Source organism: Streptodolium elevatio (assembly GCF_040649515.1).
Classification (GTDB): Bacteria; Actinomycetota; Actinomycetes; order Streptomycetales; family Streptomycetaceae; genus Yinghuangia; species Yinghuangia elevatio.
Genome location: NZ_JBEZFP010000041.1, coordinates 1 through 57671, shown reverse-complemented (window position 1 = coordinate 57671; position 57671 = coordinate 1). Strand labels below are relative to the sequence as shown.

At 72.5% G+C, this 57671-nt stretch carries 47 protein-coding genes (1 of these 47 running past the window's edge); 25 read left to right on the top strand and 22 right to left on the bottom strand.

What is annotated here, in order from left to right:
* From AB0C36_RS17870 to AB0C36_RS17860, 3 genes are all read left to right on the top strand, one after another.
* Window positions 1-847, top strand: the 3' portion of a protein-coding gene (locus AB0C36_RS17870; protein WP_358355079.1) for an ABC transporter ATP-binding protein. It extends 59 nt beyond the left edge of the window; the window shows 847 of its 906 coding nt (coding positions 60-906); its start codon lies off the left edge, out of view; the stop codon is at window positions 845-847.
* On the top strand, window positions 844-1650 hold the full coding sequence (locus AB0C36_RS17865) for an ABC transporter permease (protein ID WP_358355077.1): 807 nt from the start codon (window positions 844-846) through the stop codon (window positions 1648-1650). The genes AB0C36_RS17870 and AB0C36_RS17865 overlap by 4 nt, the downstream gene beginning before the upstream one ends.
* Before the next feature lie 174 nt (window positions 1651-1824).
* Window positions 1825-2715 (top strand): phosphotransferase family protein, encoded by an 891-nt coding sequence (locus tag AB0C36_RS17860; RefSeq protein WP_358355076.1) that lies wholly within the window; start codon window positions 1825-1827, stop codon window positions 2713-2715.
* 86 nt (window positions 2716-2801) lie between these two features.
* Here the strand turns inward: AB0C36_RS17860 and AB0C36_RS17855 are convergent, their stop codons facing one another.
* From AB0C36_RS17855 to AB0C36_RS17840, 4 genes are all read right to left on the bottom strand, one after another.
* Window positions 2802-3200 carry a DUF6416 domain-containing protein gene (locus tag AB0C36_RS17855; RefSeq protein ID WP_358355074.1) on the bottom strand — a complete coding sequence of 133 codons (399 nt, stop codon included), beginning with the start codon at window positions 3198-3200 and terminating at the stop codon, window positions 2802-2804.
* Between the two features lie 40 nt (window positions 3201-3240).
* Window positions 3241-5574 carry an SF1B family DNA helicase RecD2 gene (gene recD2, locus AB0C36_RS17850; RefSeq protein WP_358355073.1) on the bottom strand — a complete coding sequence of 778 codons (2334 nt, stop codon included), beginning with the start codon at window positions 5572-5574 and terminating at the stop codon, window positions 3241-3243.
* 99 nt (window positions 5575-5673) lie between these two features.
* Window positions 5674-6567 (bottom strand): SCO6745 family protein, encoded by an 894-nt coding sequence (locus AB0C36_RS17845; protein ID WP_358355071.1) that lies wholly within the window; start codon window positions 6565-6567, stop codon window positions 5674-5676.
* Window positions 6568-6699: 132 nt separating this feature from the next.
* A complete protein-coding gene (locus tag AB0C36_RS17840) occupies window positions 6700-8163 on the bottom strand; it encodes a DHA2 family efflux MFS transporter permease subunit (RefSeq protein WP_358355069.1) in 1464 nt (487 codons plus the stop codon).
* A 207-nt stretch (window positions 8164-8370) separates the two neighbouring features.
* Here AB0C36_RS17840 and AB0C36_RS17835 point away from each other — a divergent pair, with 207 nt between their 5' ends.
* The 4 genes from AB0C36_RS17835 (at window position 8371) to AB0C36_RS17820 (ending at window position 12551) form a co-directional block, all read left to right on the top strand.
* Window positions 8371-8874: a winged helix-turn-helix transcriptional regulator gene (locus AB0C36_RS17835; protein WP_358355067.1), complete on the top strand. Its 504-nt coding sequence runs from the start codon at window positions 8371-8373 to the stop codon at window positions 8872-8874.
* Window positions 8875-9118: 244 nt separating this feature from the next.
* Window positions 9119-9547 carry a type II toxin-antitoxin system Rv0910 family toxin gene (locus AB0C36_RS17830; RefSeq protein ID WP_358355065.1) on the top strand — a complete coding sequence of 143 codons (429 nt, stop codon included), beginning with the start codon at window positions 9119-9121 and terminating at the stop codon, window positions 9545-9547.
* 158 nt (window positions 9548-9705) lie between these two features.
* Window positions 9706-11145 carry a M16 family metallopeptidase gene (locus tag AB0C36_RS17825; RefSeq protein ID WP_358355063.1) on the top strand — a complete coding sequence of 480 codons (1440 nt, stop codon included), beginning with the start codon at window positions 9706-9708 and terminating at the stop codon, window positions 11143-11145.
* Window positions 11142-12551 (top strand): M16 family metallopeptidase, encoded by a 1410-nt coding sequence (locus AB0C36_RS17820; RefSeq protein WP_358355062.1) that lies wholly within the window; start codon window positions 11142-11144, stop codon window positions 12549-12551. The genes AB0C36_RS17825 and AB0C36_RS17820 overlap by 4 nt, the downstream gene beginning before the upstream one ends.
* A gap of 39 nt (window positions 12552-12590) precedes the next feature.
* On the opposite strand, the gene AB0C36_RS17815 is transcribed toward AB0C36_RS17820, so the two are convergent.
* A complete protein-coding gene (locus AB0C36_RS17815; protein ID WP_358355060.1) occupies window positions 12591-13337 on the bottom strand; it encodes a hypothetical protein in 747 nt (248 codons plus the stop codon).
* 33 nt (window positions 13338-13370) lie between these two features.
* Entirely contained in the window at window positions 13371-13736 is a 366-nt protein-coding gene (locus AB0C36_RS17810; RefSeq protein ID WP_358355090.1) for an ankyrin repeat domain-containing protein, read from the bottom strand.
* A gap of 252 nt (window positions 13737-13988) precedes the next feature.
* Here AB0C36_RS17810 and AB0C36_RS17805 point away from each other — a divergent pair, with 252 nt between their 5' ends.
* The gene (locus tag AB0C36_RS17805) at window positions 13989-14561 is read left to right on the top strand and encodes an O-methyltransferase (protein WP_358355088.1); all 573 of its coding nucleotides are present in this window, start codon (window positions 13989-13991) and stop codon (window positions 14559-14561) included.
* A gap of 80 nt (window positions 14562-14641) precedes the next feature.
* Here the strand turns inward: AB0C36_RS17805 and AB0C36_RS17800 are convergent, their stop codons facing one another.
* Both AB0C36_RS17800 and AB0C36_RS17795 read right to left on the bottom strand, forming a co-directional pair.
* The gene (locus AB0C36_RS17800; RefSeq protein WP_358355058.1) at window positions 14642-17368 is read right to left on the bottom strand and encodes a DUF7824 domain-containing protein; all 2727 of its coding nucleotides are present in this window, start codon (window positions 17366-17368) and stop codon (window positions 14642-14644) included.
* Window positions 17365-18834, bottom strand: a complete 1470-nt coding sequence (locus AB0C36_RS17795) for an SWIM zinc finger family protein (RefSeq protein WP_358355056.1) — start codon at window positions 18832-18834, stop codon at window positions 17365-17367. Before AB0C36_RS17795 ends, AB0C36_RS17800 begins: the two co-directional genes overlap by 4 nt.
* Before the next feature lie 306 nt (window positions 18835-19140).
* Between AB0C36_RS17795 and AB0C36_RS17790 the strand changes: the two genes are divergently transcribed.
* Window positions 19141-20007 (top strand): Sco1979 family transcriptional regulator, encoded by an 867-nt coding sequence (locus tag AB0C36_RS17790; RefSeq protein WP_358355054.1) that lies wholly within the window; start codon window positions 19141-19143, stop codon window positions 20005-20007.
* Between the two features lie 126 nt (window positions 20008-20133).
* On the opposite strand, the gene AB0C36_RS17785 is transcribed toward AB0C36_RS17790, so the two are convergent.
* From AB0C36_RS17785 to AB0C36_RS17775, 3 genes are all read right to left on the bottom strand, one after another.
* Window positions 20134-20370, bottom strand: coding sequence for a DUF397 domain-containing protein (locus AB0C36_RS17785; RefSeq protein ID WP_235052153.1), 237 nt, complete (start codon window positions 20368-20370; stop codon window positions 20134-20136).
* 509 nt (window positions 20371-20879) lie between these two features.
* Window positions 20880-21416 (bottom strand): ATP-binding protein, encoded by a 537-nt coding sequence (locus AB0C36_RS17780; RefSeq protein WP_358355052.1) that lies wholly within the window; start codon window positions 21414-21416, stop codon window positions 20880-20882.
* A gap of 596 nt (window positions 21417-22012) precedes the next feature.
* Window positions 22013-23083 (bottom strand): hypothetical protein, encoded by a 1071-nt coding sequence (locus AB0C36_RS17775; RefSeq protein ID WP_358355050.1) that lies wholly within the window; start codon window positions 23081-23083, stop codon window positions 22013-22015.
* A 227-nt stretch (window positions 23084-23310) separates the two neighbouring features.
* Between AB0C36_RS17775 and AB0C36_RS17770 the strand changes: the two genes are divergently transcribed.
* The 6 genes from AB0C36_RS17770 to AB0C36_RS17745 all read left to right on the top strand — a co-directional run bounded on the left by AB0C36_RS17770 (window position 23311) and on the right by AB0C36_RS17745 (window position 34784).
* Window positions 23311-24465 (top strand): acyl-CoA dehydrogenase family protein, encoded by a 1155-nt coding sequence (locus AB0C36_RS17770; RefSeq protein WP_358355048.1) that lies wholly within the window; start codon window positions 23311-23313, stop codon window positions 24463-24465.
* The gene (locus AB0C36_RS17765) at window positions 24465-25652 is read left to right on the top strand and encodes an acyl-CoA dehydrogenase family protein (RefSeq protein WP_358355046.1); all 1188 of its coding nucleotides are present in this window, start codon (window positions 24465-24467) and stop codon (window positions 25650-25652) included. Before AB0C36_RS17770 ends, AB0C36_RS17765 begins: the two co-directional genes overlap by 1 nt.
* Window positions 25653-25986: 334 nt before the next feature.
* Entirely contained in the window at window positions 25987-30165 is a 4179-nt protein-coding gene (locus tag AB0C36_RS17760; protein ID WP_358355044.1) for a protein kinase domain-containing protein, read from the top strand.
* 150 nt (window positions 30166-30315) lie between these two features.
* The gene (locus tag AB0C36_RS17755; protein ID WP_358355042.1) at window positions 30316-30759 is read left to right on the top strand and encodes a nitroreductase family deazaflavin-dependent oxidoreductase; all 444 of its coding nucleotides are present in this window, start codon (window positions 30316-30318) and stop codon (window positions 30757-30759) included.
* A 412-nt stretch (window positions 30760-31171) separates the two neighbouring features.
* Window positions 31172-32437 carry a globin domain-containing protein gene (locus AB0C36_RS17750; RefSeq protein ID WP_358355040.1) on the top strand — a complete coding sequence of 422 codons (1266 nt, stop codon included), beginning with the start codon at window positions 31172-31174 and terminating at the stop codon, window positions 32435-32437.
* Window positions 32438-32486: 49 nt separating this feature from the next.
* Window positions 32487-34784 carry an FdhF/YdeP family oxidoreductase gene (locus tag AB0C36_RS17745; RefSeq protein WP_358355038.1) on the top strand — a complete coding sequence of 766 codons (2298 nt, stop codon included), beginning with the start codon at window positions 32487-32489 and terminating at the stop codon, window positions 34782-34784.
* 153 nt (window positions 34785-34937) lie between these two features.
* On the opposite strand, the gene AB0C36_RS17740 is transcribed toward AB0C36_RS17745, so the two are convergent.
* Together AB0C36_RS17740 and AB0C36_RS17735 are read right to left on the bottom strand one after the other, a co-directional pair.
* Window positions 34938-36293, bottom strand: coding sequence for a DUF5685 family protein (locus tag AB0C36_RS17740; RefSeq protein WP_358355036.1), 1356 nt, complete (start codon window positions 36291-36293; stop codon window positions 34938-34940).
* Between the two features lie 357 nt (window positions 36294-36650).
* A complete protein-coding gene (locus tag AB0C36_RS17735; protein WP_358355034.1) occupies window positions 36651-37190 on the bottom strand; it encodes an arsenate reductase/protein-tyrosine-phosphatase family protein in 540 nt (179 codons plus the stop codon).
* Window positions 37191-37518: 328 nt separating this feature from the next.
* On the opposite strand from AB0C36_RS17735, the gene AB0C36_RS17730 reads away from it, so the two are divergent.
* From AB0C36_RS17730 to AB0C36_RS17710, 5 genes are all read left to right on the top strand, one after another.
* A complete protein-coding gene (locus AB0C36_RS17730; RefSeq protein ID WP_358355032.1) occupies window positions 37519-38676 on the top strand; it encodes a penicillin-binding transpeptidase domain-containing protein in 1158 nt (385 codons plus the stop codon).
* Between the two features lie 103 nt (window positions 38677-38779).
* Complete coding sequence (locus AB0C36_RS17725) at window positions 38780-39661, top strand: acyl-CoA thioesterase (RefSeq protein WP_358355030.1); 882 nt, start codon at window positions 38780-38782, stop codon at window positions 39659-39661.
* 74 nt (window positions 39662-39735) lie between these two features.
* On the top strand, window positions 39736-40254 hold the full coding sequence (locus tag AB0C36_RS17720; RefSeq protein ID WP_358355028.1) for a hypothetical protein: 519 nt from the start codon (window positions 39736-39738) through the stop codon (window positions 40252-40254).
* A gap of 381 nt (window positions 40255-40635) precedes the next feature.
* The gene (locus tag AB0C36_RS17715; protein ID WP_358355026.1) at window positions 40636-40821 is read left to right on the top strand and encodes a DUF397 domain-containing protein; all 186 of its coding nucleotides are present in this window, start codon (window positions 40636-40638) and stop codon (window positions 40819-40821) included.
* Window positions 40822-40826: 5 nt separating this feature from the next.
* Window positions 40827-41324: a type II toxin-antitoxin system RatA family toxin gene (locus AB0C36_RS17710; protein ID WP_358355024.1), complete on the top strand. Its 498-nt coding sequence runs from the start codon at window positions 40827-40829 to the stop codon at window positions 41322-41324.
* Here AB0C36_RS17710 and AB0C36_RS17705 read toward each other — a convergent pair.
* Window positions 41313-42527: a CaiB/BaiF CoA transferase family protein gene (locus tag AB0C36_RS17705; protein ID WP_358355022.1), complete on the bottom strand. Its 1215-nt coding sequence runs from the start codon at window positions 42525-42527 to the stop codon at window positions 41313-41315. The genes AB0C36_RS17710 and AB0C36_RS17705 overlap by 12 nt on opposite strands.
* A 13-nt stretch (window positions 42528-42540) precedes the next feature.
* Window positions 42541-43992, bottom strand: coding sequence for an MFS transporter (locus AB0C36_RS17700; protein ID WP_358355021.1), 1452 nt, complete (start codon window positions 43990-43992; stop codon window positions 42541-42543).
* Window positions 43993-44203: 211 nt separating this feature from the next.
* Between AB0C36_RS17700 and AB0C36_RS17695 the strand changes: the two genes are divergently transcribed.
* On the top strand, window positions 44204-44656 hold the full coding sequence (locus AB0C36_RS17695; RefSeq protein WP_358355019.1) for a MarR family winged helix-turn-helix transcriptional regulator: 453 nt from the start codon (window positions 44204-44206) through the stop codon (window positions 44654-44656).
* A gap of 97 nt (window positions 44657-44753) precedes the next feature.
* Here the strand turns inward: AB0C36_RS17695 and AB0C36_RS17690 are convergent, their stop codons facing one another.
* The 3 genes from AB0C36_RS17690 to AB0C36_RS17680 form a co-directional block, all read right to left on the bottom strand.
* Window positions 44754-45836: a Zn-dependent alcohol dehydrogenase gene (locus AB0C36_RS17690; RefSeq protein ID WP_358355018.1), complete on the bottom strand. Its 1083-nt coding sequence runs from the start codon at window positions 45834-45836 to the stop codon at window positions 44754-44756.
* A gap of 123 nt (window positions 45837-45959) precedes the next feature.
* A complete protein-coding gene (locus AB0C36_RS17685; RefSeq protein ID WP_358355016.1) occupies window positions 45960-47255 on the bottom strand; it encodes an alpha-hydroxy acid oxidase in 1296 nt (431 codons plus the stop codon).
* The gene (locus tag AB0C36_RS17680; protein WP_358355015.1) at window positions 47252-48919 is read right to left on the bottom strand and encodes an alpha-keto acid decarboxylase family protein; all 1668 of its coding nucleotides are present in this window, start codon (window positions 48917-48919) and stop codon (window positions 47252-47254) included. Before AB0C36_RS17680 ends, AB0C36_RS17685 begins: the two co-directional genes overlap by 4 nt.
* Before the next feature lie 258 nt (window positions 48920-49177).
* On the opposite strand from AB0C36_RS17680, the gene AB0C36_RS17675 reads away from it, so the two are divergent.
* On the top strand, window positions 49178-50113 hold the full coding sequence (locus AB0C36_RS17675; RefSeq protein ID WP_358355013.1) for an RES family NAD+ phosphorylase: 936 nt from the start codon (window positions 49178-49180) through the stop codon (window positions 50111-50113).
* Window positions 50114-50374: 261 nt separating this feature from the next.
* On the opposite strand, the gene AB0C36_RS17670 is transcribed toward AB0C36_RS17675, so the two are convergent.
* Window positions 50375-51100, bottom strand: a complete 726-nt coding sequence (locus AB0C36_RS17670; protein ID WP_358355011.1) for a hypothetical protein — start codon at window positions 51098-51100, stop codon at window positions 50375-50377.
* Window positions 51101-51180: 80 nt separating this feature from the next.
* Window positions 51181-52671 (bottom strand): MFS transporter, encoded by a 1491-nt coding sequence (locus AB0C36_RS17665; RefSeq protein WP_358355009.1) that lies wholly within the window; start codon window positions 52669-52671, stop codon window positions 51181-51183.
* 247 nt (window positions 52672-52918) lie between these two features.
* Between AB0C36_RS17665 and AB0C36_RS17660 the strand changes: the two genes are divergently transcribed.
* The gene (locus AB0C36_RS17660; protein ID WP_358355007.1) at window positions 52919-53854 is read left to right on the top strand and encodes a helix-turn-helix domain-containing protein; all 936 of its coding nucleotides are present in this window, start codon (window positions 52919-52921) and stop codon (window positions 53852-53854) included.
* Window positions 53855-53861: 7 nt separating this feature from the next.
* Here the strand turns inward: AB0C36_RS17660 and AB0C36_RS17655 are convergent, their stop codons facing one another.
* Window positions 53862-54548, bottom strand: a complete 687-nt coding sequence (locus AB0C36_RS17655; RefSeq protein WP_358355005.1) for a nitroreductase family protein — start codon at window positions 54546-54548, stop codon at window positions 53862-53864.
* An 83-nt stretch (window positions 54549-54631) separates the two neighbouring features.
* Here AB0C36_RS17655 and AB0C36_RS17650 point away from each other — a divergent pair, with 83 nt between their 5' ends.
* Window positions 54632-55150 carry a VOC family protein gene (locus AB0C36_RS17650; RefSeq protein ID WP_358355003.1) on the top strand — a complete coding sequence of 173 codons (519 nt, stop codon included), beginning with the start codon at window positions 54632-54634 and terminating at the stop codon, window positions 55148-55150.
* Window positions 55151-55161: 11 nt separating this feature from the next.
* Here AB0C36_RS17650 and AB0C36_RS17645 read toward each other — a convergent pair whose 3' ends face one another.
* Window positions 55162-56739 carry an MFS transporter gene (locus AB0C36_RS17645; RefSeq protein ID WP_358355001.1) on the bottom strand — a complete coding sequence of 526 codons (1578 nt, stop codon included), beginning with the start codon at window positions 56737-56739 and terminating at the stop codon, window positions 55162-55164.
* A 190-nt stretch (window positions 56740-56929) separates the two neighbouring features.
* On the opposite strand from AB0C36_RS17645, the gene AB0C36_RS17640 reads away from it, so the two are divergent.
* Window positions 56930-57595: a TetR/AcrR family transcriptional regulator C-terminal domain-containing protein gene (locus AB0C36_RS17640; protein ID WP_358354999.1), complete on the top strand. Its 666-nt coding sequence runs from the start codon at window positions 56930-56932 to the stop codon at window positions 57593-57595.
* Window positions 57596-57671 lie beyond the last annotated feature (76 nt).

Here is a 57671-nt window from a genome sequence, read left to right as displayed (position 1 = left end):
CTCGTTCACGTGCGAACCCGGCACGGTGACCGGCTTCCTGGGCCCCAACGGAGCCGGCAAGTCGACGACCATGCGGATGATCTGCGGCCTCACCCAGCCCAGCGCCGGGACCTCCAGCGTGCTGGGGGTGCCGTACGGGACCATCCCCAACCCCGGGCGCCACGTCGGCGTGCTGCTCGACGCGTCGGCCCGGCACCCCGGGCGTACCGGGCGCGAGACGCTGACGCTGGCCGCGATGCTGCTCGGCGTTCCGCGTACGCGCGTGGACCAGGTGCTGGAGGAAGTGGGCCTGGCGGCGGCCGCCCGCCGCCGCGTGGGCGGCTACTCGTTCGGCATGCGCCAGCGGCTCGGCATCGCGCAGGCGGTGCTGGGCGATCCGGGCGTGCTGATCCTCGACGAACCGTCGAGCGGGCTCGATCCCGAGGGCATCCACCAGATGCGCGTCCTGCTCCGCGACTTCGCACGCCGCGGCGGCACGGTGCTGCTGTCGTCGCACCTGCTCTTCGAGGTCGAGGCGATCGCCGACCGCTACGTCATGATCGCGGGCGGCCGGATCGTCGCGCAGGGCCCCAAGGACGAGCTGCTGCGCGGGCGTTCCGGCGCGGTCGTACGGGCCGGCGACCCGGCCGCGCTCCGCGAGGCACTGGACCGCACGGGCCTCGAAGTGCGCGACACGCACGCCGACGGCTCGATCGTCGTCGGGGCGGACCCCGAGCAGGTCGGCCTCGCGGCGGCCCGGCACGGCGTCGCGCTCGTCGAGCTGCGCGGCGCAGAGGACCTGGGCCTGGAGGAGCTGTTCCTGAGCCTCACCGGCTCGCAGACCGCCGAGGAGGCGAAGGCGCGATGAGCCTGCACACCACGACCAGGCGGGATCCCGTGGAGACGGTCTTCGTGCCGGAGACGGCCCCGGCCGCGCCCACGCAGTGGATGTTGACCAAGGTCGAGTTGCGCAAGATGACGGACACCCGGTCCGGACGCTGGGTGCTGGCGGTGATCGTCCTCGCGATGATCGCGATGGTGTGCCTCATCGTCTTCGCGGGCGCGGACGGCGACCGCGAGGTGCCGGAGCTGTTCCTCGCCTCGCAGCTGGGCCTGTCGGTGCTGCTGCCGGTGATCGGCATCCTGTCGGTGACCGCCGAGTGGTCGCAACGCAGCGGCCTGTCGACGTTCGCGCTCGTCCCGAAGCGGCATCGCGTCGTGTTCGCCAAGTTCGCGGCCGGCGTGATCATTGCCGTCGCGGGCATCGCGCTGAGCGCGGTCGTGACGTACGGCGGACAGGCGCTGGCCATCGCCACCGACAACGCCGAGGGCGGGTGGGGCATCCCCGCGGATCTCGTCGCGACACGCCTGCTGGACTGCGTCATCGCGGTCGCGTCGGGCATCGCCTTCGGCATGCTGCTGTCGAGCCCCATGCTGTCGGTGCTGACGTTCTACGGGTTGCCGCTCGTCCTGGGCATCCTCGGCGGCACGGTCGCCGCGACGGCGGACACGATGGAGTGGGTCAACCCCGGCCAGGCGATGTCACCGCTCAGCGAACGCGGCGGCATCTCGGGTACGGAGTGGGCGCGGGTACTGTGCAACACCGCCGTGTTCGGTGTGGCCCTCTTCGTCGCGGGCCTCTACCGCACGTCCCGCCGCGAAGTAACCTGACCGGCGAGGGCCACCGGGCCCGATGACCGGCGCCTCGCACGCCTCCGCCGCTCCGAACGCCTCGGCCGCCGGGCGCGGACGCCGATTCGGCGGCGAGGCCGCCCAGGCCCGGCCGTGAATCCCATTCCGCGCAATACCCGCCGGTCGGACGCGTGATCGCGAACAAGGAGGACTGTGTACGACATCAAGGACCCGCAAGCCGCCGCGCACGCCGTCAGCGACGCGAACCGCGGGTCGGGGCTGCGGTTCGGTCTCGGCGAACGGTTCGCGGACGGCCTCCAGGGCGGCGCGTGGAACCTCGCCGAACCCGGCGGGCGACGCGCCGTCCTGAAGCTGCGCCGCGCCGACCCCCGCATGCCGATCGGCGACGTCGCGCGGGCGGTCGAACGCGTGCGCGGCGCCGGCTATCCCACGCCGCGGTGGCTCGCCACCGGCGATCCGGGCGGCGGGCTCACCTACCACGTGCAGGAGTTCGCGTACGGCAACGCCTCGACCCCGTTGACACCGGACACGATCCGCCCGCTCCTGGACACACTGGAACTGCACGCCGGGCTCGACCCGCTCCCCTCCCGCGACAGGTCCGCCGAGGCATCGGCATCGTCGACGGACGAGCGGCCCGGCAGCCTCCGGCGTGCCGTGGCGGCGCTCGGGGAACCGGGCACCGCCCTGCTCGGCCGCTACGACCGGCTCCTCGCCGCGGCCGGGCCCACGCCGCTGCCCGGCGGAGACCTCGTACACGGGGACTTCAACAGCGTCAACATCCTCCTGCGCGCCGACGGCACCGTGTCCGCGGTGATCGACATCGACGAACTCGGCAGCGGCACAAGAGTCCTCGACTACGCGGCGCTGCTGCGGGAGGCGTACGTCGAGGGCTACCACCCCGATGTCGCCGCGCGCATCCGCGCAGCCGCCGTACGCGTCGCCGGCCCCGCCGTCCTGGCCTGGTGCGCCGCCCCGGCGGCCTACTTCATCGCCCCCTTCAAGGCCCGGCACGACCCCACGCGGCTCCCCGCCACCCTCGAACGCCTGCACCACATGGCGAACTCGCTGTCGAAGACCCTGTAGCCACCGCCTGCCCGGCCGACGTGTTCGAGATCCGCAAGCGCGTCCGAGCCCGACGGGGTCGGGGCGAACACGCGGACGTACGCGCGCTACAGCGACAACGCGACCGAGAAGATCTCGGCCATCTCGTACTTCACCGCATAAACGGCGCCGTCCGGCGTCTTCCACCAGCGGTACGGGTAACAGCGGCCGGCCGCGGCGCTCGCCGCACCCGCCCGGCTGAGGCTGCCCGACATAACCTTCGCGGCGTTCTTGGCCCCGTCTGGATCGAGGTCGAGTTCGGCCACTATCTCGCTGCCGCTGATCCGCCGGCCGGGATCGGCGAAGAGGTAGCGGTGCACGCGCCGCCCCGTGTCGTCAAGCGTGTCCCAGTAGGTCAGTGCCCGCCCCCGGTCCCCCGGCTCCCATTGCGGCGGTTCGTCGTGACCGCTGCCTCCGTCGTGGTTGCTCCACAACTCGTCGTCGTCATCCATGCGTGTGGTGGCCATGCGGCCATCGTGGCAGCGGCCTTCCCTGCGTGGGCCGTGTTCAGCCGCTTGTCCGTGAACCGGCGCCACCGAGGCGGTGGTCGAGGCCGGTCCAGCGTTTGCCGGCGGAGACCGTGCGGACGGCTTGGCCCAGGGCTCGGCGTGAACCCACCAGGACCACCAGCTTCTTGGCGCGGGTGACCGCGGTGTAGAGCAGGTTGCGCTGCAGCATCATCCAGGCGCTGGTGGTCACCGGGATCACAACGGCCGGGTACTCGCTGCCCTGGGAGCGGTGGATGGTCACCGCGTACGCGTGCGCCAGTTCGTCGAGTTCGGCGAAGTCGTAGGGGACTTCCTCGTCCTCCTCGGTGCGCACCGTCAGCTTCTGGTCGTCCGGGTTGATGCCGGTGACGACTCCGCCGGTGCCGTTGAAGACGCCGGACTCGCCCTTCTCGTAGTTGTTGCGGATCTGGGTGACCTTGTCACCGACGCGGAAGGTGCGTCCGCCGAAGCGCTTTTCGAGGAGGCCGGGACGCGACGGTGTCAGGGCCTCCTGCAGGAGCAGGTTCAGCGCGCCCGCTCCCGCCGGGCCACGGTGCATCGGGGCGAGCACCTGGACGTCGCGGCGCGGGTCGAGGCCGAACTTCCCCGGGATGCGACGTGCGACGACGTCGACGGTCAGCGTCGCGGCTTCCTCGGCCTCCTCCACCGGGAACAGGAAGAAGTCGGCCAGGCCGTCGGTGACCGGCGGGCGTCCGGCGTTGATGCGGTGGGCGTTGGTCACCACGCCGGACTGCTGCGCCTGCCGGAAGATCCGGGTCAGGCGTACGCGCGGCAGCGGCGCGGCGGCCAGCATGTCGCGCAGCACCTCGCCGGCGCCGACGCTCGGGAGCTGGTCGACGTCGCCGACGAACAGCAGGTGTGCGCCCGGCGGCACGGCCTTGACCAGGCGGTTCGCGAGAAGGAGGTCGAGCATCGACGCCTCGTCGACGACGACGAGATCCGCGTCCAGCGGGCGGTCCTGGTCGTACGCCGCGTCTCCCCCCGGCCGCAGCTCCAACAGCCTGTGCACGGTGGCCGCCTCACACCCCGTCAGCTCCGCCAGCCGCTTGGCGGCGCGCCCGGTCGGGGCGGCGAGCACGACCTTGGCCTTGCGGGCGCGGGCCAGTTCGACGACGGAACGCACGGTGAAGCTCTTGCCGCAGCCGGGCCCGCCGGTGAGCACGGCGACCTTCTCGGTCAGCGCGAGGCGTACCGCGGCTTCCTGCTCGGGGGCCAGCTCGGTGCCGGTCAGGCCGCGCAGCCAGGCCAGCGCCTTGTCCCAGTCGACGGTGGCGAACGCCGCGAGCCGGTCGTCGCGGGCGCCGAGGAGACCGCGCAGACGCGATGCGAGCGAGAGCTCCGCGCGATGGAACGGCACGAGGTAGACGGCCTCGACCGGGTCGCCCTGGGATCCGGACGGCGTGACCGGCCCCGGCATCTCCTCGCGCACGACGCCCTCCTCGGCCACGAGTTCGTCGAGGCAGCCGCGTACGAGGTCGGCCGCGACGTCGAGGATCTTGACGGCGTCGTCGACCAGTTCGTCCTGCGGGAGGTAGCAGTGGCCGTTGTCGGCCCCTTCCGAGAGCGTGAACTGCAGTCCGGCCTTCACGCGTTGCGGTGAGTCGTGCGGTATGCCGACGGCCCGGGCAATGGCGTCTGCGGTCTTGAAGCCGATCCCCCACACGTCGGACGCGAGGCGGTAGGGCTCGGTGCGCACTATCTCGATCGACCGCTCGGCGTACTCCTTCCAGATGCGCACCGCGGGCGACGTCGAGATGCCGATGCCCTGGAGGAAGACCATGACCTCCTTGATGGCCTTCTGCTCGACCCACGCGGCGGCGATGAGGTCGCGGCGCTTGGGGCCGAGGCCGGGCACCTCGATGAGGCGCTGGACGTCCTCCTCGATGACGTCGAGCGCGTCCACGCCGAAGTGCTCGACGATGCGGTCGGCCATCTTCGGGCCGATGCCCTTGATGAGCCCGGAGCCGAGATAGCGGCGAATGCCCTGGACGGTCGCGGGAAGCACGGTCTCGTACGCGTCCACGAGGAACTGCTTGCCGTACTGCGGGTGGCTCCCCCATCGCCCCCACATGCGCAGCGACTCGCCGGGCTGCGCGCCCAGCAGCGGGCCGACGACGGTGAGCAGTTCGCCGACCCCGGCGCCGCGCCCGGTGTCGACGCGCCCGACCGTCCAGCCGTTCTCGTCGTTCTGGTAGGTGATGCGCTCGAGCACCGCTTCCAGGCGCGCGGGCGACCCCTGCCCGGGGCCCCCGGGCGCGCCGCCCCCGGGCGTGGCCCCCGCTCGGGGGCCGCCCGGCACGCCGGGCGAGGCGGCCTGCGTACCTGCTGTCATGACGCTTGAGGCTAGTCCGTCACCCGGACACGCACGGCGGGTTGTCCACAGGCCTTCCGGGCTGGGGACGGCCGCCCGCCCCGGCGGCGGACGCGCCGCTCAGGGACGCGTCACGCCGATCGGATTGGGCACCGGCACCGCCTCGGTGTCGATCAGATGCCGGGCCAGTGGCGTGGCCAGCGCGATCGCCTCCTCGGCGGCGTACTCGCCGAGCGCCCGGATCGGCGCCGAGGCGAGGCGGTTCGTGGACTGCTCGACCGAGGCGCGCAACGCCACCCCTGCTTCCGTGAGGTTGCCCTCGGTGTCCAGAACGCCGCGCCCGATGAGCTCGACGAGTGCCCGCTCCCACTGCTTCTCGGTCCAGCCCCGGGACACCAGCAGCCGTTCCCCCGGCGCCAGTCCGGCGGCGGCGTGGGTGACGGACGCCTGGAGGCCGTCCAGTCCGTGGTCGACGGCCGTGAACACGTGGCCGTCTCCCCGGTGTTCGCGCAGCACGGTGGCGGCGAGCCAGACACGCAGGCGAGGGTGGGCGTCCTCGGGCAGGCGTACGCCCGACCACGCCGCCGCCAGCGGCCGCGCCCCGAAGTCGCAGGATCCCGCGGCGTGTTCGAGCAGCGTCGCGAGGCGGGTCAGGTCCGCGCCGGCAGGCAGGGCGCGGGCCAGCGCGCGGTCGACGGCGTCGAGGCGGGAGTCCAGGACCTCCCGCGGCGAGGCGAAGGACCACGCGTCGGGCAGCGCGCGGGCCACCTTGTCCGGGGCGAAGCCGAAGAACATCGCACCGACCGCCTCGGGGCCGATGGCGCCCAACGGGGCCGCACGGCCCGCGAAGTAGCCCATGAACCAGCCCTTGAGGCCCGCCTTCGTGGCCGCGTCGCCCACCTCGGGCGCGAAGTAGACCAGTGCGTGGATGGGTTCGATGCCCGCCCACAGGCGTCGCGCCGGGTGGTTCTCGTAGGACCCGCCGTCCGCTCCGGCTGTCGTGTCGCGTGTCATGTCGCCCTTCCTGTCTCGACGCCCAGCACCGCGCGCCCGGCTTCTCGCGCCCAGCTTCTCGCACCCGGCTTGTCGCACCCAGCTTCTCGCGCCCGGCTTCTCATGCCCGTCGGTCGCCTACACCGGCCGGCCTCACGCCCGGTCGGCTGTCTCCGCGACCGCCGTCGTCTCACCGGCACGGTACGCCGCCGGACCGCCCGGTGCCGCGCCCCTCCGCCGCCCGGCGAGCAGAACCGACACGGCGGATGCGCCCAGCGACGCGCCCGCCAGCAGATACCAGAGCCGGTCGAAATCGTCCGCCGCCCCGCCCCCGGCCATCGGGCTGCCGAGCACCACCACCGCGAGCGACACCCCGAGCACCGAACCGAGTTGGCGCAGCATCGTCACCACACCCGAGCCGGTCGCCGCGTGCTCCTGGGGCAGCGCGGTGACCGCCGCCGCGACGAGCGTGGGCAGCATGAGGCCGACGCCGAGGCCGGTGAGCATCATGCCGGGCAGCATCGAGGCCGCGTACGCGCTGTCCGCCTCCAGGGTTGCCGCCCACCACAGCGTTCCGCCCGCGAAGAGCGCGCCGCCGACCGAGGCGAGCAGTCCCGGTCCGGTGCGGGCCGCCCACTTGCCGGCCAGGATCGCGGTCGGCGGCACGAGCAGCGGTCCGGGCGTGATCGCAAGCCCGGTGCGCAGCGCCGACCACCCCCAAACGCCTTGCGCCCACAGGGTGATGCCGAGCAGCATGCCCGCGAACGCCAGGCCGAACAGCACCGACGCGACGCCCGCGACGCCGAACGCCCGTACGCGCACCAGTGCGGGTTCCACGACCGGGCGGGGGTGCCGGGCCGTGCGCACCACGAACCACGCTGCCAGCACCGCGAAAACGGCCCACGCCGCGAGCGCCCGCGGTGACGCCCAACCCCACTCGTCGGCCTTCACCAGCCCCAGGGCCAGCGCCCCGATGCCGACCGTCACCAGGGCCGAGCCGAGCAGGTCGGGCAGCGGGCCCCGCTCGCCGACCGGCGGCCCAGCGGGCAGGACGCGCGCCCCGACGACGACCGCGGCGATGCCGATGGGCACGTTGACCAGGAACACCCAGCGCCACCCGGGCTCGGCGAGCAGGCCGCCGAGCACCGGGCCGACGGCGGCCGCGACTCCGCCGACCGCGGTCCACACGCGCACCACCGCGGCACGCCGCTCGGGCGGGTACGAGGTGAGCAGCAGACCGAGCGAGGACGGCATGAGCAGCGCGGCGCCGGCGGCCTGCAGCAGCCGGGCGCCGACGAGCCACCCGACACCGGGAGCGGCGGCGCAGAGCACCGACGCGAGGGTGAAGACCGCGGTGCCGCGCAGGAAGACGGTGCGGTGTCCGCTGCGGTCGGCGAGGCGGCCCGCGGGCACGAGCAACGCCGCGAACACGACCGCGTAGCCGTTGAGCACCCACGAGAGGTCGGCGAGGTCGGCACCCGGCCAGGTCTCGGCGATCGACGGGACGGCCACGTTGACGATGAACAGGTCGACGTTGACCAGGACGACACCGGCGCAGACCACGGCGGCGACCAGCCCGCGGCCCCGGGAGGGGTCGCGGGGCACGGATTCGGACATCGGCTCCCCTTGCCTGCTACTTGCCGGTCACGCGCCTGCCGCTTGCCGAGTGGCGCGTGCTGCGTGCTGCGTGCCGGCTCTTGCTTGCTTGCCTGCCGCCCGGTGCCCGGCGCTTCGTGCCGCCGGTGCGTACCGCCCGGTGAGTTCCATGACGCAACTCACCGTAGAGACAGTGAGTCCTTTCACGCAACCCACTACGCTGGGTCCATGCGCCGCAAGAGCTTCGAAGACATGCCGTGCTCGGTCGCCCAGTTTCTGGAGGTGGCCGGGGAGTGGTGGAGCATGCTCGTGGTGCGCGATGCCTTCCTCGGCGTCACGCGCTTCGACGACTTCCACGCGCGCCTGGGCATCTCGCGCAACGTGCTCGCACAGCGCCTCGAACACCTCGTCGGACACGGGGTGTTGGCGCGCCAGGCGTACCAGGACAATCCGGTGCGGTACGACTACCGCCTCACCGACAAGGGCCGCGCCCTGTGGCCGGTACTGACCGCGATGCGGCAGTGGGGCGACGAGTGGGCCGCTCCCGACGGGCCCCCGCTGGCCCTCGTGCACAAGTCCTGCGGGCACACCATGACCGCCGTGATGGTGTGCGAGGACTGCGGTGAGCGCGTGGGCCCGGGGCAGGTCAGGGTGTCGTCGGGACCCGGCGATCCGGAGGGGTCCGTTCTGCCGCCCCACCTGCGCCGCAAGGACCGCACGCCGGCGGAGTGACGCCCTGCGCGACCGGCCGCGGGAACCCCCGACGACGCCGTCACGTTCCGTTGGGTGGTGGACGCAGACACCATTGACTGTGCCAAATATCGGCGATAGCTTCACGGCACCCGGAACCTGCGGCGGCAATCGTGCGCGCTGGTACACGCACACGACGCGGCCAGGCTCCCAGCTTCACCCGCGAACTGCGATAACCGCACGTGGCGGTCCGCCCGCCGCCGTGCCGAGCAGAAGGACCATGCGCATGCCTGTCATCAACGAGCAGATCGAGATCGCCGCCGCGCCCGAGGCGGTCTGGGAGAAGCTCGCCAACTTCGGCAACTTCCCCCAGTGGATGGTCCCCCACGTCGAGTTCCCCGGCGGAGGCCCGGAGAAGCTCGAGGCCGGCGTCGAGTACGACGAGAAGATGAAGCTCATGGGCTTCCCGGCGGACATCAAGTGGACGATCAAGAACGTCGAGCCGGGCGTCCGCATCGACCTCGACGGCAAGGGCCCGATGGGCGTCAGCATGGTCGAGTCGTTCATCGTCGAGGCCGCCGGCGACGGCACGCTCTTCAAGATCGACTCCGAGGTCAAGGGCGGCGCGGTCTCGATGATGGCCGGCAAGGTCACCAAGGCCACCCAGGAGGCCCTGGTCGAGTCCCTCGGCAAGTTCAAGGCGCTCTTCGCCTGAGCCTGCGCCTGCGCCTGGTGTGAGCATCCACGCGCCCCGCACCGGACGCCCGCCTGACCTGTGATACTTGACCATTCGTCATGTCTCACTGGACTCAAGGTGGGTCGCCGGTACGGGGCGCGTTGCGCGTTCCCCGGGCGTCCCGGAAGGGACGTGTCTTGCCCGCCAATCCCCCCGCGACACCCCCGGGGAACCCGTTCCCGTGGCCGATCCACCAGACCACGCTCGGCAACGGCCTGCGTGTGGTGGTCAGCCCGGACCCGTCCGTCCCACTGGCCGCCGTCAACCTCTGGTACGACGTCGGCGCACGCCATGAACCACCCGGCAGGCACGGCTTCGCGCACCTCTTCGAGCACCTGATGTTCGAGGGCTCCGCCCATGTCGCGAAGGGCGAGCACTTCGCGTTCGTGCAGTCCTGCGGCGGCGACGCGATCAACGCGTCCACCAGCCCCGACCGCACGAACTACTACCAGACCGTGCCCTCCGGGCAGCTCGAACTCGCGCTGTGGCTCGAGGCGGACCGCATGGGTTCGCTCGCGCTCACCCAGGAGACGCTGGACAACCAGCGCGACGTGGTCAAGAACGAGCGGCGCCAGCGCTACGACAACGTGCCGTACGGCCGGTGGAGCGAGGTGATGGTCGAACTCGCCTACCCCGAGGGCCATCCGTACGCGCACTCGACGATCGGCTCGATGGCCGAGCTGGACAGCGCGACCCTCGCCGACTTCACCGAGTTCCACGCCACCTACTACGCGCCGGACAACGCCGTGCTCACCGTGGTGGGCGACGTCGACCCCGACAACGTGGTCGCCCTCGCGGAGCGCTACTTCGGACGCCTGCGGCCGCGCGGGACCTTCCCGGCCCCCGAAGCCGCCGAGCTGCCGCGCCGGTTCGGGGCGGGCCGCGCGGTGACGCTCGTCGAAGACGTGCCGCTGCCCCGGGTGTTCCTGTGCCACCGCGGCCCCGCCTGGGGCTCGCCGGACTCCGCCGCGGCCGAGATCCTGGCCACCGTGCTCGGCCGGGGACGCGGGTCACGGCTGTACCGCGGGCTCGTGACGGACCGTCGACTCGCCCAGTCGGAAAGCGGGTTCATGGCCTCCTGGGGGCTCATGCACCACGCCTCCATGATCATGGGCGCGTGCGCGCCGCGCGAGGGGATCGAGCCGGAGGCGGTCGTCGCGGCGTACGCGGAGATCTGCGACGAAGCCGCGCGCGGCGGCGTCACGGCGGCCGAACTGGAGCGCGCCCGCGCCATGCTCACCGGCGACTGGCTGCGCGAACTCGCCACCGTCAACGGCCGCGCCGACGCGCTGGGACAGTACGCGACGCGCTTCGGCGACGCCGCGAGCATCCGGGACCGCGTCGCCCTGCTCGACGCGGTGACCGCCGAGGACGTGCTGCGGGTCGCCGCCGACACCTTCCGCCCCGACAACCGCATCGTGCTCAGCTACCTGCCGCAGGCGAAGACCGCGGACGAACCCGAGGCCACCGACGCCGATACCGATGCCGATGCCGACACGGGTGCCGACGACGCCGTCGACGGGACCGGCGACACCGCGCGCGGCACCGCGGCCGCCGACGAGGAGGACGCAGCGTGAGCACCACCACCCCCGCGGGCGACCGGGCCACCGACGCCGCTCCGGACGGGACTTCGTCCGCCGCGCTGCTGGTCGCCGAGCGCCCGTTCGGCGCCGGGCCGCGCCCGTACACCTTTCCCGAGGTGCGGCGCGTCCGCGTGGCGGGCGGCGAGATCGTCGCCGCGCACCTGCCCGGCCGGGCGATGGCATGGGCGGGCCTCGTCCTGGAGGCCGGCGCGCTGCACGAACCCCCGGGCCTGGAAGGGCTCTCGCGGGCGACCGGCGGCCTGCTCGACGAAGGCACCGAGAACTACTCGGCCGACGAGTTCGCCCTCGCCGTCGAGGGCATGGGCGCCCGCTGGACCTGGGGTCACGAGTGGGAGACGCAGAGCATCGGCGTCGACGTCCCGGTCGCCCGGCTCGCGGACGGCGTCGACCTGCTCGCCGAGGCCGTACGCCGCCCCGCGTTCACCGACCAGGACGTCGAGCGGTTCCTCGCCGACATCGCAAGCTCCCTCAAGCACCAGTGGGCGCAGCCCGGGACGCGGGCGCTGGAGACGTACCGGCGGGCGCTGTTCGGTCCGGACAGCCGCTACGGCAGCCTGCTCGACGGCACGCCGACCAGCAACGCGGGGGTGACGGCGGAGCACATCCGCGACTTCCACGCCCGGCGCATGACCTCCGCCGGGACCCTCGTGGTGGCCGCCGACCTCGACGCGGTGGACCTGGCGGCGCTCGGCCGCGCGGTGTTCGACGGCGCCTCCGGGCCCGACGGCCGGGCGGACGCCTCGCCCGCCCCGCAAGACCCGGCGGGCGTACGGGTGCTGCTCGTGGACCGCCCCGGCGCGGTGCAGTCCGTGCTGCGCATGGGCCACACGGCACCGCCCCGGTCCACCCCCGACCTCGTCGCCATCGACCTGTTCGCAGAAGTGCTGGGCGGCTCGTTCACGTCGCGGCTCAACCACCAGCTGCGCGAGGTCAAGGGCTACACGTACGGCGCCGGCGCATCCTTCGCGCACGGCCGCCGGGTGGGCACCTTCACGGTGGCCGCCTCGGTGCACACCGAGGTCACCGCGGACGCCGTCGCCGACGCGCTCACCGAGGTCCGGCGCATGCACGAACACGGGGTGACCGAGGAGGAGTTCGGCACCACCAAGACCCACGTACTGGGGAGCGTGCCGATCCGCCTCCAGACGCCGCGCGGCATCGGAGGCCGGGTGCGCGAAGCGGTCGTGCACGGGCTCCCGGACGACCATGTCACGCGGCAGTACGCCGAGATCGTGGCGGCCGAGCCCGCGGAGGCGACCCGTGCCGCGGCGACGTACCTGCGCCCGGACGCACTCACGGTCGTGGTCGAGGGCGACGCGGCCAAGGTGCTCCCGGACCTGGAGGCGGCCGGGTTCGACGTGACGCGGGTGGCCGACTGACGCAGCTGTACGCCGGGCCCGCGAGACCGCGCCCGGCCGTCACTCCCCCGGCGCGTCGCGCACGTAGTCCTGGCGGTAGGCACTCCACACCGCCGGGCCGAGGTCGTGCGTGACCGTCGGGGGCAACGGCCAGATGGGGCCCTGGAGTTCGCACAGGACCACGTGGCGCCCGGCACCGGCGTCGAACCACCGCACCCCGACCGCGCCGACCGAGGGCAGCAGCGCGGGCACCGCATCGGAGTCCAGCCACCGCGCCACCGCCCGGTCGTCGCCCCGCACCGCCAGGTGCAGCAGCTTCTCCCCCGCCGGGAACAAGCGGGCGACGGACACCGCCGGCCAGCGGCGGCGTTCGCGGCACACCAGCCGGATCCCGTCGAGTTCGGCCGTCAGTTCCAGGGGCGCGGTGCTGCCTATCGCGGTCAGGCCCTGGAACTCCGGGGTGTCCAGGACGTCGGGGTGCTTGAGGTCGTACAGCGTCAGGAACCGGGCCGGCTCGGGCAGATCCGCAGCGTCGTCGGCCGCCGGTACGTCCGACAAGGCGGACGCGCGGGACGCGCCCGACGCGCCGGAGACACCGGGCTCGCCGGATGCGAACGCACCGACGAGCTCGAACCGGCGTACCCGCCGCACACCCGGGACCCGCAGCACCAGACCGTGGTAGCGGTCACTCCACGGAGTGAACGAACCGTCCGTGGCGCTGGGGAGATCGGACCGCACGTGGAGGAGGCCGGCCCCGAACTCGAAGCGCGCGAGGGCGTCCCATGTGCCCGACTCCCCGCCGCCCATCGCACCGCCTCCGCCTCCTCGGCGTCAGCGTTACTACCCGGCGGGAGGGAAAAGCATGTCCTCTTTGCCGAACATCCGGGCCGTGTCGGCGGCCGACGGCGTGCCCGCGTTCGGGTCGGCCCCCGACGCCAGGAGCGCCCCGGCGATCTCCGGCTCGTTCTTGAACACCGCGCCCGCCAGCGGCGTCTGGCCCCGGTCGTTCGCCCGGTTGGCGTCCGCGCCCCGCTTGAGCAGCACCTGAACGGCGGCAAGATGCCCGTGGTACGCGGACAGCATGAGCAGCGTGTCACCTGCGTCGTTGGCCAGGTCGACCGGCAGCCCGGCGTCGACGTAGCTCGCCAGCATCTCGGCGTCCCCGCCCCGTGCGGCGGCGAACACGCGGGTCGCCAGTTCCTGCATGGCGGCCTCGTCGGTGTCCGGCTCCTCCGGCCGCTGCCGCCACGGCTCGTTCGCTTCGGTCACGCGTCGCACCCTTCTCTCGTCTCCCGGGCCCGCCGATTCTGACAGGATCGATCATCAGGTCGGCCGGACCCGGCGTCCCGGAAGGAAGACTATGTCGCTCTCGAAGAACGTCCAGATCACCGAGGCGCTGTACACGTACATCCTCGACCACTCGACCACTCGACTCCTCCGGACGCGGTCCAGGAGGAGCTGATCGAGCGCACCCGGACGTCGCTCGGCAACCGGGCGGGCATGCAGATCCCGCCCGAGCAGGGGACCTTCCTGACGCTCCTGACGAAGCTGGTGGCCCCGCGCTTCGCGGTCGAGGTCGGCACGTTCACCGGCTACTCCGCGCTCGCCATCGCGCGCGGCCTCCCCGAGGGCGGGCGGCTGCTGTGCTGCGACGTGTCGGAGGAGTGGACCGCGGTCGCGCGCGAGGCGTGGCTCAAGGCGGGGGTCACCGACCGCGTGGAGCTGCGCATCGCCCCGGCGCTCGACACCCTGAACTCGCTTGCGACGTCCCCGCACATCGACATGGCCTTCGTCGACGCCAACAAGGACGGGTACGTCGAGTACTGGGAGGCGCTCATCCCCCGCATGACCCCGGGAGCCCTCGTCCTCGCCGACAACGTGCTCTACAGCGGCGACGTCGTCAGCCCCGCCCCTGGCGGAGCCGCCGAGGCCGTGCACCGGTTCAACGAGCACGTACGCGCCGACCCGCGCGTCGAGGCCGTCATCCTGCCGGTCGCCGACGGCCTGACCTTCGCCCGCGTCCTGGGCTGAGCGGCGACCGGGCGCCGCCCAGCCGCCGTACAGCCCTCGTACAGACGCTCACACCTGCTCACACAGTCCTCAAGCGGTCGTCACGCGGTGCTCAGGACGGTGTGCAGGCGCCTCCCCTCGACCGTGATCCGCGAGGTGCCCTTCGCGGTGGCGAAGGGCTCCAGGCCCGGCAGGAGGCCGCGGGCACCGCTGCGCGCCGCGGACTCGGCGGCGATCGCGAGGATCTCGCCGAGGCCCGCCGGACGGCGTTCGGCGGCGAGCAGCGGCGGCAGGAAGCCGGTCATGAGGTCCCAGGTGGCGGCGTACGCACCGGCGCTCGCGACCTGCTTGAGAGAGTCGACAACGCGGGTCGTCTTGACCCGGTCCATCGCGACAAGTCGCGCGAGTACGCCGCCCGTTGCCGAAGCGTCCCACGGTGCATCGGGGCGGGCGGCGAGGGTGAGGTACGCGTCCGCCGTCCGGGTGCGGTCCTCCGGATGCCGGGCGCCCAGCCCATAGGCCACAGCAAGTGCCATACCCGGCCCAGGAGTTCCGTCCGCCTCGGCGAGCAGGGGCAGGATCTCGGTGTGGCCGCGGTGGTCGTCGGCGGTGACGATGAGCGGGACCGCGGCGTGCGCGGCGATCAAGTCGCGGTGGGCGGGGGCGACAAGGGCCCAGCACGGCATGTCGAGGTGGCTCTCGTAGCCGTTGACGTCCTTCCACCGGCCGTCTCCCTCGGGCACGTCGCACAGGTGCGGCGCGAGGTTGCCGTCGGCAAAGGCCCCGGGCGTGGGTCCGACGGCGGCCAAGAGGTGATGGTGAACGATCTCGGCGCCATCCCGCGTCTGCCACCAGTGCGTGTCCTGCTTGCGGGTCCCCTCCCACTGCATCACCGCAGGTGCCGGCATGCCGCCGGCGGCCATCACCTGGGCGGCCCACTCGCCTGCGGGTGAGGCCAGTTTCCCGGCCCGCGCCACGGAGTCGGCGTCGATCTCGCGCGGCAGGCGCAGCAGGGCCTGTTCGAGGTCGCAGGCCCACGGCGTACGCCCGGCGGCCTCCCACTCCTCCAGGCCGCGCACGAGTTCCGCCGGGTCGACGTAGCCCGACGCCGTCACCGGCTTGGCGAGGTACGGCCCGGCAACCGGGACGCGAAGGCGCTGCGCGACCTCGTGCAGGCGGGTCACCAACACGTGCTGCGGCCCCGGAACCCCCGCGCCGCGCTTGGCGCCGACGCCCTCGCCCTTGCCGAACAGGCTGCGGAACCAGCCCTGTTGCCCGGACTTTCCGATGGTCGCGGTGGCCATGGCGGCGACGGCGGTGTACGCGTTGGTCACGTCGGTGCCGAACCACGTCATCCGCCCGGCGTCCAAGGCCCGTTCCACCACCGGGCGCAGGCCGTCGGCCAGCGCCTGCCGGTCGCGCGCCGATTCGCGGAGCAGGGCTTCGACGAGGCGCTCGACGGCGATCGGGTCGGTGGCCTCGGCCCTGCTCGACCACATGTTGCGGGTGGTGGCGAGGTAGGCGTTGAGCTCTTCCGCGAGTTCGTCGACGGAGCCGATCGGCGGCGGGAGTTCGCGCGGTGTGAACGGCGGCATCTCGGGTGCGGGTGCCGTGGGTGCGGCCTCTTCACCCAGCAGCGCGGCGGCCGCGCCGAGGCTCGGCTCGACGAGGAAGTCGAGGGACGCCCGCAGTTCGGCGCGTACCGCGAGGGCCTGCTGCTCGGTCAGCTTCGGCAGGAACTTGGCGACGGACTTGAGCGCGCGGTCGTGGAGGTCGGAGGCGTCCTGGGTGAAGACGGTCGCCGCGGCGGTCAGGAGGTCGCCGGCGTGGTCGGGGTGCCGGCGTACGGCCTTGTCGACCCAGGTGAACTGGGCCCGCACGAACTTCTTCTCGGGCCGGAACATCACCGCACGGGTGGCTTCGACCACCTGGTCGCCGGTGAGGCGCCCGGCCTCGTCGAGGGCGCGCAGCGCGGCCTGGGCGATCGCGGCGGCAGCCGGCGGTCCGTCGGGCAGGAGCCGCAGGTAGGTGGTGACGCGCGCGGCCTTCTCGTCCTCGGTGGGCTCCAGCGCTTCGTAGAGGAGGGCGAAGCCGCGGGCGTCCGGCGGCTGGACGCCGCGCAGGAAGCGGGACAGGCAGGCGTCGAGGACGGCGTCGCGGTCGACGAAGCCCGAGTCGGTGAGAGCCCGGAAGGCGTGTGTCCAGGTCCGCGCGGGTTCCTGGTCCCGCCAGCGGTCCTCGCCCTCCATGCGGCGACCGATCTGCTCGACGTCGAACAGCCGCAGCAGCATGACGGGAGCCAGCGGATCGGCGCGCAACGACTCCGGCAGGGGCTGTTGACGGCGGTGCGGCTGCCGGGTGTGGTCGGCGAACCAGCCGGTCGTGTACCGCTCCGCGGTCGGCGGCTCGGCACCGCAGGCCCGCACGAGCCGGTCGACCAGGTCCCAGTCGCTCACCCACAAGTCGTCCCCGAGTCGCGCGGCCAGGCGCTCGGCGATGTCCGGGATCCAGCCCGGCTGACGCTCCATCAGAACGGCGACGACCTGCTCGTTCGCCGAGGCCTTCCAGTCCCCTTGAAGGTCGCGCCGCGCCAGCCACTGGCTGACCGAGGCCGCTCCGCCGATGCACGCGGCACCGGCGATCCGCAGCGGTGCGACGACCGATTCGTCGCCCCACCTCCCGCCCCGGGTCTTGAGGGCATCCTTCAGTTCCGGGACCACGCCGCGCCGCTCGGCCTCGGTCAGTCCCGCGAAGAGCGCCGGGAGTTCCTGGCGTCCGCCCTTGCGCCTGGCGGTGAGCAATATGTACGGCCAGGTAGGCACCGTCACCGGCTTGTCTCCGTTCCCGTCGTCGTGGCCCCCGTGTTCGCCGCCGTGCTCTGCGCCGTGTTCGCCGCCGCGCTCGCCGTGGCGGCCGTGCCGGCGGTTGTCCCCGAGCCGTCCGCGCCCGATGCGGCCCGCCGGGCGACGATCTGCGTCGCCAGCACGTGCTTGCACGGACCGCGCCCTCCACGGTGCTTGGCCCACCACTCGCACGTACACGTGCCGTCGCCCGCCATCCGCACCTGGTACGTCGTCTCCCGGCTGCGCACCTGTGCCCTCTCGCCGTCGACGGCCACGGCCCCGCCGTCGACGAGCGCGTGCGCGTCGCGCAGCCGCGGGTTCATCCGCTCGGCACGGCCCGTGTCATAGGGGAGTTCGCGATGGAAGTATGCCGCCTCCGCGACGTCGTAGCCGATCCGCCCCGAAGTCCCCAGGCGTACGAGGGCGGCCCGCACCCGGTCGGCGTCGATGCCCGCGTCGCGCGCCAGGTCGCCGACCTCGACGCGCGGCTCCCAGGCGAGCAGCGCCGACACGAGGTCGGCGTCCTCGGCCGCCTGGTCGGTGGCCAGCGCGTCGAGTACCGCGCCCTCGCCGGAGAAGCCGCGCGCGGCGTCCGGCGAGACCGTCAGGGTCAGCCGCATGCCCGGGAGTTCGACCTCCCAGGCGGAGGCGACGGCAGGGCTGCCCGGTGCCACGGCGGGCCCGTACACGCGCAGTGCCTTGGCGTGCCTGAGGATTCGGGCGAGGGCGCGCAGCCGGTCGGGGCCGGCCAGGCACACGGCGCCGACGGCCGGCCCGGGTGCCGCGCGCAGCGTGCGGCCCGCCGGCCTCACCCACAGCACTTGGCGGTTGTTCTTGGGCAGCGAGCGCAGGAAGCGCACCGCCTCGACGGCGCCGAGCTCGGCGCGCAGGTCGAAGCGCGAGGCCAGCACCTGTACTTCGGCGAAGCCGCGCAGCCAGCGGTCGGGCAGCGGGACCTTCTTCTCCACGATGGGTCCGTCGAACGTGGTGACGGTGACGTCGTCCGGACCGACGGCCATGTGTAGCGGATCGGAGCCGCCCACCATCGCAAGTGCCTCGCGCAGCGGCGCGTTCACGTCGACGTTCGTCGTGCCGGTGCCGAGCATCTCCCCGTCGATGCCGTCGGGCAGGACGTCGAGGCGCGCGTACACGCCGCCGCAGCCGCTGAACGACTCGAAGCGCAGCCGGTCTCCGTTGCCGGTGACGACCGGATCCAGCCAAGCCCGGTTCTGCGGTTGGTAGTAGCGTGTCGCGGCGACGTCGGCGACCGCGAGAAGGCCGCCGGCCGCGGCTTCGGGCGCGGTGAGAAATCCGGCGAAGAACCGCGGAAACGGCGAGAGTCCGTGCGAAGTCAGGCCCCCGCAGGTCTCGAGAGAGAGCCGCGGTGCGCCGTCACCGGCCAGAAGTGCGGACGAGCGCAGATACGTGAAAGAATGAACGCTGGACGACATGCCCGCAACGTACGGCGAAGGTCCGACACGCCGTACACGGGCCCGGGGTTGGGGGATCGTGGTGGGGCGGTGGGGTGGCTTGGCGGGGCTGTTGCCGTATGCGGCACAACCTTCGGGCGCCTTCGCGGGTCTCACTATCCGACACCGTGTGTCCAGGGTCCGACACACCGTCAGGTCGATGATCCTTCACGGTGATCGTGGTACGTAGCAAGATGGCGTGAAGCAACCGTTGATCCCGCGTTTCGGGGACACGCGAGATGGCGCTGTCATACTATGCGCTGGTCCATTCTGCCGGAGGTAGGACGTATGCCCACAGCGCAGCCGGGGAGCGGCTCGACGGTTCGCCGTATTCTCCTCGGCTCCCAACTTCGTCGTCTCCGCGAGGCCCAAGGCATTTCGCGGGAGGACGCGGGGTACGAGATCCGGGCCTCCGAATCGAAGATCAGTCGAATGGAGCTGGGCCGTGTCAGCTTCAAAGACCGCGACGTCGCGGACCTGCTGACGATGTACGGCGTGACGGACGAGACGGAGCGTGAGGCTCTGCTGAACCTTACCCGGGAGGCGAACGCCACGGGCTGGTGGCACAGTTACGGCGACATCCTGCCGAGCTGGTTCCAGGTGTACGTCGGCCTGGAAGAAGCGGCGTCGGTGATCCGCACCTACGAAGTGCAATTCGTCCCGGGCCTGTTGCAGACGGCGGACTACGCGCGAGCGGTGATTGTCGCCGGCCAGCCGAACGCCGCGGCGCCCGAGATCGAGCGCCGCGTGGGCCTGCGTACGCAGCGTCAACTGATCCTCGAGCGCGATCGGCCGCCCCGACTGTGGGCGGTGCTCGACGAGGCCGCGCTGCGCCGCCCGATAGGCGGTCGCGACGTGATGCGCGGTCAGATCCAGCATTTGATCGACGCGGCCGCGCATCCACACGTGACGATTCAGGTGATGCCGTTCCGGTTCGGCGCGCACGCGGCGGAGGGCGGGCCCTTCACGCTGCTGCGCTTCCCCGAGCCGGACCTGCCGGACGTCGTCTACCTCGAGCAGTTGACGAGTGCGCTGTACCTCGACAAGCGCGACGACGTCGACCAGTACACCGAGGTGATGGAGCGGCTCAGCGTCGACGGCCTGCCGCCGGACCGAAGTGTGGACCTGCTCGCCAGGATCCTCAAGGAGACCTGACAGTACGGGCCGCGCCGGTCACCCGGTGCGGCCCGTCTGCGTTGTCCCCTCACCCCGTCGCGCGGGGCCACGACCCGCGGGTCCCGTGCCGGACAGGCACGTGCCCACGCGGTGGGCCGGGCGCGGTCACGCGATGAGGTTGTCGAAGTCGCCGTCCTTCGCGCCCAGGATGAGGGCCACGATCTCGGCGCGGGTGTAGATCAGAGCGGGCCCTTCCGGGAACCGCGAGTTGCGCACGGCTATGTCCCCGTCAGGCAACGCGGCCATCTCGACGCAGTTGCCCTGCGAGTTGCTGCGCCGGCTCTTCTGCCACGTAACCCCGTGCAGAGACCCGGCCGGCATCCCGTTGTGCGTTCCGTGCATGACATGTCTCCTGGACCTCTTGCCGGGCGAACCGGCGACGATTGCCCACCCCCGGTGGTACGACCTGTGCCGTTCGTCGCGCCCGGAGCCGACCGTACGGGAGGCTCCCGCCGTTCCCGACACCGTTCGCCGTGTCCCTGCCACTTGTATCTGCACGTGCATCTGACCATGCAAATGCAGCGTACGGAAGTGATGATAGCGCACGCCCACACATCGCCACACAAGCTCCGGACGCCCTATAAGAAGCATTACAGAGGGCGCCTAAGAATGGCTTAAGAAATGGGCGCACGATGCGGCGGAAATCGTTCACAACGATCATGGGACAGCAAATCGCCCAAGCCGGGCGGAAAATTCCGGACATTCCGGAGCGCATTGCCGGAAGGCACTCGCCGAGTTTCCGGAGGGAAGAATGACAAATAGCACAGTGAACGCCGTTCGCGATCACCCGTATACGCACAGGAAGCACGGCGGGTTGCCGTACTTCCCTAACTCGCGTCAAATTTCCCCGGCTATTGCCCGGGTATCCGGAACATCGCCCAGACCACTTTCCCGGTCCGTCCGGCGACACCGGTCAACGGAAACCAGCCCCACGAACTGCTGAAGCATTCGACGATATGCAGACCGCGCCCGGTCTCGGCGCCGTCGCCCGGATCCCGCGGGGCCGGAAGGCCCTCCCCGGGGTCCTGGACCGCGCACATCACACGCATCCCCTTGCGCAGCAAAGCCAGTTGCACGGGGTGTCCGACGGTGCCGGCGCCGGGGTCGTCCCCGCCGCCGGGCCCGCCTGCGACACCGTGGCACAAGGCGTTGGTGACCAGTTCGGACACCACGAGCGAGAGATCGTCGGACAACTGGGCGGCTCCCCAGCGTGCCAGCGTGTCCGCGGCGAAATCTCGCGCCGCCTTGACCGAATCACGGCGCGGGCCCAGGGCCCGCACGGCGATGTCGGTGACGGCTCCGCCCTCGGACGCCGGGGAGTCCCCACCCGGCATGTCCATGCGGAAAAGGGTGGCCACGGAGAATCCCGCGGCGCTGACGGCGGTCATGCGCACCTCCGGGCGGGCAGCCGACCCAGGCGCGACCCCCGCGCCTCTCGTAAGCGCACCGGGCCCGCTCCGATGCAGCGGTGGGGCGTTGCGACCACCGTCTTGCCTCCCGCGAATCGAACCGGCCCGCCGACGCGTATCCGCGCGCTTACCGATCGCGCGTGCACCCTGTTCATTATGGCGATGCTCACGGCGTGTGCAAGACCAGATGCACGTGCAGTCTCGATTTATGCAGCTGCATGCCTCGGATGCACGTGCATCGTAAGGGTGCACGCGGCAAAGCGGCATGATTTCGAGCGACATTTCCGTTTTGTTGATCGTGTCCTGCGTCACACCAGCCACCGGGGCCCCTCCCGGGCGATGTCCATCCGGCGAGGACCGGCCAACGCTCCGCGCCTACCGGACGTAGTCGCCGCGGAAGCCGGCCCGGGATGGCGCAGGCGCCGCCGCGGGAGCGCCCGGCGGTTTCGGGGGCGTCCGGCGAAACCCGCAAAACGCAGCCGGGCGGCCCCGCGAGTTGCGCGGGGCCGCCCGGTGTCGGAGCGGTGGTGCGAGGGGCTGTACGGGCCCGCAGAAGGCCGCGTACGTCGGTTCCGTCAGGCGCGCGGCGCCGAGCCGACGGGCGAGGCGCCGGCGGGGGTCCCCGACGACGGCGGGGCCGACGGCGTGCCGCCGTCCCGGCGCCCGATCGGCAGCAGTGCCGCACCCGCGACGACGATGAGGCCGATGCCCGGGATCATGAGGTACCACGGCACCTGGCTTACCGGCGTGTCCTCGGTCGGGATGCTGTCGGCGTCCTTGAAGCTCTCGATGTTGTGGCCGATGTCCTCGACCATGCCGTCGAAGCGCCCCAGGATGCGCGGCAGCTGCGCGAGGCCCTTGCCCAGGTCCTGGTACTGCGACGCGAGGCCCGCGGTGTACTGCTCGGGGGTCTGCCCGGCGGTCGTGGCCAGGAAGGGGATGACCTCGGTCTGCATCTGCGTGGCCATGCCCTCGAGCACGTCCAGGTCGGTGCGCGCCCGGTTGTAGCCCTCGTCCGTGAAGGTCGGGCGGAACGCGTCGAACATCTTCTCGGCGGACTGCGTCTTCCCGATCTGGTCGGTGACGAGCGTGCCCACCACGATGACCGCGCCCATGGCGACGGCCACGCCGAGCGCGATCGTCGGGACCACCGAGCGGCCGGGGCGGCGGAACGAGAAGAAGAGGCCCGCGGCACCGACCACCGTGAGGATGATGCCGGGGATGAGGAACAGGTAGGTCACCGCCGTGTTAGGCAGGTGCGACGTGGGAATCTCGTCGGCCTCCCGGAAGTTCTGCCCCTGCTGCTCCATCACCAGAACAAGGTGGTCGAAGCGGGGCATGATCTCGTCGACCTGTCCCAGGCCCGCCCCGACCTTGTCGAAGCGCGCGCCGAGGAATTGCTGGGTCTGCTGGGGGTTCATGCCGATGCGCGCGCCGAGCGCGGGCAGGGTCTCGCCCTGCAACTGCGCCAGCATGAGCTGCATCGTGACCAGGTCCTCACGACTGGTCTTGAGCCCTTCCTTGGACATCGCGTCGCGGAAGGTGTCCTGGACGTTGTCGACGCCCTGGGTCTTCTTGGGCAGGCCGTCCGCCAGGGGGAAGACGATCAAACCGATCCCCAGCAGAAGCACCAGTGCCAACGCCACGCGGCGGAACGTACGCACAGCCGATCTCCCTTCACCCACCGGGGCCGAGCGGACCGGGTCGGGGTCGCCGACCGGATCCGGCCTCCGCATGAGTGCTGTTTCTCCGGATTGTCACTCGCGCCGTCGATCTTGTCAGCCGCAGCCGGTGCGGTCACCTACCGACGAGTAATGTCACGAGATCGAGATCTTGCCGCATGGATGCGGTGCACGTCACGGCCTGTTTGACCATGTCAATCGAGGGGGTCGGCCGCTACGGTGCCAAGGTGGACTTGGAACTGACGGAGGACCAGAAGACGGTCCGGGACGCCTTCGCGAGGTTCTTCGCGGACCGCTGTCCCATAACGGTCGTACGCGATGCCGAGCCCCTCGGGCACGCCCCCGCCCTCTGGGCCCGGCTGCGCGAGACGGGCGCGCCCGGCATGGGCGTGCCGGAGAAGCTGGGCGGCGGTGGGGCGACCGCGGTCGACCTGGTCCTGCTCATGGTCGAGGCCGGCAAGGCACTCGCCCCCGTGCCGCTCGCGGAGCACGTCGCGGCGATGCGCACACTGGCGCGTACCGCCGCCGGCAGCGGGGCGGAGTGGTTCGCGGAGGCGGTCGAGGGCGACATCGTCGCGGTGCCCGCGCTGCATGCCGCGGTGGACGGCGTGGCGCGGCTGGTGCCGGGCGGCGCCGTCGCGGACGCGGTCGTCGGCCTCGACGGAGACGACCTGGTCGCGGTGCGCTCGGACGCCCCGATGACGGCTCCCCCGAACCACGCGTGCGCGCCGTTGGCCGACCGGCCGCTGCGCGGCGACGCGGTCGCGGAGCGCATCGTCCTCGCGAGCGGCGGCGAGGCGCACGCCCTGCACGCGCGCATGCGTACGGACTGGCAGCTCGGCGTCGCCGCGGCACTGACCGGCCTCGCGACGCGAGCGCTGGAGATCGGCATCGCCTACACCCTGGAACGCCGTCAGTTCGACCGGCCCATCGCCGCCTTCCAGGCCGTGCAGCAGGGACTCGCGGACCTGGTCGCGCCGTTGGACGGCGTCGGCCTGCTGACCGCGAGGGCCGCGTGGACCGACGACGAGGGCGACGCCGACGAGGCGGGCCGCCTGACGTCCATGGCGTTCCTGGCCGCGACCGACGTGGCGCGCAACACGACGTACCGCGCGCTGCACTACCACGGGGGTTACGGCGTGACGCTGGAGTACGACATCCAGCTCCACTACCGGCGGGCGCGCGGCTGGCCGCTGGTGCTGGGCGATCCCGACGAGGAGTACTTGGCGCTGGCGGACCGGCTGTTCGGCCCGGTCGGCGCCGCAGGCGCGGCCGGCGGCGGCGCGGCACACGCGATCGACGCCACCGGCGCCATCGACGCGGTGAGCACGGAGGAAGCGCACTGATGGACTTCGCACCCAAGCCGTCCGTCGAGGAGTTCCGCACCTCGATCCGCCGCTTCATCGCCGACCACCTCACCCCCGAGATGGTCGAACGCGCCCACCGCACCGGCACGTTCCACGACTGGGAGTTCCACCGCGCGCTCGCGGCCACCGGCATCATCGCCGAGGGCATGGCGGGCGCGGGCCGGGCCACCGGGCGCGATCCGCTCGAACTGTACGTGCTGTTCGACGAGATGGGCCTCGCCGGTGCCCCCTTCTACGGGCTCGCCAACGCGATGCTCGTGGCCGGGATCATCGAGCAGATCGGCAGCGACTTCCACATCAGCGAGGTCCTGCCGCACTTCCACAGCGGCGAGGCCATCGCCGCCCTCGGCTACTCCGAGCCCGGGTCCGGCTCGGACGTGGCCGCCGCCGCGACGCGCGCCGAGCGCATCCCCGGCCACCCCGGCGACGAGCCGGTATGGCTGGTCAACGGGCAGAAGATGTTCACCACGCTGGTGCACGAGGCCGGGTACGTCATCCTGCTCACGCGCACCGACCCGGACCTGCCCAAGCACCGCGGCCTCACGATGTTCCTGCTGCCGATGGACCTGCCGGGCATCGAGTTCCAGGCCGTCGACACGATGGGCGGCGACCGCACGAACATCACCTACTTCACCGACGTGCACGTGCCCGACCGGTGGCGGCTCGGCGAGGTCGACGGCGGCTGGGACGTCATGAAGGTCGCACTCGCGTACGAGCGCGGCGTGTTCGGCAACATGAACCAGGGCGTGACGCTGCTGCGCCGCTTCGCCGACTGGGCCCGCACCGCCGAACGGACCGACGGCACCCGCCTGATCGACGATCCGGGAGTGCGGCGCCGCCTGGCACGCATCGCGGTCGACAACGAGATCACCGCACTACTCGCGGTACGCCCGGCGCTGCTCGCCAGCCAGGGCAGACTGCCGACCACCGAGGGTTCGGTCGCGAAGCTGTTCGCGAGCGAGGCATACAACCGCGCCGCGGAGGCCTGCCAGGAGATGGCGGGCGCGGCCGGCCTGCTCTCCCCCACACACGGGGCGGGCGAGGACTGGGGGTTCGTGGACCTCGCGGCGCGTGACGCGCCGGTGACCACCATCTACGGCGGCACGAGCGAGATCCAGCGCAACAACATCGCGGAGCACCGCCTCGGCCTGCCGAGAGCCCGCTGATTTCGGACGGATGTGCCACGCCGTCACGCGCGTGACGCGGGGCACATCCGTCCCTTGCGGTGTCGCGCCGTGCGCGTGCCGTGACCACTCCCGGCCGCCGCCCGACACGCCCGCTCCGGTCAGCGGAGCTACCGGCGCGTACGACGGACCGTCAGCAGGCGTTGACCGGGCGCCCGTTGGTGATGCGCCAAAACGGCCGCCCGACATCTGGCAGACTGCGTCCCCGTCCGGTGGGGCGGAAATCTCGGCCTGGTGCTGACCACCGTTCCCACAAGGTGGCCTGTGTGGGGCAACGGCGTGCGGCGCCGCCGCCCGGGCCGAGTGAGGGAGTGCGATGCGGCCGCTGCACAAGGACGATCCGCGGCAGATCGGCGGCCACCGCCTGGTGGCCGTGCTCGGGGAGGGCGCCACCGCCCAGGTCTTCCTCGGCGCGACCCCTGAAGGCCGCCCGATCGTACTCAAGGCGGTACGCCCCGTGCCGGCCCGCGACCCGGCGTTCCGCACGCGCTTCGCCCACGACGTCGCTGCGGCCGAACGCATCGCATGCCCCTACGCCGTGCCCGTGCTGGACGCGTGCACCGACGGACCGGTGCTGTGGCTCGCCACCTCCTACACGCCGGGACCGGGACTGGGCGAGGCGGTCGCGAAGTACGGGCCGATGCCCCCGCGTACCGTCCGCACGCTCGCGGCCGGACTCGCCGCCGCACTCGAGGCGCTGCACGGCGTCGGCCTTGTGCACGGACGCCTCGGGCCCACCCAGGTGTCGCTGGCACCGGACGGACCCCGCGTGGTCGACCTCGGGGTGGCCCGCAGCCCCGACGGCCCGTCGGTGACCGAGGCCGGGGTCGTCGTCGGCACGGTGCTGCCCTCCCCCGGTTTCCGCGCGCCCGAGCAACTCGACGGGCGCCGGGTCGGCCCGGCCGCCGACGTGTTCTCACTCGGCTGCGTCATCGTCCACGCGGCCACCGGCACCGGCCCGTTCGGCGCCGACACGGCGCCGGGCGTCACCGAGCGGGTGTTGTACGGGATCCCCGAACTGCGCGTCCTGCCGTCGTGGCTGCGCGAGTTGGCCGCCGCGTGTCTGGCGAAGGCGCCGGAGGACCGGCCCACTCCGGCCCAGGTGCACGCGGCCACCGCGAGCGAACTCGACGGCCCCGGCTGGCTGCCGCACGGCATCGCGGCGGAGGTTGCGCAGCGCGCAGCCACGGTGTGGGCGCACTCGGGGGCGGCCACACCGGGGACGGGCCCGACGATGGTGCCGCGTACGCCGCCTGGTCCGCCCTCCCCGTCCGCCCGTTCGGCCGGTGCGGCGCCGACGCAGCCGGTGATGCGGCCGATCACGGAGTCTGTGACGCAGTCGGTGACGCCGGCCGTGGCGCAGGCGTCGGCGGCACCGCCAACGCCTGTGACCGCGACGCCGGTTGCCGCGACAGTCCCGCCGGCGGGCAATCCGCCCGGCAACGCGCCGGGTAATCCTCCGGGCACTCCGTCGCGAGTTCCGCCGCAGCCGAGCGTGCCGCCGGGAGCCCGGCCGTTCCGGGACGCGTCGGCACGGCCCGCGAGTGCCCCGGCGACGGTCGCACAAGGCGCGGTTGCGGATCGGAACACCGATGGCCTGACTGCCGACAGCCCGGACATCGCGTCCGGAGTGGGCCCGAGCGGCGCCGCGCGCCCGGTGTCCGAGGAAGCGCCCGCATCAGGCGCGCCGAACCGCGACCTGCCGCCGGCGCGGCAGCCGAAGATGATCGGCGGCCCGGGCGCCGCACTGCATGTCGAGAGGGCAGCCGCGGAGGCCCGCGCGGCGGCGGGTGCCGCTACCGCCGACGGCGCGGTTCCCGGCACTGCGGCGGCCGACGTACGCGAGACGCCCGAACCGCCGACGCCACCGGCAACTCCCGCACCGGAGCGGCGGTTTCCGATGCCGATCCCGCGCGGCCCGGGCGCCTCCACGCGCATCGGGCCCTCCCGCGGTCGGCGGGTGGGAGCACAGCAGCCGGCGGGCCCGGAAGCCGCCGGGCAGGCGGTGGTCGGCGGGCCGGGCGCGGGTGCGTTCACCGCCGACCGGGGCTCCGCCATCTCGAAGGTGGCGGAGCCCGCGGCCACGAGTGCCGCCTCCTCGGCTCCGGAACCGGCCGCGGATCCGGCCGCGGCACCGGAAGCGGCTGCCAAGGCGAGGCCAGGCGACGGCTCGGAGGGCCGTACCGCAGAGCGCGGCTCCTCGGACCAGCCGTCGGGCGACCGCGGATCCGGAGCTCCGCAAGAGGCGGCGTCCACCGCATCGGCGGCGCCGCGCCGGCCGGTCGGCGGACCCGGCGCCGGGCAGTTCACCAAGCCGACCGCCACCCCGTTGCCGGGGAAGCCGGGCACCGCCGGGTCACAACCGGCCGCCGAATCCCTCGACGCTGTCGAAACAGCCGAAGCTGCCGAAGCTGCCGAAGCTGCAGAAGTCCTTGAAGCAGCCGAAGCCGTTGAAGCAGCCGAGACATCGTCGGCACACGTGGCCGCCTCGCCGATGCCGAAGAACGCCACCAAGGCCGCCAAGTCCCCCGGGCCCGCCGAGAACACGACGTCCGCCGGGTCCCGGCAAGCCCGCGGGCGGGCCGCACGGCCCGAGCCCGACGGGCCCGTCATCACTGTCGAGACCGTCGAAACCGCCCTGCCCGCCGACGAGATCCTCGACGCCGAAATCGTCGAGGCCGAACTCGTGGACGACGACGAGCCGTTGCCGCCCCGCGCCTCGGTCACCGCACCGCCCGGCGTCACCGACCTCCCCGGCAAGCCCGCGGGGGCCGTGCGACGCGGTCGCAACGGACAGCACGGCGGACAGTACGGCGGGCAGCGCGACGGACAACGCGGCGAACCGCACGATGCGACACGCGAAGGCTCACGCGGCACACGCCGCGCGTCGTCCACCGGTCACGCCGGACACGCCGGACAGCCCGGTCGCCCCGGTCGCCCGGGCGACGACCGGGAGCGTACGCGCGGCCGCGGCCGTACCGACGACTGGAGCCGCGAGCGCAACCACGACCGCCCGACCGGTCCGAACAACTCACGCCCGCGCGCCGCGGACGCCCCACGCCCCGACACCCCGTCGAAGACCGGCGCCTCGGCGACCGCCCCCGAAGCCGCGAACTCCGCGGCCGCACGGCAGCGTTCGGAGGCCAAGGCCGAGCGGCGCCGCTTCCTCGCCTGGGTCGCCGGAGGCGCGGCGGTGCTCGCGGGGGCGGCAACCGGCGCGGTGCTGTGGGGCGACGGCGGCAGCACGAAGCCGGTACGCACCGCGCCGGTCGCGGCCCCGCCCGCCGCGGCCCCCGGCCCCGCCGCGCCCGCCCCGGCGGCACCGCTTCGCGTGTGGTTCCGGCAGGGCTCGGTGACGGCCGGTCAGCTCCAGGAAATTGCCGAGGCGTTGCGCGGGACCGACAGCCGCCTGCGGCTCGCGGCGGAGTCGAAGGAGTCGTCCGGCTACGCGCGAGCTCTCGTGTCCGAACTCGGCACCGGCCAGGACACCGCGCCCGACGTGTTCGAGGTCGACATCTTGTCGTTGGCCGCCCACCAGGCGGCGGGCCGCATCATCGACCTCGCCCCCTACCAGGACCGCTTCGACACCGGCGCATGGCTCCCGGCGGTCCAGTCCGCGGTCAAGGCCGGCGACCGGTTGCTGGGGATGCCGCTGACCGCTTCGGCTCCCGTGGTGCTCTACCACCAGGGCATGTTCGCCGAGGCGGGCGTCGCGGTCCCGAGCACCCGCGAGCAATGGGTCGACGGCCTTGAGCAGTTGCGTACGCAGTTCGCCGACGACCGCGAGTTCCGACCGCTCTGGCTGCCCGGCCGCTCGTGGCACGTGCTCGCGTCGCTGATGTGGGGTTCCGGCGGCGCGCTCGCGCTGCGCGAAGGGGACACGTGGCGGGGCGCGTTCGACCTCCCCGGGTCGATCGACGGCGTCCGGTTCTTCCGCCGTTTGCAGCAATACGCCCCGGAAGCCCAGGACTTGACCGAGGACGGCCTCAAGGTGGGCGAGCTGTTCGCCCGCGGCCGGGCCGCCTCCGTCGTCGGCTCCGCCTCCCTGCACCCGACCGCGCTCGCGGCCGACGCGGCACTCGGGCAACAGCTCAACGCGTTCGCGATGCCGGGGCGTACCGCCGACGCGCCGGGGGCGGTGGGTGTGCAGGGGACCGCTCTTGCGGTGTCGGCCAAGTGCCGCGACGTACCCGCGGCCGTGGAGTTGCTGGCGCTGCTCGCGACGGACTCGTGGCGCGACCAGGTGTCCCGGACAGCCGGCGCGCTCTCGCCGCGCACGGTGCCCGAGCAGGCGGTCTTCGGGCCCAACCCGATGCTGCGCGCGGGCGCGTCGGCGGTGCGTACGTCCGGCCGGGCATACCCGGCGGCCCCGGGCTGGTCGGAGCGGCCCGTGTTGGAGTTCGGGCGCGCGGTGCTCGCGGGGACGGACGCGATGGCGGCGGCGGTGAGCGCGAACCAGTTGGTGGCAGCGGAGTTCGGGCGTACAACAGGGTGACACGGGCGGGGTGACACGGCGGGGTGACACGGCGGGGTGACCCGGCGAAAGTTCGGCGCCTCCGTTCGGGCGTCTGTGCGGAGCGGCTCATGGGATACACCCCGTCCCCGGTGGTAGACCTTGGGCTACCGACAGGAAGGGACAATCACCATGCCGCTCACCGGCGAGTACGAGCCGAGCCCGACCAAGTGGGTGCGCGACCAGGTGGAGCAGTACGAGAGCTCCGGCGGCACCAAGGGCACGACCATAAGGGGTATGCCCGTTGTCGTTCTGACCACGCGCGGCGCCAAGAGCGGCAAGCTCCGCAAGACGCCGGTCATGCGGGTCGAACACGACGGCGTGTACGCGGTGGTGGCGTCGCTCGGCGGCGCGCCCAAGCACCCGCTCTGGTACCACAACGTCGTCGCCGACCCCCAGGTCGAGTTGCAGGACGGCCGGGAGCGCCGCGACATGACGGCGCGTGAGGTCACCGGGGACGAGAAGGCGGTGTGGTGGGAGCGCGCGGTCGCCGCGTACCCCGACTACGCCGACTACCAGAAGAAGACCGACCGGCAGATCCCCGTCTTCGTCCTGGAGGCGAACGACGGCGGCTGACGCGCTCGGGCACACCGCGGGGCGCCTGCGTACGCACCCGGGCATGCGCCCCGCTCGTGTGTCCGAGTGCGTGCATCGAGTTGTGCCGTGGTGCGTCGTTGCGTGTCGTGGTGCGTCGTTGCGTGCCGCCGGGTGCACTGACACGTGGATCCGTGCGCGCGCCCGTGCAACCGCACGGGGTCGCCCTCGCCCCACGAACCTCGCAGGCAACTGGTCCACGTTACGCCGCGCTTGTCCCCGCGCGATCCACTTCGCCCGAACCCGGGCTCCGTGCACCCGTGTGCGCCCTACGTTCATGAGGCTCCGTCCTCGCGACCGGCACCGGTGACGCCCATCAGTCCGCCCCCGGCCGGTCACGCTCCGAGTCCATGAGGGTGCGTTCCGCCATGCTCAGGTTGTCCGGGTGCGACATATGAACAGCAATCAGGCGCCGCAATGGGCCGCCGACGTCCCGCCCGTCGATCGGGTGCCCGCCCAGGTGTCCGGGCCCGTGCCGCCGCAACCCACCGCTCCCCCGGCCGGTCCGCACGAGCCGCTCGACCCGCGGCTGATCCAGGAGAGCCTGGCCGCCGTGGCGCCGATGGCCCACGACCTGGTGTCGCACTTCTACGCGCTGCTGTTCATCGACCGCCCCGACCTGCGCGCGATGTTCCCGCCGATGATGGACGCGCAACGGGACCGCCTCCTCGCCGCGCTGCTGCGCCTCGGCGCCGGTGCGCACGCCCCGGAGGCGCATCGCGAGTTCCTGCGCCAGCTAGGCCGCGACCACCGCAAGTACGGCGTCCTGCCCGAGCACTACGCGGCCGTCGGCAGCGCCCTGATCGGCGCGCTCGCCCGGTACTCCGGCGGCCGCTGGAACGCCGCCACACGTGACGCGTGGACGGCGCTCTACGGGTGGGCGGCCGGGATCATGATCGACGCCGCCGAGCAGGACGCGGCCGCTTCGCCGCCGTGGTGGGACGCGCGCATCGTGGCCCACGAGCACCGCGGACCGGACATCGCGATCATCACGGTGGCCCCCGACCGCCCGCTCCCCTACCGCCCCGGCCAGCACGTCACCGTCGAGACGCCCTGGTGGCCCCGCGTGTGGCGGCACTACTCGATAGCCAACGCACCGCGCGCCGACGGCCTGCTGGAACTGCACGTACGCGCGCTTCCGGCCGGCTGGGTCAGCCAGGCCCTCGTGCACCGCGCCTGCGTCGGCGACCACATACGACTCGGCCCGGCGCGCGGCGCGCTGGTCATGCGCGGCGAGTCGCTGCGCCGGGCGCTGTGCATCGCGGGCGGCACCGGCCTCGCCCCGATCAAGGCGCTGGTCGAGCACATGGCACAGCGCCAGCTCGCGCACCAGGCCTATGTGTTCATCGGCGCGCGGCACAGTTCGGAGCTGTACGACGTACGCTCGCTCGCCCTCATGTCCGAGATGTACTCGTGGCTGCACGTGGTGCCGGCCGTCTCCGACGAGCACTCGTTCGACGGCGCCCGCGGCACGCTGCCGGACATCATCGCCCGCTACGGCAACTGGCACGACCACGACGTGTTCATCAGCGGTTCCGCGGCGATGGTGCGCGCGACGACCAGCCGGTTGACGCTGGACCTGGGAGTCGCGCCGGGCCGCCTGCTGACCGAGAGCCTGGACACCGTCTCCCAGGGGGAGCGCGTGCTCGGCGCCGGATAGCGGCGGGCGTACCGTGTACTCGGCATCGGCACGAAAGGCAGGCGAGGACATGGTCGGCAAACCACCGGTCGGAGACTTCGACGACAGCGGTATGACGGTGGGGTCGCCGAAGCGGTACGCCGCGGGCGTGCCCGCGGTCCTTGCCACGCTCAAGCACGCCGGCCGGGAGATGGGCGTACGCCGCAGTGCGCTCACCCTCCTCAAGGTGAACCAGAAGGACGGCTTCGACTGCCCGGGGTGCGCGTGGCCCGAGGGCGAGCACCGCAGCCCGATCGGCGAGTACTGCGAGAACGGCGCGAAGGCCGTCGCCGAGGAGGCGACGCTGCGCCGGGTGACGCCGGACTTCTTCGCGGCGCACTCGGTGGCGTCGCTGGCGGAGCGCACCGACTTCTGGCTGGGGCAGCAGGGGCGGCTGACGCACCCGATGTACCTGGCGGACGGGGCGTCGCACTACGCGTCCGTCGGGTGGGACGAGGCGTTCGGCATCATCGCGGAGGAACTGGCCGCGCTCGGTTCGCCGGACGAGGCGGCGTTCTACACGTCGGGGCGGACGAGCAACGAGGCGGCGTTCGCCTACCAGTTGTTCGTGCGGGCGTTCGGCACCAACAACCTCCCCGACTGCTCGAACATGTGCCACGAGTCGAGCGGTTCGGCGCTGAGCGAGACGATCGGCGTCGGCAAGGGCAGCGTGTCCCTGGAGGACATGCACCGGGCCGACCTGATCCTGGTCGTGGGCCAGAACCCGGGGACCAACCACCCGCGCATGTTGTCCGCGCTGGAGAAGGCCAAGCGCGCGGGTGCCCACATCGTGGCCGTCAACCCGCTGCCCGAGGCGGGGTTGATGCGGTTCAAGAACCCGCAGCGGCCCAACGGAATCGCGGGCCACGGCACGGCGCTGGCCGACGAGTTCGCGCAGATCCGGGTGAACGGCGACCTCGCGCTGTTCCGTGCGCTGAATCGATTGCTCCTGGAGGCGGAGGACGCCGCGCCGGGCACCGTCCTCGACCGCCCGTTCATCGACGAACACTGCGCGGGATTCGACGAGTTCGCCGCCGACGTGCACGCCACGGACTGGGACGACGTCCTGGCGGCGACCGGACTGCCCCGGGCGCAGATCGAACGAATCCACCAGCAGGTCCTCAAGTCCCGGCGGGTGATCGTGTGCTGGGCCATGGGCCTGACCCAGCACCGCAATTCGGTGCCGACCATCCGTGAGGTCGTCAACTTCCTCCTGCTGCGCGGCAATATCGGACGCCCGGGCGCCGGCGTGTGCCCGGTACGCGGGCACAGCAACGTGCAGGGCGACCGCACGATGGGCATCTACGAGAAGCCGTCGGCCGCCTTCCTGGACGCGCTGGAGGCCGAGTTCGGCTTCGCGCCGCCGCGCGAGCACGGGCACGACGTCGTGGACACGATCCGGGCGATGCGCGACGGCCGCGTGAAGGTCTTCATGGCGGTCGGCGGCAACTTCGTGGCGGCGACGCCCGACACGGCCGCGACGGAGGCCGCGCTACGCGGCACCGCCCTGACGGTCCAGGTGTCGACGAAGCTGAACCGCTCGCACGCGGTGCCGGGGCGGCGGGCGCTGATCCTGCCGTGCCTGGGGCGTACCGAGGCCGATGTGCAGGCGGGCGGCGAGCAGTTCGTGACCGTCGAGGACTCGATGAGCGCGGTGCACGCGTCGACGGGGCGGCTCGCGCCCGCGTCGCGCGAACTGCGCTCCGAGGTCGCGATCGTGTGCGGGCTGGCCGAGCGCGTCCTCGGTGACCGGGTCGCGGTGCCGTGGCGGGCGTTCCGCGACGACTACAACCTGATCCGGGAGCGCATCGAGCGGGTGGTGCCCGGATTCGCGGACTTCAACCGGCGCGTCCGGGTGCCGGGCGGCTTCGTGCTGCCACACGGGCCGCGTGACGAGCGGCGATTCCCGACGGCGACGGGCAAGGCGAACTTCACGGTGAACGCCCTGGAGGTGTTGCAGGTGCCGACCGGGCGGCTGGTGCTCCAGACCGTGCGGTCGCACGACCAGTACAACACCACGATCTACGGCTTGGACGACCGCTACCGGGGGATCAAGGCGGGGCGCCGCGTGGTGTTCGTGCACCCGGCGGACCTGGCCGAACTGGGCGTCGCGGACGAGGCGACGGTCGACCTGGTGAGCGAGTGGACGGACGGCGTGGAGCGGCGGGCGCCCGGGTTCCGCGTGGTGGCGTACCCGACCGCGCGCGGGTGCGCGGCGGCGTACTTCCCGGAGACGAACGTGCTGGTGCCGCTGGACAGTACGGCCGAGGTGAGCAATACGCCGACGTCGAAGTCGGTGATCGTGCGACTGGAGCCGCGCGACATGTGACCGACGGTCTTCGGCCTGGTCGGCCCGCTCGACGTACGCGTCAGGCGGGCCGACACACGGGGTCCCCAGCGCGGATGGTTCCCAGTGGTTCCGCGCGACGGTTCTGCGCTGTGATTCTGCGCTGTGTTCCCCGCGGCTGTCGGTGCGGCGTCGTCAGCAGCCGCAGTCGCAACCGCAGTCGCAGCCGTCGCAGCAATCGCCGCAGTTGCAGCACTCGCAGCAACCGGGGTCGCAGTCGCAGTTGTTGCAGCAGCCCTGACGCTGTTGGCCCGTGCAGGGGTCGGTGAACTCGTCACGGCAGCAGGCCTGGCAGGTGCAGCACAGGCCGACCCAGATGAGGCACGCGACGAGGGCGTTGTGGCGCCGCCCGGGTCCGCGGCCGGGACCACCAGGGCCGCCGGGACCGCCGGGACCGGCCGGACCGATCGGCGTACGCCACGGGTCACCCGGCTGCTGCGGCCCGAACGGGTTTCCGGGACCGGAGGGCGGAGGCTGGTGGCCGGGCGGGCTCTGCGGCCAGGAAGCCACGACCTTGGTTCCGTCCAGAAGGCCGGTGGCGCCGGGCCCGGAGGCCGCACGGGGTTCTGCCCCGGTCGCACTTTTGCGTGCCGAACATGAGTGCCCGCGCGTCCGCTTCATCGGGAACCCGGCGTGCTCGAAGGTGCGGTCCACGGCCGTGTCGACCTCGTGCACAAGCAGCGTGTGCACGAGACGCTGCTCGACGAAGGTGACGTCACGCAAGGCGAGGCGGATGCCGTGGGCGGCGTCGCGGCAGAGCCGGTACGCCTCGTCCGGACCGGTCCCGGTGGCCAGCAGCGGGTTCCAGGAGCCCGACTCGCGGTCCTCCCATACGTCCTCGACCGCGTCGAGCAGGTGCGCGAGGCGGCCGAAGAGGCGGCCGGCCTCGGCGAGCGACTCGGCGTTCTCGGGCCGTCCGGCCAGTACGGCCGTGTGCGCGAAGGCGGCGGCGGTGGCGGTCTCGGTGGGCTCGGTGACGACGAGGACGGACGTACCGGGACCGGCCAACGCCTCGATCTCGCCCTGCCTGCCGACCGCCTCGGTCAGCACGGCCGTGTCGAACCCGACGTCGTGACCTGTCCCTTCGCCCTGCCGCGCCCAGCGGGTCGCGATGCGGCGGGCGCCTCCCGCGACGCCCCGGCGGGCGAACACGCCGTCCCCGTCCTCGACGTGGTCGCGCATCTTCGCGGACGCCAGCACCAGCGAGACCGCGGCGGCCAGGCGCGCGCCCTCGCCCTTCGCGATCTCCGCGGTGCGCATGCCGCGCAGCGGGCACGGTCCCGCCTTGCGCCGCCCGGACGCCGCCTTGTCCGGCTCCGCCTGGGCCTCGACGAGAACCGAGATGATCAGCCCGTCATAGTTGGTGGCGATGCGGGCCGCCTGCCCGTGGTCGTCGCGCAGCGCCAGGCACAACCCGCACAGATGCGCCATCCACGCCTCGCGCAGCCCGTCGGTCAGCCGGTGCCGACACGGCCTGATGATCCCGAACACGCGTGTCCCTCCCCGTTGCCACTTGGATGCCGCCCCCGGCCGTCCGCGTCGGCCCGGCAATGGTGCATCAGGGTAGCGATCAGCGCGATCTCCCGTCCGCCCCCGGGCGGCGGGGTCGAGCGGCTCGACCGCGGATCGGCGCTGCCCGCGCACAGCAGACCAGTTCGGGGCGCGGCGCCGCTGCGGCGCCGTCGCGTCCGGGTTGCTCTTGGCAGCAAGTTGGCTGCCCGTTGACCGACTGTTGACGTACGGAGGGCTGCCCCGGACTGTCCCGGCCCGTCCCGGCGGGACCGCCTTGCGCGCGTCTGCCGTGCGAGCGTCTGCCGTGCGGCCTTGCCTTGGGGCCCGCCCCGCGGGCTACCGTCCGGCGAGCAGGCCGACCAACCGGCGCACCTGCGCATCGGCGCGTACGGCGAGCTTGCGGTACGTCTCGATCGGTTCACCGAGCGGATCCGCCAACTCGTCGTCCGAGCGCGCCATGCGCCGAACGTCACGCAGCGCGTCGACCTCGGCGACCCACTCGCGCAACGGAGCGTCGCCGCGTGGGCCCACCTTCTCACCGAGTCGGGCCAGCTCCCCCAGCACGAACGCGCGCGACTCGGCGTCGGACGAGCGCGCCGAGATCCCCCAGATGTGCTCGCGGGTCATGCCGAGTACGACGTCGGCGGCGTCCAGCATCTCGGGGGTCAGCTTGCGGCTCGTGTGGTCGTGCGCCGCCACGCCGTACTCCTCCAGCACCTGCGCGCTCTCCTCGGTCATCGACGCCGAGCCCCAGCCGAGCGTGCCGGCGGACGCCACCGGCCAGTCGCGCAGCCCCGCCTCGGCGAGGTGGTGGCGCAGCATGGCCTCGACCATCGGCGAGCGGCAGATGTTCCCGGTACAGACAACAAGGATCACGCGGTCACCGTACTGCCGCCCCCGGCACCGGCCGTCGGCGGGACGGCCCGTCCGTTCCGCTCTGGGCCCGTCGGTCTTCGGTTCCTGACGCCGCGTGAGAAGCCGGTGACCTGGGGCCACTTCGGGTTCCCGTTGCTACTTCCGGGTTCTGTTTGCTTCTCCGCGCTTCTCCGCGCTTCTCCGCGGATTGCTATCCGGTCACGTCCGGCGTCACGGGGGCGGTCCTGTCGCCGCGCTGGACTAGCATCGCCGTCCGCCACACACAAGCAACTGGTCTGTCGCACGCCTTCAGCCGCGTGTGCGCCACGGGGGAACGGATTTCACAGCTATGTCGCATCGCACCGCGTCGACCGCCAAAGGCATGCTCGGAGCCGTCATGGGCCTGATCCTGATCGGCGTCATCGCCGTCGGCGGTGTCATCGGATACCGGCAGTTCGTCGCCGACGACGGCGAGGGCTCGGACAGCAGCGCGCCGGTCTCGTCGGTCTCGGACCGGCCGTACCCGACCGGCCCCGCCGCACCGAACGCCGCACCGACGGTCCCGCCGCCGCCCTCCTCCGCCCCGCCGTCGACCTCCGCGTCGCCGTCGCCGACCGCCGCCGAGACCGGGCCGGGGTCGGGCACCCGCGTACCGGAGTTGCAGGCCGCCGCGGAGCAGGCGACCGCGGGCAAGCCGCAGGCGTCGCTGGTGGCGCTGAACATCCACACCGGCGAGATCGTCGCGACTGTCAACGACACCGGGATGTCGGGGGTGATCGCACCGGGCTCCACGTTCAAGATCGTCTCGTCGGCGCTGCTGCTCAAGAAGGGTGTCGTCACCCCGGACACGAAGGTGCCGTGCCCGAAGACGGCCGTCGCCGGGCAGGCCTTCCACAACGTCGACAACTTCGAGATCCCGGACGCCACCTTCCGGCAGGACTTCGCGCGGTCCTGCAACACCGCGTTCGTGGAGTTGCGCTCGAAGATCGGCGACTCCGAGCTCGCCACCTTCTCCACCGACTATTTCGGCCTCAACAGCAACGCCTGGCAGGTCGGCGAAGGCGGGACCACCGACGGCACGGTGCCGGCGGCCGCCGACGACGCCGACAAGGCAGCCCAGATGATCGGGCAGGGCTCGCTCAAGATGAACCCGATGACCATGGCCTCCGTGGTCGCCACGGCCGTCACCGGACAGTTCCACCAGCCGGTCCTGGTCCGGGGCGGGGAGACGTACAAGAACACCAAGCCGCTGCCGAAGAACGTGGTGTCCGGCATCAAGGACATGATGCGGGCCTGCGCGACCAGCGGGACCGCGGCGTCGACCTTCCGCGGCATGCCCGGCGTGGGCGCCAAGACCGGCACCGCCGAGGTCGGCAACGGCACGAACGGCTGGATGGTGGCCTACCGGGGCGACATCGCGGTGGCCGTGGTCGTCATCGGCGGCGAGTCGGGCTCGGGCTCCGCGGGACCGATTGTGCGGAGCTTCCTGTCCGCAGTCCCCGCATGACGGGCGCCGCCGCGAGGGACGGGGGCCGGTGCCTGCCGCGACGTGAGGAATCTCGTGGTCGTGGGCCATCGCTCCGGACCCCGCCATCTGGCACCATGACCAGGTGAGCGATCTTCCCGAGGACCGCCCGGTCGCCTTCGCCGGCGGCCGCGCCGAGAGCTTCGTCGACCTGCTGAGCCTCGACGAGATCGAGCAGAACATCTTCCGCGGCACCTGCCACGCGGGGGCGCCACTGCGCGCCTTCGGCGGGCAGGTGGCCGCGCAGGCCCTCGTCGCGGCCGGGCGTACGGTCACCGCCGACCGGCACGTGCACTCCCTGCACGCCTATTTCCTGCGTCCGGGACGCACGACCTCGCCGATCATCTACCTCGTCGACCGGGTGCGCGACGGCCGCTCCTTCACCACCCGGCGCGTGATGGCGGTGCAGAACGGCGAGACGATCTTCACCCTCTCGGCGTCGTTCAAGGTCCCCGAGGACACGCCCGAGCACCGCCGCGCGATGCCGGACGTGCCGCGCCCCGAGGACCTGCCCGACCCGTACGAGGGCCTGCCGCGCTCCGCCCGCGACCACTACGAGGTCTCCCAGACCCGGCTGGTCATGGACATGCGGTTTGTCCCCAAGGACCCGGGAGCCATCACGCACCTCACCGACGGCATTCCGCACCAGCGGGTGTGGATGAAGGCCGCCGAGAAGCTGCCCGACGACCCGTTGCTGCACGTGTGCGCGATGGCGTACATGTCCGACCTCACCTTGGCCGGCACCGCCGCTGCCCCGCACATCACCGACCCGCAGAACCTCCAGATGGCCTCGCTCGATCACGCGATGTGGTTCCACCGCCCCTTCCGGGCCGACGAGTGGCTGCTGTTCGCGCAGGCCTCCCCGACCGCCCAGGACGCGCGCGGCTTCGCCATCGGCGAGTTCTACAACCACGACGGCGTCCTGGTCGCGCACGCCGTCCAGGAAGCCGTCATCCGCCAGCACTGACCCGCGTTCCGGGGCGGTTACGGCGTCCGGGGGACGGGCCGGAACGGTGGCGCGGGTGCGGCGTTGATCAGGGCATGGCCAGTTCCGAAGACACCGCGGCGGACTCGACAGGGAAGCCCGCCGGGGATCCCGCGCCGGACCGCCGGGGCGCGACGCCCATGAAGATCGCATTCGCGCTGCGCGAGTCCGGTGCCGAGGTCCCGCTCCCGGAGGCGGTGGTCGAGGTGGACACCGGCTCCTACCCGACGCTGCTGAATCAGGCGCAAGAGAGCGGCTTCGTCCCCGCGTTCGGCGAACCGCCCGCCACGAGCGCCGAAGTGCAGGTACGCAGCGGGCAGTTCACCAGCCTGCTGCTGCTCGGCGAGCGGCAGATCTGGGAGATGGACCCGCCCGCGCCGGTCGCGAGCGCGTGGACCGACGCCGCGGCGCACCACGGCATCGCGATCGTCTCGGTGGTGCCGCCCGGGACCTGGCCCTCCGACATCACCGGCCTCCCGCCGGCCGAGGCCGCCGCCCGCTTCGCGCACAGCCTGGAGCAGGCACGCGACGCCCACCACCTCCTCCACGGCACCGCCCGGGTGGTACACACCTGAGCGCGGCGCGAGGGCTGGTCAGGTCAGGTCGGTTCGCCTACACCGGCGAAGAGCCGGGCGGAGGCGTTGGGGTCGGGGTGATGCGTGCGCAGTTGCGCAACTGGTCGATCTGACGGAGACAACAGGGCTGCAAATTCGGATCGTTCCGTTCACCAGCGGATCCCAGGGGGTAGGGGCGGCCGTGGGGGCGACGCTGTTCGGGTTTCCGGGCGAGGCACTCGCGTCGTCGGCCCGCGGCCGAAGTGTTCGGCGCAACGGTCCTCACCGAAGCACCGCGCTCGGTGCGGTTCGTGCGGAGGTCGTGCGAACGGCTCGACAAGGTCGCGCTGTCACCGGTCGACTCAATGAACTTGATCCGAAGCCGATCGCAGGAGCTGCGCAATGCATAGGCACGCGGTGGTGCCCCAGTGGCGGAATTCGTCGTACGGCGGCAGCGGCAACGGGCAGTGCGTGGAGGTCGCCTGTCCGGCTGTCGGGCTGTTGGTGCGGGACTCCAGAGCCACGGCCGACGGGACTCTCCGCTTCGCCCCGGAACGGTGGTCCTCACTCGACCGCCGGTTGAGGTAGCGGGAATGCCTCTGGTCGAGGCCTCGGTCGAGGTGCCCGTCGACATCGCGACCGCCTTCGCCGTGTCACAGACAACGGGCGACGTGCGCAAACGCTGGGATCCGTTCATCCGTTGGCAGCGGTTCCTCGACGGTGCCACCGAACCGGCCAAGGGCGTACGGACCCTGACGGTCCATCGGGCCGGGTTTCGCATGGTCAGCGAGTACGTGTCCTACCAGCCGCCCACCAACGTCGGTATGCGCATGGTCGAAGGCTCGTGGTTCTTCGCCAAGATGGGCGGTGGTTGGCGGTTCACGCCAGTCGAAGGGCATCCCGACCGTACGCTCGCGGTCTGGCGGTACAACTTCGGCTGCCGCCCCCGCTGGCTCGCGCCGCTTGCCGACCGGATCGGCACCGTCGTCCTGCGGCGTGAGATCAGGCGCCGGATCGCCCACTACGCGCGGGGCTGCTCCGATCCGGTCGTGCTGGCGGCGGCGCGGGGCGCGGCGCCCTCAGAGAGCTGATCCGCTCGCCCGCATCGCGGCGATCTCGTCGGCGGAGTAGCCCAGTTCGGCGAGCACCGCGCCGGTGTGCTCGCCGAGGGCCGGGATCGCGCCCATGGGCTGTTCGTAGCCCGCGACGACCGGCGGCGGCAGCAGGGCCGGGGTCGGGCCGCCGGGAGTTTCGACGGTGCGCCAGCGGTCGCGGGCGGCGAGGTGCGGGTGCGCGATGACGTCGCTGGGCGTGTTGTAGCGGGAGTTGCCGATGCCGGCGTCGTCGGCGCGGCGCTGCACGTACTCCAGCGGGTGCCGGGCGCACCATGCGGCGATCGCCGCGTCCAGCACGTCGCGGTTGCGCACCCGGTCGGCGTTGCCCGCGTAGCGGGCGTCGTCGGCGAGGTCGGCGCGCTCGATCAACTCCCTGGCCAGCCGCTGCCATTCGCGGTCGTTGGTGGTGCCGAGGACGACCGTGTGCCCGTCGGCCGTGCGGTACGCACCGTACGGCGCCACCGCGGGCGAGCCCATCCCGATCGGCACCTGGTCGACGCCGGAGTGCCGCGTGTACGTCAGCGCGTACCCCATCATCTCGGCCATCGTGTCGAACATGCTCACCGACACCGCGGGTCCGGCGGTGTTCCCGTTCCCGAGACCGCGCCCGGCGAGCAGCGCCAGCACCGAGATCGCCGCGTACAGACCCGTGCACACGTCGGCCATCGGCGGTCCGGGCTTGGCCGGGGCGCCGGGGTGACCGGTGATCGAACAGGCCCCCGACTCGGCCTGCACCAGCAGGTCGTACGCCCGCTTGTGGGACAGCGGGCCGCCCGGGCCGTAGCCGTCGACCTCGACCGCGATCAAGTCGGGGTGCCGCGCGGCCAGATCGTCCGGCGTGATGCCCAACTTGGCGGTGGCCCCCGGCGCGAGGTTGGAGACCACCACGTCGGCGCGGTCCAGGAGGCGGTGCAGCACCGCCATCCCGGTGGGGTCCTTCAGGTCGAGCGCGACCGACTCCTTGCCCCGGTTGAGCCACACGAAGTGCGCCGCCTGACCGTGCACGACGTCGTCGTAGTGCCGGGCGAAGTCGCCGCCTTTCGGGTTCTCCACCTTCACGACGCGGGCGCCGAAGTCGCCGAGCGTACGCGTGCACATCGGCGCGGACACCGCTTGTTCGAGGGTCACCACCGTGATCCCGGCCAGAGGTCCGGCGGACGGCTGCTCCGAGGTGGTCATGAGCGCATCGTAGTCACGCCGTGCCGCGGACGGCCGGGCTCGGGGCCGGAGTTCGCGGCGCCTCGGGGCTCCGGACCTCGCGGCCGGGCAGCGTGGCGGCGATCACGGCGGCCAGCAGGGCCATGCCGCAGCCGAGGAGCATGCCGACGCGGAAGCCGTTCTCGGACGGCAGCAGGTGGCCGCCGAGGTCGGTGGTCATGTGCGACAGGATCACGCCCACGACAGCCGCCGCGACCGCGGTGCCGACCGCGCGCATAAGCGTGTTGAACCCGTTCGCCGAGGCGGTCTCCGTCGCGGGCACGGCCGCCATGATCAGGGCGGGCATGGCGCCGTACCCCAGGCCGATCCCGGTGTTGACCACACAGGTGACGATCATGACCGTCCACGGCGAGTCCATCAGGAACAGTGACGAGCCGTAGCCGAGAGCCATGACCAGCGCGCCGACGACCAGCGTGGTCTTCGGCCCGCGCGCGGCCGACAGGCGTGCGCCGACGGGCGAGAGCAGCATCATCATGAGGCCGGCCGGGGCCATCCAGAGTCCCATCGCGAGCATCGACTGCCCGAGGCCGTAGCCGGTGGACTCGGGGAGTTGGAGGAGCTGAGGGAGGATCAGCGCCTGGGCGTACATGGAGAATCCGAGGACGACCGAGGCCGCGTTGGTCAGCAGGACCTGGCGGCGGGCGGTCACCCGCAGGTCGACGAGCGGGTCGCGCGTACGCAGTTCCCACCACCCCCACGCGAGCAGTGCGACGACGGCGCCCACCAGCAGGCCCATGGTCGTGCCGCTGCCCCAGCCCCAGTCGGAGCCCTTGGAGACGCCCAGCAGCAGGCAGACCAGGCCGATCCCCAACCCGACGGCGCCCACGAAGTCGAAGCGGCCCACGTCACGGCGTGGCTCGGTGGCCGGGATGCGGAACCAGATCAGGGCCGCGACCAGCGCGCTCAGCGCGGCGGCGGCCCAGAAGAGGATGCGCCAGCTGGTGTTCTCGGCGACGCCTGCGGCGAGCGGCAGGCCGAGTGCGCCGCCGATGCCCATCGAGGAGCTGATGAGCGCGATGGCGGAGCCCATACGCTCCGGCGGCAGCAGGTCGCGCAGTGCGCTGATGCCGAGCGGGACCATGCCGGTGCCCAGGCCCTGGAGCGCGCGCCCGACGACCATCGGGGCGAGCGAGTCGGCCAGCGCGCAGACGACGGAGCCGATGATCAGGGGGATCGAGCAGATGAGCAGCATGCGGCGCTTGCCGTACATGTCCCCCAGCCGCCCGGAGATCGGCGTCGCGACGGCGGCCGACAGGAGGGTCGCGGTGACGGCCCAGCTGGCGTCCGCCGCGGTGGTGTGGAGCAGGCGCGGCAACTCGCCGATGAGCGGCACCACCAGGCTCGACATCAGGGAGGCGACGATGCCGGCGAACGCGAGGACACCGACGATGCCGCGCTCCCGTCCGGGGGGCGTGGGGTTGTCCACCGATGAGTCTCCGATCTCCGGCAATCCGGATGTGCACGATGCATGAGATGTGTTCCATGCACATGATGTGCAGTACACATATCATGTGCAGAGCACACAAGGCATCCGGCGGCCACGGCCTGTGTAGGCTCGCGGGCGGGCCGACAGACGGCAGCGGAGCGCGGGCACAACCGAGGAGAGCACGGGCAGAGCGGTGGGAGACGGAAAGCACATGGACAAGCCCACGCACCTGATCGAGTTCGAAACCATGCTGCTCACCCGGCACACGCACATGTCGGCGCGGTCACGCGGCGACGAAGGCCACCTCGACCGGACCAGCTACGTCCTGCTCAGCCGCATCAGCGTCGAAGGCCCCATGTCCATCCGGCAGTTGAGCGAGGCGTTCGGCCTGGACGCCTCCACGCTCAACCGCAAGACCGCGTCCCTGCTCGCCGTCGGCCTGCTGGAGCGCATCGCGGACTCGGAGGGCGGCATCGCCCGCAAATTCCGCATCACCCGGGAAGGGCAGAGCCGCCTGACCGCGGAACGCGACGAGATGGTCAGCGGCCTGGACAAGGTGCTCGCCGACTGGACCCCTGCCGAGGTCACCGCATTCGCCGCCATGCTCCAGCGGTTCAACACCTCGATCGAGGACCTGGCAGGGCTCCCCTGGCCCCGGCCGTGAACGTACCGGTGCGCCTCCGGAATTGACGCGCCCGCGTACGCCGGGCCCGCGATCGGGACCGACGTACGCGAACACGCGGACACACGCGGGAACGCGGCTAGAAGACGACGACGGAGCGGGCGGTCTCGCCGCCTCGGAGGGCGTCGTAGCCGTCGTTCACCTCGTCGAGGGTGATGCGGCGGGACACCAACTCGTCGAGGAACAGGCGGCCTTGGAGGTAGAGGTCGACGTAGCGCGGCATGTCGACGGTGAAGTTGTTCGAACCCATGTGTACGCCGCGGACGGACTTGCCCTGGCCCCACAGCGCGTAGCCGGGGATGTCGACGGTGGCGCCCATGCCGCCGATGCCGACGACGTACATGGTCCCGCCCGGCCGGGTCATCGCGAGGGCCTGGGTCGTCGTCGTGGCGTTCCCGACCGCGTCGAAGACGTGGTCGGCGCCGAGGCCGCCGGTCAGCGCCGAGACGGCCGCGACCGGGTCGCCTTCCGCGGCGTCGGTGGCGCCCACGGAGCGGGCGAGTTCGCGCTTGGCGTCGAGCAGGTCGACCGCGACGACGCGGCCCGCCCCGCGCAGGCGTGCGCCCTGCACGATGTTGAGGCCGATGCCGCCGCAGCCGATAACCACGACGGTCGCACCCGCGCGGATGTCGGCGGTGTTGAACGCCGCGCCCACGCCCGTGGTGACCGCGCAGCCGATGATGGCCGCGAGGTCGAGCGGCATGTCCTTGGCGATGGACACGACGGCGTTCTCGTGCAGGAGCATGCGCTCGGCCAGGCCGCCGACGCCCGCGTTCGCGCCGACGGCCGTGCCGTCGGGCAGGGCGAGCCGCGGTGGCAGGGCCGCGGTGCGCTGGATCGCCTGCTTGTCCTGGCAGAGCCACGTCTCGCCGCGCAGGCACAGCGCGCACCTGCCGCAGAACGCCGACAGGCACGCGATGACATGGTCGCCGGGTACGACGCGGGTGACCCCGGGGCCGACGTCCACGACGACGCCGGAGGCCTCGTGTCCGATGATCGCGGGCGCGGCGATCGGGATCTTCCCGTCGAGCAGATGGATGTCGGAGTGGCACAGGCCCGCGGCGGCGGTCGCCACCAGGACCTCGCCGGGGCCGGGTGCGGCGGTGTCGACGTCGACGACGGCCAGTGGTCGGCCGGACTCGCGGAACAGCGCTGCGCGCATGCTTACTCCTCCGTACTCCTCGGACATTCCCTCGGACGTTCCCTCGGGTGCCCCCGCGGACCTACCCGCAGACGTGCCGTCGGACGTTCCCGCGGGCGCTGCCTCGGACGTTCGCGTGGACGTTCAGTTCCCGCCCGGCGTCGCGTACGCCCACGCCGCCGGGACGTTGACGTTATGCCGACCGAGTTCAGAGAGGGTGCGAATACCCATGAGAGCCATGTCACGCTCGACTTCGGTGTTGAGGATGCGCAGCACGGTGTCGACCCCTTCGCGTCCTCCGGCGGCGAGCCCCCACACCCACGGCCGCCCGAGCATGACCGCCTTCGCCCCGAGCGCCAGCGCCTTCAGGATGTCGGTGCCGCGGCGTACTCCCCCGTCGAGCAGGACCTCGACGTCGGTGCCGTCCAGGGCGTCGGCGACCTCGGGGAGGGCGCGTATCGCCGCGGGCAGGCCGTCGAGCTGCCGGCCGCCGTGGTTGGAGACGATCACGCCGTCGACTCCCGCGGCGCGGGCGCGGCGCGCCTGTTCGGCCGTGGTGATCCCCTTGACCAGCAGGGGGCCGTCCCACATGCGTCGGACCAGGGCCAGTTCGTCGGCGGAGAACCCGGGCACGAACTTCGCCTCGAACCTGGTCGCCTGGTGCACCGCGTTCATCCCGCCGGTCGCCCCGGTCTCGGCGATGTTGCCCATCCGGATCCCCGGTCCGGTGGCCAGGGTCCGGATCCACCGGCCGAACCGGACCGGGTGGCGCACGACTTCGCCGATGTTCTCGCGGCTCACGTGCGGCGGCATGGTGAACCCCGTACGCCGGTCCGCCTCGCGGTTGCCGCCGACCGGGGTGTCGAGGGTGACGACCAGCGCCTCGCAGCCCGCACGCGCGGCGAGTTCGACGTACGGCGTGAAGTCGTCGGCGTTGCCCCACGGGTACAGCTGGAACCACAGCGGCCCGGGGCACTTCTCGGCGATCGCCGTGACCGAGTGGCTGGACGCCATGCTCACCGTGAAGACGGTCCCCGCCGCGTGCGCCGCGCCGGCACCCGCGAACTCCGCGTCCCGGTGCTGGATCCCGGGCATTCCCGTGGGGGCGAGCAGGACCGGGGAGGCGAGCGTACGGCCGAACAGCTCGACGGAGCGGTCGCGTTCGCGCACGTCGGTGAGCAGGTTCGGGCGCAACGTCAGCTCCTCGAACGAGCGGAGGTTGGCCCGGTGCGTCGTGAAGTCCTCGGCGGCGCTGTCGACATAGCTGAACGGGAGGGCGCACGAGCGTCTGCGGGCGAGCGCGCGGACGTCCTCGATGTTCAGCGGCCCCGCGGCGGGGCCGCCGCGGCCGGTCGCCAGCCTGCCGAGGTCGGCGAGCAGCGGGCGGGCGAGTGCGGTGAGACCGCCGAACCGGTCCTTGGCGGCCGCGTTGTCGGTCATCGGGCCACCGCCGGGGTCTTGGCGCGGTACTTGGCGGCGATCGCGGCCAGGCGGCCGGGGTAGTCCTCGGGGTCGAGGACGGCCTCGATCAGCACGAGGCGGTCGCGGTTGCGGTCGGCTTCCGCGAGGGCGGCGTCGAGTTCGGCCGCCGTGGTGGCGCGCCGGACCACCGCGCGGTCGCCCGCGCCGAAGGCGGCCGGCAGGTCGGTGTAGCGCCAGGGCGCGATGTCGTTGTACGGCGCGTCCGTCGGGTGGATCGCCCGCTCGATCGAGTAGCCGCCGTTGTTGAGCACCAGGACCACCGGCGCCGCACCCACCCGGGCCATCGTGCCCAGTTCCTGCGCGGTGAGTTGCAGCGACCCGTCGCCGATCAGCAGCAGGGTCCGCCGGTCCGGGGCGGCCACACACGTGCCGAGCGCGGCGGGGAGGGTGTAGCCGATCGAGGACCACAGCACTTGGCCGACCACGGTCACCCCGGCCGGCATCCACGTGTCGACCACGCCGAAGAACGCGGTGCCCTGCTCGGCGACGACGACGTCCCCGGTCCGCACGAACCCGGCGAAGCGGTCGCCCAGGGCGGCCTGGGTCAGCGGGGCGTGCGGGTCGGCGTCCGCGCGTGCGCGTACCGGCCGTTGCGGCGGCGCGAAAGCCGGCCGGTCCATGGACTCCCGCACGATTGTGGTGAGTACCGCGAGCGCCTCGGCCATCGGCAGGTCGCGGAAGACCGCGTCGCCGATGCGCGTCTCGTACGCGCCGACCTCGATCGTGCGGCCGGCCGGGAAGGCGTGTGTGAAGCCGCCGGAGTTGCCGTCGCTGATCAGTACGCCCACCGCGACGAGGCAGTCGGCCTGCTCGACGACGGCGCGGGTGCCGGGCGCGCTCGCCGCTCCGACGTACATCCCGGCGAACGTCGGGGCGCTCTCGTCGACGACCCCCTTGCCCATGTTCATCGCGGCGACCGGCAGCGGCCCGGCGGCGACGAGATCGGCCAGCGCCTCATGGGCGCCGTGCCGCTCCACGAGGTGGTCCGCCAGTACGGCGGCGCGCACGGCACCGGCCAGCAGCTTCGCCGCCTCGGCGCGGAACGCGGCGACCAGTTCCCTTGGCACCGGGGGCGGTTCGGGCAGCAGCGGCTCGTCGGGGGCGGGCGCGGGGGCGTGCACGAGATCGGTCGGCAGCGCGATGCGGACCGGGCGCTTGTGCTCCCAGCAGGCGCGCAGCACGCGGTCCATCTCCTCGGCGGCGTGTTCGGCGGTCAGTGTCACGCGGTCGCAGGTCACCTCGGCGTGCAGGCGCTCGAAGCGGCCGAAGTCGCCGTCCGCCATGGTGTGGTGCATGGGCAGGCCGGCGTCGACGGCGCGGGTGGACGGCGCGCCGACGATCTCGACGACCGGGACGGATTCGGCGTACGCGCCGCCGATGCCGTTGACCGCGCTCAGCTCGCCCACACCGAACGTGGTCAGGACCGCGCCCGCACCGCGCAGGCGGGCGTACCCGTCGGCGGCGTACGCGGCGCCGAGTTCGTTGCACGTGCCGACGAAGGCCAGCTCGGACGCGTGCACCTCGTCCAGGAACGCGAGGTTGTAGTCGGCGGGAACGCCGAACAGGTCCTCGACGCCCAGTTCGCGCAGTCGCGCGATCAGCCGGGTGGCGACGGTGGTCATCGGGCGGCCTCCGAGGGACGGTGCGGTCGAGCGTGCCCCCGGGCAGGGGCGGTGCGGTCGCGGGTCGGCGACCGGGTTAGCCAATGGCTAAACGCGTGAAGAGTCAAGTCCCGCGACACGCCGTCCGCCCGAAAGGCCGGGGAGGCGGACGGGCGGTTTAGGGTGATCTCGGTCGTCGCGGTTCCGACGGTGATGTCCGAATCGCGCCGCCCGTCGCAGGTCGGCGGCAGCACAGGTTCCGGGATGAGGTGGCCGCGCATGTCCGGTGAGCCCTGGCAGCCCGGGGTCCACGGCGAGGCGTACCGCGAAGCTCCCGGCGCGCAGCCCGCCGACCGTCTCTACCTCGACACCGACACCACGCTGTCGCGCGACTCGGCGCTCATGGCGAGCTGGCAGAGCTTCTGCCACATCATCCGGCACCGCATCCGGCATGTGTTCTGGAAGCTTCCGGAGGCCGCGGACCGCAGCGGCCTCGGCCCCGGCGAGATCCCGCCCGCGGACATCCTGCGGGAGATCGGCGGGATCATCGCGCAACTCGATCTGATCCGTACGATCCCGCCCGACCACGAGCTGTGGCGGGCGCGGTGGCACCACCCGGACGAACGCGTCGCCACGGCAAAGGCATTGGGGACCCTGCCCGAACGGCTGTCCACACGCTCCAACCGCATGAGTCCCGCCGGCATCCCGATGTTCTACGGCGCCACCAGTGCGGACACGGCGCGAGCCGAGGCGGTGGCCGCCCCGGCGCCCGGAGCGTCGCTGACCGTCGGTGCGTTCCGGGTGAGTCGTCCGGCCACAGTCGTCGACCTCACGAAACTGGCGCCGGTGCCTTCACCGTTGGATGCCGGGCTCGGGCACCTGAGCCAATGCGTGGCGTTCCTGCGGGACTTCGTCGAGGACCTCGCCCGCGAGGCACGGCCGGACTTCACCGAGATCGACTACGTCCCGACTCAGGTGGTCACCGAATTCCTGCTGCACGCCTGGGACTACGGGGTCCCGGTGGACGGGATCGCCTACCGCTCCACGCAACACGACGGCCAGTGCGTGGTCCGGGACGTCAAGTCCGAGCAGTGCGTGGACCCCGGCACCCCCGCCGACGGAATCGACGTACTGCGCCTCACCCTGGCCCCGGAAACGCTGCGGTCATTTCCCGCCGCCGACGCCCCGCCCTCCCGCGGCCCCGGCCCGGCGTGACGCCGCGGCGCGGGGCGGGGTGAACGCGTACAGGTCCAGTACGGGCGGCAGTTCGGCGACGCCGGGCCCGCCGTCTCCGGTCCAGGCGGCAATGTCGTCGGCGGCCGCGGAGTCGTCACTGTGGCGGGACCGCACCGGATTCACACCGGTTTCCTCGGTTTCGCCGTCGCACAGCGCCACCAGCGTGGCAGCCGCGGACCTGCCCGACCACAGCGGGCGGCGCAGGCTAAGCCCCGTGTTGCCGGGCGCGCGCCGGGCACCTCAGTAGGCGATGCCGCCGTCGCGGGTGACCTTGATGGGGACGTCGACCCAGGTACGCACGCCGCCCTCGGCAAGTCCGAGGTACTGGCAGCGGTACCCGGTGTCCGTGTGTGCCGCCGCCGTGCCGCGCTCGACCCGGAACGCGGCCGGCATCGTGTCGCATCTGAACTGGTCGGACATGTGGCTGTGGAACATGTAGAAGGCGTCCTGGACGCGCTGCGGCGTGAGGAGTTCGGCCAGCGGTTGCACGGTGTAGAAGTTGATCACCAGCGAGTCGGGCACGACATCGTCGTCCATCGCGACCGTCCACGGGATCTCCACGCCCTGGTACGTGGTCGTGCAGGATGTCACCGCGTCCGGTGCCACCACCACACGGTTGCCCTGGCAACGCGCCGTGACCTCGCCGTACACCTTCGCCATCAGCAAGGTCTCGCGGCGGAGTTCGGTGGTCACCTGGTCGAGCACCGACGCGCCGTAGGGGGCGTCCGGGACGGACTCGTCCATCTCGGGGTAGTCCATCAGGTCCGGTCGGTCGTGCACCGCGACGGGCAACTCGCGGCCGACGATCTGCGGGGGAACCGACGGGCCGGGAGACGCGGCGATCGGGTCCACGCCCATGTTGCCGCCGTCGGCGGTGCATCCGCCTGCCAACAGAGCTGCCGCCACGAGGGCCGGCGCGGCCGCCCGGGCGGCCGCGCCGCCAACGCGCGGTGGTTTTCGGTACATTCGTCTCCCTCCCACCCGACCATGATGGCTACTCCCGGGCGGCCTGATGCGAATGCTCGGTACACGTTCCGCAAAACACCTCAGTGCCGCACGGACTTCGGCAGCAGCCACCAGGCCAGTACAGCCGTCGCCGCGAGCAGGACCGCTTCCCCGACGGCGGCGGCGCGCATGCCCGGGAGCGAGAACCCGGTGCCGTCCGAAGCGACCACCAAGGCGCCGAACACCGCGACCGCGAGCGCGCCGCCCGTCTGACGCAGCGCGTTGAGGAGCCCGGACGCGGTGCCGACCCGCTCCCCCGGCACACCGTCCATCAGCTGGGCGGTGAAGGCCGGGACGGAGAGCGCGCCGCCGATGCCCAGCGGGACCAGCAGGACGATCACCAGCCAGATCGGCGTACGGGCGTCCAGCGGCAGCAGCGCGAGCATCGCCACCGCCATGATCAACTGACCCGCGGCGATCACCGGCCGCCGCCCGACACGTTCCGCGAGACGCGGCGACACCAGGTTCGTGGTCGTGATGATCGCGGCCATCGGGACGAACATCAGACCGGCCTCGAGGCCCGACATGCCGCGCAGCTCCTGGTAGTACAGGCCGAGCAGGAAGATCCCGCCGTAGAACGCCGAGTTGACGGCGAACCCGAACACCAGCGGCAGCACGACCGGACGCTCGCGCAGCATGCCCAGCGGCACCATCGGCGCACGGTGCCGCCGCTCGGCCACCACGAACAGCACCGCGGCCGACACCGACACGGCGAGCGCGGCCGCCACGCGCGGGTCGGTCCAGCCCACGTGGCCGCCCTCGATGACCGCGTACGCCAGCCCCGCGAGCGCGAGCACCGCGGTCACCTGGCCGCCGAGGTCCAGCGGCGCCGGCCGACGCACCGAGCGCTCGGTGCGGGTCAGCAGCAGCAGGATCACCGCGCCGATCGGCAGGTTGAGCAGGAACACCGCCCGCCAGCCGGGTCCTTCGGTGAGCAGTCCGCCCAGGACCGGCCCCGCGGCCATCGCGACCGAGCCGCCGACCGTCCACAGCGCGATCGCCCGGGCGCGCTGCCGGGGCTCGTCGTAGGTCTGCCGGATCAGCGCGAGCGACGAGGGGATCACGATCGCCGCCGCGGCGCCCTGCGCGACACGCGCCCCGATCAGCGTGCCGATCCCGGGAGCCAGCGCGCATGCCAGCGAGGCCAGTGTGAAGAGGGTCACGCCCCACGCGTACGCGCGCCGCGCCCCGGCGCGGTCCGACAGCGCGCCCGCCGACAGCATGAGCGCCGCGAGCATCAGGGTGTACGCGTCGACCACCCACTGCAGCCCGGTCATCCCGCTGTGCAGCGAGGAGCCGATCGAGGGCAGGGCGATGTTGACGGCGGAGACGTCGATGGAGATCACGGTGAAGCCGAGCAGGGCCGCGACGAGGGCGTACGGCGAGGTCCGGCGGCCGGCCCCGGGCAAGGACCCGACGGACTCGGCGGACCGGGCAGACTCGGCGGACTCGGCGGACTCGGCGGACCGGGCATCGGCAGGCTCGGTCGGCAGGGCGGACCGGGTGGGCCAGGTGGACTCGGTGGTCGGCATGGGCAGGTCTCCGTGGCGTGCGGACTGCGGAACTGCACGAAAGCAGTACGGAAAGGGCGGGCGGCTCCCGCAACCGGGTCCGCGGTCCGGTGCCGTGCACCCCCTGGGACCCCGGCGGCCGGGCCGCCCGCGACCTCCACACTTCCGTCCCGCCGCCCGATGCGGCAGACCGCGTCGCACCGGGGCGCCGTGTTCCTGGGTGTGACACGGCCCCCCACGCGCACACCCCGCCTGGGACAATGAGCCAATGGCACAGAGCACCGAACTGGGCAAATACCTGCGGGCACGCCGCGCCCTCGTGCGGCCCGAGGACGTGGGACTGCCCGCCGGCGCCGGGATCCGGCGTACGCCCGGGCTGCGGCGCGAGGAGCTGGCCACCCTCTCAGGGGTGAGCGTCGACTACTACACGCGCCTCGAACGCGGCCGGGAGACCAATCCGTCTCCGGCCGTGATCGACGCGATCGCCCGGGCGCTGCGCCTGTGCGGTGACGCGTACGCCCGACTGCACGAGCTCGCCGACCTCGCCGCCGGCCGTACCGCCCCCGGGGACGTCGGCGCCGACCCGGGCCACGGCGAGCGGACCGTCCGCGAGCCGGTGCTGCGGGCGCTGGAGGCGTTGCGCCCGCTGCCCGCGTACGTCGTCAACCGCTTCAACTTCATGCTCGCCGCCAACGTGCCCGGTCGCCGCCTGACCCCGGGGCTCTGGGATCTGCCGCCGGAGCAGCGGAACCTGACGCGCTATCTGTTCCTGCACCCGGTGGGCCGCAGGCTCTACCGGCCGTGGGAGGAGACCGTGGCCTCCTCGGTCGCACATCTGCGCGCGGTGGCCGGTGCCGACCCGGACTCCCCCGAACTGGCCGCGCTCGTCGGTGAACTGCTGCTCAAGTCACCGGACTTCGCCCGCCTGTGGGAACGCTACGAGGTGTTCGAGCGCGGCGGCGGCAGCAAGACCTTCGACCATCCCAAGGTCGGCGTCATGACGCTGGACTTCGAGGTGATGCAGTTGGGGCGCACGGGCGGCGTGCGCATGGTCGTCTACAGCGCCGAGCCGGGCGGTCCGGACGAGGCGGCCATGCTGCGCCTCGACTCGGCCGCACGGCGGTCGGGCGAAGCCGACGACGTACGCGAAGCCGACCGCCCTGCCGAGGCGGACGCGGACGGCCGGCCCGAGCAAGGCGGCTGACTGCCGCTCACTTCTCGGGCGCCGGCAGGCCCGGGCCGTCGAAGCGGTCGAACGTCACGAACTCCGGTACCGGCCGCCGGGTCAGCTTGCGCGGGTGCCGCTCCGGCACGCCGAGGGCGAGCATCGCGGCCACGGCGTAGGGCCGGGGCAGGCCGAGCAGTTCCTTGACCTCCGCCTCGCGCCGGCACAGGAACGTGGTCAGCACGCCGCCCAGCCCCTCGTTACGGGCGGCCAGCAGCACGTTCTGCGCGAACGGGTAGACGGACGCCCCGCCGACCACGCTCTGCCGCGGCAGGTCCCCGTCGGTGACCGCCAGTTGGCGCAGGTCGACGGCGAGGACGGCGACCACCGGCGCCCGCTCCAACTCGTCGACGAACTTGTTGCGCGGCGCCGGGGCAGCGAAGTCGATGTCGGCGGCGGGGCCCTGCCAGCGCCCGTCCTCGCCCGGGGCGAACGGCACGTGTCCGGCGGCGGCGTAGGCGGCGTACTCCTCCCACCCCGCGCGGGAGAGCTCGCGCAGCCGGCTGCGCACCTCGGCCGACCGTGCCAGGACGACGTGCCAGCCCTGACGGTTGCCGCCGCTCGGTGCGAAGCGGGCGTTGTCGAACACGCGCGCCAGCGTCTCGTCGGGCACCGGTTCGTCGGTGAAGCGGCGTACCGCGCCCGTCGTGCGCACCACGTCGGTGAATTCCATACCGGCCTCCTGGCAAATCCCCGGACCACTGCCCGGTCGGCCCTAGTGTGGGTCAGCGGGAGGTCGGCTTCGAGGAGGACACGATGCCACAGCCGGAGGGACCCGAGTTGGACCGCGTACGAGCGCGGCGCGACGACCTGCGGGACCGCTATCTGCGCGCCGGCGCCGCCCGCCCGGCCGCGCCCACACGCGGCATCCACCACGCCGCGTTCATCTGCCGCGACGTCGAGGAGACGGTCCGCTTCTACCAGGAGTTCCTGGGCTTCCCGCTGGTCGAACTGGTGGAGAACCGCGACTACGCGGGGTCGAGCCACTTCTTCTTCGACGTGGGCGGCGGCAACCTGCTGGGCTTCTTCGACTTCCCCGGCCACGACCACCCGGCGTTCGGCGAGACGATCGGCGGGATCCAGCACCTGGCGCTGTCGGTGGACGCGGAGGCGTTCACGCGCGTGAAGGGTGTGCTGGACGCGGCCGGACTCACGTACCTCGGGCCGGACCGGGGTGTCGAGGACAGCCTCTACATCGAGGACCCGAACGGCCTGCGCGTGGAGTTCTACCTGGAGGAGCCGGGCGTCTTCCTCGGCAAGCGCCTCGTGGACTGACCGGCGGGTCGTCACCGGCCGCTGTCCTTGTCGGCGGAGCGTGTGCCGGTCATGAGGGCCGCGGCCGACGCGGCGGCGAGCATGATGCCCGCGGAGACCAGGAGGGCGGCGCCGAAGCCGTGGACCGTGCCGTCCGCGGTGTCCGCCCCTTGGTGTGCACGCAGGTACGCCGCCGCCGACGTGGTGGCGACCGTGTTGAAGAGGGCCGTGCCCACCGCCCCGCCGATCTGCTGCGCGGCGTTGAAGGTGGCGGACGCCGTGCCCATGTCCGCGAAGCCGACGTCCGCGGTCGCCAGGCTGGTGGCCGAGGTGAGGACCACGCCGAGCCCGGTGCCGACGAGCAGTTGCGCGGGGACCAGGTACCCCGCCATGACGTGGCTGCTGTCGGCACTCAGCCGAGAAAGCAGCAGCAGCCCCGCCGCCATCGCCAGCAGGCCCGGGACCATCAGTGTGCGGGGCGCGACGCGTGTCAGCAGGCGCGCGGCCAGCAGCAGCGAGCCGACCAGGCTGCCCGCCACCAGGACCATGATGGTGAGCCCCGCCTCCACCGGCGAATAGCCGAGGACGGTCTGCGTGTAGTAGCTGAGGAACAGGAAGCACCCGAACAGCGAGGCCATCATCAGCCCGCTGATCAGGAAGGCGCCGCCGCGGGCCCGGTGCCGTACCACGCGCAGCGGCAGCAGCGGGTCGCGCGTGCGCGCCTCGACGGCGGCGAAGACCGCGAGCAGCAGCGCCCCGCCTGCCAGCAGTGCGAGGACGAACGGGTCGTCCCAGCCCCGCGGTTCGGCCTCGGTGAGGCCGTAGACGAGGGCCGCGACGCCGAGGGCGCTGAGCAGCGCGCCGGGCACGTCCAGGCGGCCGGAGTCCGACCGCGGCGTGTCGCGGTGCAGGTACGGGATGCCGAGCAGCGCGACCGCGGCGATCGGGATGTTGACCCACAGGCACCAGCGCCAGTCCAGGTATTCGGTCAGCAGTCCGCCCGCGAGCAGGCCCACCCCGGACCCCGCCGCGCTCATCGCGCCGAACACCCCGAACGCCCGTCCCCGGTCCCGGGGATCGGTGAACGTGAGGGTGAGCAGCGACAGCGCCGCCGGGGCCATGGCCGCGGCGAACAGCCCCTGCAACGCGCGGGCCGCGAACAGCGTGCCGGCCCCGGTCGCGGCGCCGCCGAGTGCGGAGGCGGCGGCGAAGCCGACCAGGCTGACGGCGAACGTACGGCGGTGTCCGGCCATGCCGCTGATCCGCCCGCCCAGCAGCAGGGTGCCGCCGAAGGCGAGGACGTACGCGGTGACCGCCCACTGCCGGTCGGCGTCCGACATGCCCAGGTCGGCCTGCATGGACGGCAGCGCGATGTTCACGATCGTGCCGTCCAGCACCAGCATCAGCTGGGCGAGGGTGATGACCGGCAGCGCCCACCAGCGCCTTGCGTCCGGACGCGGGTCCGGCGTGTCCGGGACTCCCCCCGGCGTGTCCGGGACTCCCCCCGGCGTGTCCGGGACGCCGCCGCCCGCGCCTCCCGCCGCTTTCGTCGTCGCTGCCGCGCCCGCTTCCGCGTCGGCGTCGAGGTCGCGCAAATCCCGCTCGTGCATGGCCCGCCCATCGCTCGCTCGTACGTTGTACCGGTACCGGTACAACGTTCTAGTGCGGGGAGCATACTAGGCTCACGGCCACGGTCGGGGCGAGGAGGCGAAGGCCATCAACGGCGGACAACCTGGCGCCAAGAGCCGGGCAGCGGCAGGTGGGAGCGGCGCCGGCAAGGGCGGGGCGGGCAAGCGCAGCGTGTGGCTGCGGCCCCCGCGCGCCTCCCGCGAAGGCCCCCCGCTGTCCCAGGCGCGCATCGTCGAAGAGGCCGTGGCCCTGCTCGACGAGCAGGGCATCGACGGCCTGACGATGCGTCGGCTGGCGGAGCGGCTCGGCTCGGGCGTGACCACGCTGTACTGGCACGTCGACACCAAGGACGATGTCGTCGACCTCGCGCTCGACGCGGTCTTCGCGCACCTGCAGACGCCGACCGGGACACCGGATCCGACGCGGTGGCGCGAGGACATCGCGGACCTGCTGCACGACTGGCGCGCCGCGATGCTGCGGCACCCCTGGTCCGCCGCCCTGCTGCAACGCCCCACCCTGGGCCCGAACCTGCTGGCCCGGATGGAGTTCCTCCAGGCGACGCTGGTCGCCACCGGGCTGTCCGGGGCACGTCTGACGGCGGCGACGTGGACGCTCTACAACTACGTCATGGGTGCCACCGTGGCCCGCGCCAGCCACGATTTGTCCGACGAGGACCGCGAGGCGGCCCAGCGACGCCTGCACGAACTACGCGACCGCTACCCCACCCTCAGCGCCCACGAGTACATGCTCAAGGACGACTGGGAGGCGGCGTTCACCGCCGGGCTCGGGTACGTCCTGAACGGCATCGCCGCCGACACGGGACCTGCCGCGCGCTGAGGTTCGGGGCCGTGCTCGGAACGCATTGCGAACGTGTTCGGCACGCCGCCGGCCGCGCGCCCCGCGCGCGGGCGGC

Bases quoted from the DNA above. Each gene is read 5' to 3' on its own strand.
- AB0C36_RS17665 (WP_358355009.1), bottom strand. From the start codon at position 52,671: ATGCCGACCACCGAGTCCACCTGGCCCACCCGGTCCGCCCTGCCGACC.
- AB0C36_RS17760 (WP_358355044.1), top strand. From the start codon at position 25,987: ATGCGGCCGCTGCACAAGGACGATCCGCGGCAGATCGGCGGCCACCGC.
- AB0C36_RS17730 (WP_358355032.1), top strand. From the start codon at position 37,519: ATGTCGCATCGCACCGCGTCGACCGCCAAAGGCATGCTCGGAGCCGTC.
- AB0C36_RS17680 (WP_358355015.1), bottom strand. From the start codon at position 48,919: ATGACCACCGTCGCCACCCGGCTGATCGCGCGACTGCGCGAACTGGGC.
- AB0C36_RS17695 (WP_358355019.1), top strand. From the start codon at position 44,204: ATGGACAAGCCCACGCACCTGATCGAGTTCGAAACCATGCTGCTCACC.
- AB0C36_RS17645 (WP_358355001.1), bottom strand. From the start codon at position 56,739: ATGCACGAGCGGGATTTGCGCGACCTCGACGCCGACGCGGAAGCGGGC.
- AB0C36_RS17855 (WP_358355074.1), bottom strand. From the start codon at position 3,200: ATGGCCACCACACGCATGGATGACGACGACGAGTTGTGGAGCAACCAC.
- AB0C36_RS17785 (WP_235052153.1), bottom strand. From the start codon at position 20,370: ATGCACGGAACGCACAACGGGATGCCGGCCGGGTCTCTGCACGGGGTT.
- AB0C36_RS17650 (WP_358355003.1), top strand. From the start codon at position 54,632: ATGCCACAGCCGGAGGGACCCGAGTTGGACCGCGTACGAGCGCGGCGC.
- AB0C36_RS17830 (WP_358355065.1), top strand. From the start codon at position 9,119: ATGCCTGTCATCAACGAGCAGATCGAGATCGCCGCCGCGCCCGAGGCG.
- recD2 (WP_358355073.1), bottom strand. From the start codon at position 5,574: ATGACAGCAGGTACGCAGGCCGCCTCGCCCGGCGTGCCGGGCGGCCCC.
- AB0C36_RS17670 (WP_358355011.1), bottom strand. From the start codon at position 51,100: ATGTACCGAAAACCACCGCGCGTTGGCGGCGCGGCCGCCCGGGCGGCC.
- AB0C36_RS17750 (WP_358355040.1), top strand. From the start codon at position 31,172: ATGAACAGCAATCAGGCGCCGCAATGGGCCGCCGACGTCCCGCCCGTC.
- AB0C36_RS17660 (WP_358355007.1), top strand. From the start codon at position 52,919: ATGGCACAGAGCACCGAACTGGGCAAATACCTGCGGGCACGCCGCGCC.
- AB0C36_RS17840 (WP_358355069.1), bottom strand. From the start codon at position 8,163: ATGTCCGAATCCGTGCCCCGCGACCCCTCCCGGGGCCGCGGGCTGGTC.
- AB0C36_RS17755 (WP_358355042.1), top strand. From the start codon at position 30,316: ATGCCGCTCACCGGCGAGTACGAGCCGAGCCCGACCAAGTGGGTGCGC.
- AB0C36_RS17655 (WP_358355005.1), bottom strand. From the start codon at position 54,548: ATGGAATTCACCGACGTGGTGCGCACGACGGGCGCGGTACGCCGCTTC.
- AB0C36_RS17705 (WP_358355022.1), bottom strand. From the start codon at position 42,527: ATGACCACCTCGGAGCAGCCGTCCGCCGGACCTCTGGCCGGGATCACG.
- AB0C36_RS17720 (WP_358355028.1), top strand. From the start codon at position 39,736: ATGGCCAGTTCCGAAGACACCGCGGCGGACTCGACAGGGAAGCCCGCC.
- AB0C36_RS17815 (WP_358355060.1), bottom strand. From the start codon at position 13,337: ATGGGCGGCGGGGAGTCGGGCACATGGGACGCCCTCGCGCGCTTCGAG.
- AB0C36_RS17675 (WP_358355013.1), top strand. From the start codon at position 49,178: ATGTCCGGTGAGCCCTGGCAGCCCGGGGTCCACGGCGAGGCGTACCGC.
- AB0C36_RS17745 (WP_358355038.1), top strand. From the start codon at position 32,487: ATGGTCGGCAAACCACCGGTCGGAGACTTCGACGACAGCGGTATGACG.
- AB0C36_RS17790 (WP_358355054.1), top strand. From the start codon at position 19,141: ATGCCCACAGCGCAGCCGGGGAGCGGCTCGACGGTTCGCCGTATTCTC.
- AB0C36_RS17765 (WP_358355046.1), top strand. From the start codon at position 24,465: ATGGACTTCGCACCCAAGCCGTCCGTCGAGGAGTTCCGCACCTCGATC.
- AB0C36_RS17690 (WP_358355018.1), bottom strand. From the start codon at position 45,836: ATGCGCGCAGCGCTGTTCCGCGAGTCCGGCCGACCACTGGCCGTCGTC.
- AB0C36_RS17865 (WP_358355077.1), top strand. From the start codon at position 844: ATGAGCCTGCACACCACGACCAGGCGGGATCCCGTGGAGACGGTCTTC.
- AB0C36_RS17685 (WP_358355016.1), bottom strand. From the start codon at position 47,255: ATGACCGACAACGCGGCCGCCAAGGACCGGTTCGGCGGTCTCACCGCA.
- AB0C36_RS17715 (WP_358355026.1), top strand. From the start codon at position 40,636: ATGCATAGGCACGCGGTGGTGCCCCAGTGGCGGAATTCGTCGTACGGC.
- AB0C36_RS17810 (WP_358355090.1), bottom strand. From the start codon at position 13,736: ATGCAGGAACTGGCGACCCGCGTGTTCGCCGCCGCACGGGGCGGGGAC.
- AB0C36_RS17795 (WP_358355056.1), bottom strand. From the start codon at position 18,834: ATGTCGTCCAGCGTTCATTCTTTCACGTATCTGCGCTCGTCCGCACTT.
- AB0C36_RS17835 (WP_358355067.1), top strand. From the start codon at position 8,371: ATGCGCCGCAAGAGCTTCGAAGACATGCCGTGCTCGGTCGCCCAGTTT.
- AB0C36_RS17845 (WP_358355071.1), bottom strand. From the start codon at position 6,567: ATGACACGCGACACGACAGCCGGAGCGGACGGCGGGTCCTACGAGAAC.
- AB0C36_RS17710 (WP_358355024.1), top strand. From the start codon at position 40,827: ATGCCTCTGGTCGAGGCCTCGGTCGAGGTGCCCGTCGACATCGCGACC.
- AB0C36_RS17770 (WP_358355048.1), top strand. From the start codon at position 23,311: ATGTCAATCGAGGGGGTCGGCCGCTACGGTGCCAAGGTGGACTTGGAA.
- AB0C36_RS17780 (WP_358355052.1), bottom strand. From the start codon at position 21,416: ATGACCGCCGTCAGCGCCGCGGGATTCTCCGTGGCCACCCTTTTCCGC.